The sequence below is a fragment of the Mixta mediterraneensis genome (genome assembly GCF_014946725.1).
In the GTDB taxonomy this organism is placed as follows: Bacteria; Pseudomonadota; Gammaproteobacteria; order Enterobacterales; family Enterobacteriaceae; genus Pantoea; species Pantoea mediterraneensis.
Genome location: NZ_JACFXY010000003.1, coordinates 230,687 through 287,466, shown reverse-complemented (window position 1 = coordinate 287,466; position 56,780 = coordinate 230,687). Strand labels below are relative to the sequence as shown.

Annotated in this window: 56 protein-coding genes, 1 other RNA gene and 1 pseudogene (2 of these 58 running past the window's edge); 17 read left to right on the top strand and 41 right to left on the bottom strand. The window is 51.6% G+C overall.

Annotated elements, in window-relative coordinates:
• The 7 genes from bamB to rlmN form a co-directional block, all read right to left on the bottom strand.
• Window positions 1-880: the 5' portion of an outer membrane protein assembly factor BamB gene (gene bamB / locus H2P46_RS07975; protein ID WP_193404609.1), read on the bottom strand. Its footprint begins 302 nt before the window's first position; only the first 880 of its 1,182 coding nucleotides appear in the window; its start codon is at window positions 878-880; the stop codon falls past the left edge of the window.
• Between the two features lie 19 nt (window positions 881-899).
• Window positions 900-1,517, bottom strand: coding sequence for a YfgM family protein (locus H2P46_RS07970; RefSeq protein WP_193404608.1), 618 nt, complete (start codon window positions 1,515-1,517; stop codon window positions 900-902).
• A gap of 39 nt (window positions 1,518-1,556) precedes the next feature.
• On the bottom strand, window positions 1,557-2,831 hold the full coding sequence (gene hisS, locus H2P46_RS07965) for a histidine--tRNA ligase (RefSeq protein ID WP_193404607.1): 1,275 nt from the start codon (window positions 2,829-2,831) through the stop codon (window positions 1,557-1,559).
• 105 nt (window positions 2,832-2,936) lie between these two features.
• Window positions 2,937-4,058 carry a flavodoxin-dependent (E)-4-hydroxy-3-methylbut-2-enyl-diphosphate synthase gene (gene ispG / locus H2P46_RS07960; protein ID WP_193404606.1) on the bottom strand — a complete coding sequence of 374 codons (1,122 nt, stop codon included), beginning with the start codon at window positions 4,056-4,058 and terminating at the stop codon, window positions 2,937-2,939.
• A gap of 37 nt (window positions 4,059-4,095) precedes the next feature.
• Complete coding sequence (gene rodZ, locus H2P46_RS07955; RefSeq protein WP_193404605.1) at window positions 4,096-5,109, bottom strand: cytoskeleton protein RodZ; 1,014 nt, start codon at window positions 5,107-5,109, stop codon at window positions 4,096-4,098.
• Window positions 5,099-5,833: a type IV pilus biogenesis/stability protein PilW gene (pilW, locus tag H2P46_RS07950; protein ID WP_193404604.1), complete on the bottom strand. Its 735-nt coding sequence runs from the start codon at window positions 5,831-5,833 to the stop codon at window positions 5,099-5,101. Before pilW ends, rodZ begins: the two co-directional genes overlap by 11 nt.
• A gap of 80 nt (window positions 5,834-5,913) precedes the next feature.
• Window positions 5,914-7,083, bottom strand: a complete 1,170-nt coding sequence (rlmN, locus tag H2P46_RS07945) for a dual-specificity RNA methyltransferase RlmN (RefSeq protein ID WP_193404603.1) — start codon at window positions 7,081-7,083, stop codon at window positions 5,914-5,916.
• 29 nt (window positions 7,084-7,112) lie between these two features.
• On the opposite strand from rlmN, the gene H2P46_RS07940 reads away from it, so the two are divergent.
• Window positions 7,113-7,259: a hypothetical protein gene (locus tag H2P46_RS07940; RefSeq protein WP_193404602.1), complete on the top strand. Its 147-nt coding sequence runs from the start codon at window positions 7,113-7,115 to the stop codon at window positions 7,257-7,259.
• On the opposite strand, the gene ndk is transcribed toward H2P46_RS07940, so the two are convergent.
• The gene (ndk, locus tag H2P46_RS07935; RefSeq protein ID WP_003848684.1) at window positions 7,256-7,687 is read right to left on the bottom strand and encodes a nucleoside-diphosphate kinase; all 432 of its coding nucleotides are present in this window, start codon (window positions 7,685-7,687) and stop codon (window positions 7,256-7,258) included. The genes H2P46_RS07940 and ndk overlap by 4 nt on opposite strands.
• 261 nt (window positions 7,688-7,948) lie before the next feature.
• Between ndk and sseA the strand changes: the two genes are divergently transcribed.
• On the top strand, window positions 7,949-8,791 hold the full coding sequence (gene sseA / locus H2P46_RS07930) for a 3-mercaptopyruvate sulfurtransferase (protein WP_193404601.1): 843 nt from the start codon (window positions 7,949-7,951) through the stop codon (window positions 8,789-8,791).
• Window positions 8,792-8,821: 30 nt separating this feature from the next.
• Here the strand turns inward: sseA and sseB are convergent, their stop codons facing one another.
• The 5 genes from sseB to trmJ form a co-directional block, all read right to left on the bottom strand.
• Window positions 8,822-9,586 (bottom strand): enhanced serine sensitivity protein SseB, encoded by a 765-nt coding sequence (sseB, locus tag H2P46_RS07925; RefSeq protein WP_193404600.1) that lies wholly within the window; start codon window positions 9,584-9,586, stop codon window positions 8,822-8,824.
• 49 nt (window positions 9,587-9,635) lie between these two features.
• A complete protein-coding gene (gene pepB, locus H2P46_RS07920; protein WP_193404599.1) occupies window positions 9,636-10,922 on the bottom strand; it encodes an aminopeptidase PepB in 1,287 nt (428 codons plus the stop codon).
• Between the two features lie 156 nt (window positions 10,923-11,078).
• Window positions 11,079-12,242: an IscS subfamily cysteine desulfurase gene (locus H2P46_RS07915; protein WP_193404598.1), complete on the bottom strand. Its 1,164-nt coding sequence runs from the start codon at window positions 12,240-12,242 to the stop codon at window positions 11,079-11,081.
• Window positions 12,243-12,336: 94 nt separating this feature from the next.
• Entirely contained in the window at window positions 12,337-12,834 is a 498-nt protein-coding gene (iscR, locus tag H2P46_RS07910) for a Fe-S cluster assembly transcriptional regulator IscR (RefSeq protein WP_193404597.1), read from the bottom strand.
• A gap of 104 nt (window positions 12,835-12,938) precedes the next feature.
• A complete protein-coding gene (gene trmJ, locus H2P46_RS07905) occupies window positions 12,939-13,691 on the bottom strand; it encodes a tRNA (cytosine(32)/uridine(32)-2'-O)-methyltransferase TrmJ (protein WP_193404596.1) in 753 nt (250 codons plus the stop codon).
• Between the two features lie 120 nt (window positions 13,692-13,811).
• Between trmJ and suhB the strand changes: the two genes are divergently transcribed.
• Window positions 13,812-14,615, top strand: coding sequence for an inositol-1-monophosphatase (gene suhB / locus H2P46_RS07900; protein WP_193404595.1), 804 nt, complete (start codon window positions 13,812-13,814; stop codon window positions 14,613-14,615).
• Between the two features lie 67 nt (window positions 14,616-14,682).
• Here suhB and H2P46_RS07895 read toward each other — a convergent pair whose 3' ends face one another.
• The 3 genes from H2P46_RS07895 to H2P46_RS07885 form a co-directional block, all read right to left on the bottom strand.
• Window positions 14,683-15,696, bottom strand: a complete 1,014-nt coding sequence (locus H2P46_RS07895) for a TIGR04086 family membrane protein (RefSeq protein ID WP_193404594.1) — start codon at window positions 15,694-15,696, stop codon at window positions 14,683-14,685.
• A gap of 206 nt (window positions 15,697-15,902) precedes the next feature.
• The gene (locus H2P46_RS07890; protein WP_193404593.1) at window positions 15,903-16,874 is read right to left on the bottom strand and encodes a nickel/cobalt transporter; all 972 of its coding nucleotides are present in this window, start codon (window positions 16,872-16,874) and stop codon (window positions 15,903-15,905) included.
• Entirely contained in the window at window positions 16,865-17,491 is a 627-nt protein-coding gene (locus H2P46_RS07885) for a DUF1007 family protein (RefSeq protein ID WP_193404592.1), read from the bottom strand. Before H2P46_RS07885 ends, H2P46_RS07890 begins: the two co-directional genes overlap by 10 nt.
• Before the next feature lie 155 nt (window positions 17,492-17,646).
• On the opposite strand from H2P46_RS07885, the gene csiE reads away from it, so the two are divergent.
• Window positions 17,647-18,915, top strand: coding sequence for a stationary phase inducible protein CsiE (gene csiE, locus H2P46_RS07880; RefSeq protein ID WP_193404591.1), 1,269 nt, complete (start codon window positions 17,647-17,649; stop codon window positions 18,913-18,915).
• Here the strand turns inward: csiE and H2P46_RS07875 are convergent.
• Entirely contained in the window at window positions 18,897-20,045 is a 1,149-nt protein-coding gene (locus H2P46_RS07875; protein ID WP_193404590.1) for a 3-phenylpropionate MFS transporter, read from the bottom strand. The two genes, csiE and H2P46_RS07875, sit on opposite strands and share 19 nt — an antisense overlap.
• 128 nt (window positions 20,046-20,173) lie before the next feature.
• On the bottom strand, window positions 20,174-21,427 hold the full coding sequence (gene glyA, locus H2P46_RS07870; RefSeq protein ID WP_193404589.1) for a serine hydroxymethyltransferase: 1,254 nt from the start codon (window positions 21,425-21,427) through the stop codon (window positions 20,174-20,176).
• A 330-nt stretch (window positions 21,428-21,757) separates the two neighbouring features.
• Here glyA and hmpA point away from each other — a divergent pair, with 330 nt between their 5' ends.
• Window positions 21,758-22,942, top strand: coding sequence for an NO-inducible flavohemoprotein (gene hmpA / locus H2P46_RS07865; RefSeq protein WP_193404588.1), 1,185 nt, complete (start codon window positions 21,758-21,760; stop codon window positions 22,940-22,942).
• Between the two features lie 50 nt (window positions 22,943-22,992).
• On the opposite strand, the gene glnB is transcribed toward hmpA, so the two are convergent.
• The 5 genes from glnB to purL all read right to left on the bottom strand — a co-directional run bounded on the left by glnB (window position 22,993) and on the right by purL (window position 31,327).
• On the bottom strand, window positions 22,993-23,331 hold the full coding sequence (gene glnB / locus H2P46_RS07860; protein WP_007886217.1) for a nitrogen regulatory protein P-II: 339 nt from the start codon (window positions 23,329-23,331) through the stop codon (window positions 22,993-22,995).
• A 98-nt stretch (window positions 23,332-23,429) separates the two neighbouring features.
• Window positions 23,430-24,767: a two-component system response regulator GlrR gene (gene glrR / locus H2P46_RS07855; protein ID WP_193404587.1), complete on the bottom strand. Its 1,338-nt coding sequence runs from the start codon at window positions 24,765-24,767 to the stop codon at window positions 23,430-23,432.
• Window positions 24,764-25,435, bottom strand: a complete 672-nt coding sequence (gene qseG / locus H2P46_RS07850; RefSeq protein ID WP_193404586.1) for a two-component system QseEF-associated lipoprotein QseG — start codon at window positions 25,433-25,435, stop codon at window positions 24,764-24,766. The genes glrR and qseG overlap by 4 nt, the downstream gene beginning before the upstream one ends.
• 3 nt (window positions 25,436-25,438) lie before the next feature.
• Complete coding sequence (locus tag H2P46_RS07845) at window positions 25,439-26,866, bottom strand: ATP-binding protein (RefSeq protein ID WP_193404585.1); 1,428 nt, start codon at window positions 26,864-26,866, stop codon at window positions 25,439-25,441.
• A 570-nt stretch (window positions 26,867-27,436) separates the two neighbouring features.
• Window positions 27,437-31,327 (bottom strand): phosphoribosylformylglycinamidine synthase, encoded by a 3,891-nt coding sequence (gene purL / locus H2P46_RS07840; protein ID WP_193404584.1) that lies wholly within the window; start codon window positions 31,325-31,327, stop codon window positions 27,437-27,439.
• A 269-nt stretch (window positions 31,328-31,596) separates the two neighbouring features.
• Here purL and mltF point away from each other — a divergent pair, with 269 nt between their 5' ends.
• On the top strand, window positions 31,597-33,054 hold the full coding sequence (mltF, locus tag H2P46_RS07835) for a membrane-bound lytic murein transglycosylase MltF (RefSeq protein WP_193404583.1): 1,458 nt from the start codon (window positions 31,597-31,599) through the stop codon (window positions 33,052-33,054).
• On the opposite strand, the gene tadA is transcribed toward mltF, so the two are convergent.
• Both tadA and yfhb read right to left on the bottom strand, forming a co-directional pair.
• A complete protein-coding gene (tadA, locus tag H2P46_RS07830) occupies window positions 33,051-33,545 on the bottom strand; it encodes a tRNA adenosine(34) deaminase TadA (RefSeq protein WP_193404582.1) in 495 nt (164 codons plus the stop codon). The genes mltF and tadA overlap by 4 nt on opposite strands.
• 66 nt (window positions 33,546-33,611) lie before the next feature.
• Window positions 33,612-34,250, bottom strand: a complete 639-nt coding sequence (gene yfhb / locus H2P46_RS07825) for a phosphatidylglycerophosphatase C (RefSeq protein WP_193404581.1) — start codon at window positions 34,248-34,250, stop codon at window positions 33,612-33,614.
• A 157-nt stretch (window positions 34,251-34,407) separates the two neighbouring features.
• Here yfhb and H2P46_RS07820 point away from each other — a divergent pair, with 157 nt between their 5' ends.
• On the top strand, window positions 34,408-35,247 hold the full coding sequence (locus H2P46_RS07820) for a MurR/RpiR family transcriptional regulator (RefSeq protein WP_193404580.1): 840 nt from the start codon (window positions 34,408-34,410) through the stop codon (window positions 35,245-35,247).
• Window positions 35,248-35,301: 54 nt separating this feature from the next.
• Complete coding sequence (locus H2P46_RS07815; protein ID WP_193404579.1) at window positions 35,302-35,550, top strand: YfhL family 4Fe-4S dicluster ferredoxin; 249 nt, start codon at window positions 35,302-35,304, stop codon at window positions 35,548-35,550.
• 2 nt (window positions 35,551-35,552) lie between these two features.
• On the opposite strand, the gene acpS is transcribed toward H2P46_RS07815, so the two are convergent.
• The 11 genes from acpS to rpoE form a co-directional block, all read right to left on the bottom strand.
• The gene (gene acpS, locus H2P46_RS07810; RefSeq protein WP_193404578.1) at window positions 35,553-35,933 is read right to left on the bottom strand and encodes a holo-ACP synthase; all 381 of its coding nucleotides are present in this window, start codon (window positions 35,931-35,933) and stop codon (window positions 35,553-35,555) included.
• Window positions 35,933-36,664 carry a pyridoxine 5'-phosphate synthase gene (gene pdxJ / locus H2P46_RS07805; RefSeq protein WP_193404577.1) on the bottom strand — a complete coding sequence of 244 codons (732 nt, stop codon included), beginning with the start codon at window positions 36,662-36,664 and terminating at the stop codon, window positions 35,933-35,935. The genes acpS and pdxJ overlap by 1 nt, the downstream gene beginning before the upstream one ends.
• 72 nt (window positions 36,665-36,736) lie before the next feature.
• Window positions 36,737-37,465 carry a DNA repair protein RecO gene (gene recO, locus H2P46_RS07800; protein WP_193404576.1) on the bottom strand — a complete coding sequence of 243 codons (729 nt, stop codon included), beginning with the start codon at window positions 37,463-37,465 and terminating at the stop codon, window positions 36,737-36,739.
• Between the two features lie 4 nt (window positions 37,466-37,469).
• Window positions 37,470-38,375: a GTPase Era gene (gene era / locus H2P46_RS07795; RefSeq protein WP_193404575.1), complete on the bottom strand. Its 906-nt coding sequence runs from the start codon at window positions 38,373-38,375 to the stop codon at window positions 37,470-37,472.
• Window positions 38,372-39,052, bottom strand: a complete 681-nt coding sequence (gene rnc / locus H2P46_RS07790) for a ribonuclease III (RefSeq protein WP_193404574.1) — start codon at window positions 39,050-39,052, stop codon at window positions 38,372-38,374. Before rnc ends, era begins: the two co-directional genes overlap by 4 nt.
• A 131-nt stretch (window positions 39,053-39,183) precedes the next feature.
• On the bottom strand, window positions 39,184-40,158 hold the full coding sequence (lepB, locus tag H2P46_RS07785) for a signal peptidase I (RefSeq protein WP_193404573.1): 975 nt from the start codon (window positions 40,156-40,158) through the stop codon (window positions 39,184-39,186).
• Between the two features lie 9 nt (window positions 40,159-40,167).
• Window positions 40,168-41,967: a translation elongation factor 4 gene (gene lepA / locus H2P46_RS07780; RefSeq protein ID WP_193404572.1), complete on the bottom strand. Its 1,800-nt coding sequence runs from the start codon at window positions 41,965-41,967 to the stop codon at window positions 40,168-40,170.
• Window positions 41,968-42,188: 221 nt separating this feature from the next.
• Window positions 42,189-42,653, bottom strand: coding sequence for a SoxR-reducing system protein RseC (gene rseC, locus H2P46_RS07775; protein WP_193404571.1), 465 nt, complete (start codon window positions 42,651-42,653; stop codon window positions 42,189-42,191).
• Window positions 42,650-43,606, bottom strand: a complete 957-nt coding sequence (gene rseB, locus H2P46_RS07770) for a sigma-E factor regulatory protein RseB (RefSeq protein WP_193404570.1) — start codon at window positions 43,604-43,606, stop codon at window positions 42,650-42,652. The genes rseC and rseB overlap by 4 nt, the downstream gene beginning before the upstream one ends.
• Window positions 43,606-44,259 (bottom strand): anti-sigma-E factor RseA, encoded by a 654-nt coding sequence (gene rseA, locus H2P46_RS07765; protein WP_193404569.1) that lies wholly within the window; start codon window positions 44,257-44,259, stop codon window positions 43,606-43,608. The genes rseB and rseA overlap by 1 nt, the downstream gene beginning before the upstream one ends.
• Before the next feature lie 27 nt (window positions 44,260-44,286).
• Entirely contained in the window at window positions 44,287-44,865 is a 579-nt protein-coding gene (gene rpoE, locus H2P46_RS07760; protein WP_193404568.1) for an RNA polymerase sigma factor RpoE, read from the bottom strand.
• 375 nt (window positions 44,866-45,240) lie between these two features.
• Here rpoE and nadB point away from each other — a divergent pair, with 375 nt between their 5' ends.
• A complete protein-coding gene (nadB, locus tag H2P46_RS07755) occupies window positions 45,241-46,902 on the top strand; it encodes an L-aspartate oxidase (protein WP_193404567.1) in 1,662 nt (553 codons plus the stop codon).
• On the opposite strand, the gene trmN is transcribed toward nadB, so the two are convergent.
• Window positions 46,887-47,636 carry a tRNA(1)(Val) (adenine(37)-N(6))-methyltransferase TrmN gene (gene trmN, locus H2P46_RS07750; RefSeq protein ID WP_193404566.1) on the bottom strand — a complete coding sequence of 250 codons (750 nt, stop codon included), beginning with the start codon at window positions 47,634-47,636 and terminating at the stop codon, window positions 46,887-46,889. The genes nadB and trmN overlap by 16 nt on opposite strands.
• A 164-nt stretch (window positions 47,637-47,800) precedes the next feature.
• Between trmN and srmB the strand changes: the two genes are divergently transcribed.
• Window positions 47,801-49,129 (top strand): ATP-dependent RNA helicase SrmB, encoded by a 1,329-nt coding sequence (gene srmB, locus H2P46_RS07745; protein WP_193404565.1) that lies wholly within the window; start codon window positions 47,801-47,803, stop codon window positions 49,127-49,129.
• 228 nt (window positions 49,130-49,357) lie between these two features.
• On the opposite strand, the gene grcA is transcribed toward srmB, so the two are convergent.
• On the bottom strand, window positions 49,358-49,741 hold the full coding sequence (grcA, locus tag H2P46_RS07740; RefSeq protein WP_193404564.1) for an autonomous glycyl radical cofactor GrcA: 384 nt from the start codon (window positions 49,739-49,741) through the stop codon (window positions 49,358-49,360).
• A gap of 261 nt (window positions 49,742-50,002) precedes the next feature.
• Here grcA and ung point away from each other — a divergent pair, with 261 nt between their 5' ends.
• Complete coding sequence (gene ung, locus H2P46_RS07735) at window positions 50,003-50,683, top strand: uracil-DNA glycosylase (protein WP_193404563.1); 681 nt, start codon at window positions 50,003-50,005, stop codon at window positions 50,681-50,683.
• Between the two features lie 57 nt (window positions 50,684-50,740).
• On the opposite strand, the gene grpE is transcribed toward ung, so the two are convergent.
• On the bottom strand, window positions 50,741-51,322 hold the full coding sequence (gene grpE / locus H2P46_RS07730; protein WP_193404562.1) for a nucleotide exchange factor GrpE: 582 nt from the start codon (window positions 51,320-51,322) through the stop codon (window positions 50,741-50,743).
• 122 nt (window positions 51,323-51,444) lie between these two features.
• Here grpE and nadK point away from each other — a divergent pair, with 122 nt between their 5' ends.
• From nadK to bamE, 3 genes are all read left to right on the top strand, one after another.
• A complete protein-coding gene (gene nadK, locus H2P46_RS07725; protein WP_193404561.1) occupies window positions 51,445-52,323 on the top strand; it encodes an NAD(+) kinase in 879 nt (292 codons plus the stop codon).
• Between the two features lie 84 nt (window positions 52,324-52,407).
• Window positions 52,408-54,069 (top strand): DNA repair protein RecN, encoded by a 1,662-nt coding sequence (gene recN / locus H2P46_RS07720; protein WP_193404560.1) that lies wholly within the window; start codon window positions 52,408-52,410, stop codon window positions 54,067-54,069.
• Between the two features lie 188 nt (window positions 54,070-54,257).
• The gene (gene bamE, locus H2P46_RS07715; protein ID WP_193404559.1) at window positions 54,258-54,605 is read left to right on the top strand and encodes an outer membrane protein assembly factor BamE; all 348 of its coding nucleotides are present in this window, start codon (window positions 54,258-54,260) and stop codon (window positions 54,603-54,605) included.
• 76 nt (window positions 54,606-54,681) lie between these two features.
• On the opposite strand, the gene H2P46_RS07710 is transcribed toward bamE, so the two are convergent.
• Together H2P46_RS07710 and H2P46_RS07705 are read right to left on the bottom strand one after the other, a co-directional pair.
• Window positions 54,682-54,972 (bottom strand): RnfH family protein, encoded by a 291-nt coding sequence (locus H2P46_RS07710; RefSeq protein ID WP_193404558.1) that lies wholly within the window; start codon window positions 54,970-54,972, stop codon window positions 54,682-54,684.
• Window positions 54,965-55,399, bottom strand: a complete 435-nt coding sequence (locus tag H2P46_RS07705) for a type II toxin-antitoxin system RatA family toxin (RefSeq protein WP_193404557.1) — start codon at window positions 55,397-55,399, stop codon at window positions 54,965-54,967. Before H2P46_RS07705 ends, H2P46_RS07710 begins: the two co-directional genes overlap by 8 nt.
• Before the next feature lie 158 nt (window positions 55,400-55,557).
• On the opposite strand from H2P46_RS07705, the gene smpB reads away from it, so the two are divergent.
• The 3 genes and pseudogenes from smpB to H2P46_RS07690 form a co-directional block, all read left to right on the top strand.
• The gene (smpB, locus tag H2P46_RS07700) at window positions 55,558-56,040 is read left to right on the top strand and encodes an SsrA-binding protein SmpB (RefSeq protein ID WP_193404556.1); all 483 of its coding nucleotides are present in this window, start codon (window positions 55,558-55,560) and stop codon (window positions 56,038-56,040) included.
• Between the two features lie 44 nt (window positions 56,041-56,084).
• Window positions 56,085-56,449, top strand: a transfer-messenger RNA (tmRNA) gene (gene ssrA / locus H2P46_RS07695).
• A 193-nt stretch (window positions 56,450-56,642) separates the two neighbouring features.
• Window positions 56,643-56,780 (top strand): annotated as a pseudogene (locus H2P46_RS07690) (integrase domain-containing protein); it runs 1,074 nt beyond the window's last position.

Below are 56,780 nucleotides of genomic sequence, written 5' to 3'. Positions count from 1 at the left end.
CATCTACAATCAGATCTTTCACGCCACCAATTTCACGCTTCCACAAAATTTGTCCTGAACGCAGGTCCAGCGCGGTTAAATCGCCATTGTAAGCCAGCGCGTAAACCACGCCATTTACCACAACCGGCGTGGTATCAACATCATTCAGGCGATCGATTTCCGTCGCGCCGCTTGGCTGCGAAATGCGCTGCTGCCAAATCAGCTGACCTTGATTCATGATGACTGCGCTGACGCGACCGTTATCTCCGCCGACAATCGCACCGCCAAAGGCAACGGCTGGCGCAGATTCACCGCGCAGAGACAGCGCTGGCATATCAAGGTTAACGCTCCACTTGATGGCGCCGCTGTTCTGATCCAGCCCCTGCAACATGCCGTTGCTGGTGTGAATCAACACTAAACCATCACTGACAACCGGACGTGACAGCGCTTCGCCAGCCACTTTGGTTTGCCAGTCAATCTTACCGTCGCTGCTGTTTAAGGCATAAACCTGGCCGCGTTCGCTGCCAGCATACAGGCGGTCGCCATTCACGGTCAGGCCGCCAGACAACAGGGCTGAACGATTTTTTGAGAAGAAGCCGGTTTTCTCAGAGAGATCGACTTTCCATTTTTCCTTACCATTCGCTGCGTCTAATGCTTTTATGATACCAAAGCGATCGGCCGCATAAACGGTGCCCTCTTGCCAGGCGGGATGCAGGTTGGAATAAAAATCGCCAACACCATCACCCACCGACGTGCTCCATACTTCTTGCGGAGTAAACTGATTTTCGACCTTCGGCAACGGGGCCATTTTTACTGCATCTTCTTCGCCGCTAAACAGCGAACAACCGCTGAGCAAAGTGACTGAAATCAGCCCTGGCAGCAGGTATTTACGTAATTCCATGCGCTCTCTCTTGACTGGCTTAGCTTAAGTTATTCATCTTCATCTGCATCATTTGCTTCAATGCCGGAGAGGCATCAGATTCCACCCCTTTGCTCCAGGCATCGCGTGCGCCCTGCTTGTCGCCTTTGCTTAGCAGCGCTTCGCCGCGGATGTCGGCCACAATGGCTGTCCAACCATCACCCTTCACGCCTTCCAGGGTTTTAAGTGCTGCGTCGGCTTGATTTTGTTGCAGTTGAATGCGCGCCAGGCGCAGGTTAATAACCGCCTGCAGGTTGGCATCTTTTGTGTCTTTCAGGCCGTTTTGCAGCTGAGCAGCCGCTTTATCGAGCTGGTTGCTGTCAACATACTGTTTGGCTACATCCATTGATGCCAGCGCACCGTAGGTGTTGCTGTTATCCCTGGCAAAATTGCTCACCGCCTCCAGCGTTTGAGGCTTATCCGCCTGCATAGCATTGGTCAGCTGCTGATACTGCGCTGAAACGGTTTTGGCCGAGCTCTCTTCATGGTTCGCCCAGTAGCGCCAGCCACCCAGCGCGGCAATACCGATGACTACGCCAACCGCTAACGCTTTGCCATTGTTGGCAAAGAAGCGGCGCACGGCATCAATCTGTTCATTCTCATTGCTATAAACTTCCACGCAATCCCTCTCTTTTTAATGATCGGTGCTGTGACACGCTTACTGTAACAGCGTGCGCAATGCAGCAGCAGCCTCTGCCTGCGCTAGCGTTTGCTGCTCGCCACTGCGCAGATTTTTAATCACGACCTGACCGGCCTTCACTTCGTCTTCACCCACTACCAGTGCAACGCGTGCGCCCCACTTATCTGCGCGGGCAAACTGCTTTTTAAAATTGCCGCCGCCAAAGTTGGTCATCAGCTTCAGATCGGGCATTTCATCGCGCAGTTTTTCTGCCAGCAGCATTGCTGATGCCTGTACGCCTTGACCCGAAGCGATAACATAGACATCAACAACACGAGTCGGTTCAAATTCAGGATTAACCGCCTGAACCAGCAGGACCAAACGCTCCATGCCCATGGCGAAACCGACAGCAGGCGTTGCGCGACCGCCCAGTTGCTCAACTAAGCCATCGTAACGGCCGCCGCCACACACGGTACCCTGTGAGCCCAGGCTATCGGTGACCCATTCAATCACCGTCCGGTTGTAGTAATCGAGGCCACGCACCAGACGCTGATTTACGGTATACGCAATGCCCGCATCGTCCAGCAGCGCGCAAAGACCGTCAAAATGCGCACGTGACTCTTCATCCAGATAATCGCCCAGCTGGGGCGCATCGTTCAATAAGTGCTGAATTTCAGGATTTTTACTGTCGAGCACGCGCATCGGATTGGTATACATGCGGCGTTTGCAATCTTCATCCAGCGTTTCTTTATGTTGCTCAAGGAAAGCCACTAACGCATCGCGATAATTAGCGCGTGCCTCAAGCGAACCGATGGAGTTGAGTTCGAGCCGGACGTGGTCGGCAATACCTAATGCTTTCCACCAGCGCGCATTAAGCATGATCAATTCAGCATCAATATCTGGCCCCTGCAAGCCAAATACTTCAACACCCATCTGGTGGAACTGGCGATAGCGGCCTTTTTGCGGACGCTCGTAACGGAACATCGGTCCCATGTACCACAGGCGCTGCTCCTGGTTATAGAGCAAGCCATGTTCGATGCCCGCACGCACACACCCTGCGGTCCCTTCCGGGCGTAGCGTCAGGCTTTCACCGTTGCGGTCGTCAAAAGTATACATTTCTTTTTCAACCACATCGGTGACTTCACCGATAGCGCGTTTAAACAGCGGCGTTTGTTCAACGATCGGCATACGAATTTCGCTATAACCGTAACTCGCCAGAACCTGTTTCAGAACGCCTTCAATCCGTTGCCAGATGGCTGTATCCGCGGGCAGATAATCATTCATCCCACGAATAGCTTGAATATTCTTCGCCACGTTAGAATCTCTTAATACAAAAAAACCTGTCCGGCATCATACCTTATGAGGATGAAACCGCACAGGTTCAGTCAAAAAAGTCACGCACGCAGCCTGCGTGCGCCATTATTTTTCCAGCTGCTGCACGTCGATACGACGACTTTCGTCGAGCATCGACGCTTTGGCACGGATGCGGGCTTCCAGCTGATCGATCATATCGCTATTGTCGAGACGATCCCGCTGACGCACTCCATCTTCATAGAAACCACTTTTCTTATTACCGCCGGTTACGCCAAGCGTAGAGATAGTGGCTTCGCCTGGACCATTCACGACACAACCAATAATAGAAACGTCCATCGGCGTGATGAGATCTTCCAGACGCTGCTCCAGCGCGTTTACCGTGCCGATTACGTCAAATTCCTGACGCGAGCAGGTTGGGCAAGCGATAAAGTTAATGCCACGCGAACGAATACGCAGCGATTTCAAAATATCGAAACCCACTTTCACTTCTTCGACCGGATCGGCCGCCAGCGAAATGCGCAGCGTGTCACCAATGCCTTCCGACAGCAGCAGACCAAGTCCGATAGCCGATTTCACCGCCCCCGCACGCGCGCCGCCTGCTTCGGTAATACCGAGGTGCAGCGGTTGTTCAATTTGCTTTGCCAGCAGACGATACGATTCGACCGCCAGGAACACGTCCGAGGCTTTCACGCTGACCTTAAATTGATCGAAATTCAGGCGATTAAGGTGATCAACGTGGCGCATAGCTGATTCCAGCAACGCCTGCGGCGTCGGCTCACCATATTTTTCCTGCAGATCTTTTTCCAGCGACCCCGCATTCACGCCGATACGAATCGGAATATTGCGGTCGCGGGCGCAGTCAACCACCATACGAATACGTTCGTTGTTACCGATATTGCCTGGGTTGATACGCAGGCAATCGACGCCATACTCAGCGACTTTCAGTGCAATGCGGTAATCAAAATGGATGTCTGCCACCAGCGGTACGTCGACCTGCTGTTTAATCAGCTTAAATGCTTCGGCGGCGTCCATAGTGGGCACAGAGATGCGGACAATATCCACGCCTACGCGCTCAAGCGCTTTGATTTGGTTTACTGTCGCAGCCACATCGGTGGTGCGGGTATTGGTCATCGACTGAACGGCAATAGGTGCACCGTCGCCGACTGGCACCTTGCCGACGTAAATGCGTTTTGATTTACGGCGGATAATGGGTGCTTCGTTATGCATATTTCTTCTCCACAATTGCCCGGTACGCGATACGCTGTTATTGCGCACCTAATGTCAGGCGAGCAACCTGGTTATTACGGATAAAATGACTTAAATCAACAGGCTGGTTCTGATATTGCACCTGTACGGCCGATGGCGCGCCAATTTTCAGACGATACGGAGCCGTACCCGCGAGGCTGAGTTTACCACCGCTGTGTTGCATTCCGCTGAACAGTTTTTTACCGCTGGCATCCGTTACTTCTAACCAGCAATCAGAATTGAAAGTCATAACAACCGCGTTGGGATCCGTTGCCGGTTCGCTCACAGCAGCAGCCCCAACCGGTATTTGCGGTGCGGTTGACGTGGGTGCAGCAGACGTATTGACCGGAGCCTGAGAAGGTGAAACCACGGCGTTATCGCCGCCAGGCTGCGCTGACGTAGCAGGATGACTGGCATTGTTCGCGGGCGTAGTCACGGAAGGCGTGCTGGCAGCGCTGTTATCCATGGTTATGGGTGCCGGATTGCTTTCATCCGGTGCGGCAGGCGCAGCAGTTTCATCAGACGTACTATCGCCTGCGGTTTCACCCAGCGGAATGGACTGGCTACTGTCATCATTACTGCCGTTCTGACTGACCATGGTCGTCAGTTCCTCCTGCGACGCTTTATGGTTTTGCCACCACCATGCGCCCGTCAGGCCAATCACCACAAACACCACCAGCCAGGTGAAAATCATCAACCAACCGTCGCGCTTTTTGCGGCGCTTACCCAAAGAGAAACTTTGCATCGGTTCGATTTTTGCGGCACGCACCGGCGTTTGTTTCGCCATCATTGGCAGTAATTCCTCTTCAGGAATATGCACCAGACGGGTGTAAGAGCGAATGTAGCCGCGTAAGAACGTCGAGGCTAAATCAGCGGGCGATTTATCTTCCTCAATGTCTCGAACGGTAGAAAGTTTCAGACACAGGCGCTCAGCAACGTTCTGCTGCGTCAGTCCCATCTGCTCACGGGCCAGACGCAGGCGTTCACCTGTTGAATGTACTGCAGAATTCTCTTGATTGGCTTCAGTATTCATTAGCTAAATAACGCTGGTACTGTATCGATTGCGGAAAACGCCGCGCTAACTGGTCGCCATAAAACCTGACATCTGCGACATTTTCCTGTTGCGCGGCGAAACGTATATGTAACGCCAGACTGCGTGCCGTTTCAGGCAGACGTTGCTGGTAAATCTTTAACAATAACGATGTGTTAGCCTGTTGATCTGTTTCCAGCAGCCTTTCGGCCTCAGCTAACACGGACTCTCCTTTGCTGCGGTCCGCATCCAGCGCGTGCAGCAGTGCTGAACGTGCCGCGTCATCATCGCCTGCCTGCAGATAACAATATCCCGATAGTTCGAGCGCATCGATGCGGGCGTCGCCTTCCGGCGCATCTTTTGCCCGTTTAAACTGTTGATGCGCTTCGTCATACTGCCCTAAAGCGCAAAGAAACGCACCGTAATTGTTAGCGATGTAACCATTATCTGGTGCCAGGCGCTGGGCATGAAGAAACTGCTCTGTCGAAGCTGCCATGTTTCCTTGCCGCTGGGCCAGCCGGGCCAGTGCCAAAGCTATGCGGTAATCACGCGGTGCAGCGGCCTGAGCACGCAAAAAATTACGCTGTGCAGCGGCATAATCTCCTACAGCTAAATAATGCATCCCTAACTGTAGACGCACCTCTGCAGCACCGTGGGGCGTTGCTTTGCTGACACAACCGCTTACAACAAACAGCGCCAGTAATCCTGTCGATAATCCTTTATGCATTTCGTTACCCTTATGTCGCTCATTAGCTGGCAATAGCCTGCCACGAGCGACACAAGCGGGAAACGCTAAGCGCCAGGGTTTCAGAGAGCCTTCACAGTTATCGGCTCACCCGCCATTTTTTTCTTCATTGTACGTTTGGTGCGGTCAATCACTTCCCCGGCCAGCTGTCCACAGGCGGCGTCAATATCATCTCCACGCGTTTTGCGCACAATGGTGGTAAAACCGTATTCCATAAGCACTTTGGAGAAGCGATCCACGCGGCTGTTAGAGCTACGACCATAAGGCGCACCCGGGAAGGGGTTCCAGGGAATCAGGTTAATTTTGCACGGCGTCTCTTTCAACAGCTCAGCCAACTCATGCGCATCATCGGTACTGTCGTTAACGTGATCCAGCAGTACATATTCGATGGTGACGCGTCCCTGGTTGGCATTTGATTTTGCCAGGTAGCGCTTTACTGCCGCCAGGAACATTTCAATGTTGTACTTTTTGTTGATCGGCACAATATCGTCACGCAGTTTGTCGTTCGGTGCATGCAGCGAAATGGCCAGCGCGACATCAATCATGTCGCCAAGTTTATCCAGCGCGGGCACGACGCCCGAGGTTGATAACGTCACTCTGCGTTTTGACAAGCCAAAACCGAAATCATCCAGCATGATTTCCATTGCCGGTACGACATTATTCAGGTTAAGCAGCGGCTCGCCCATTCCCATCATCACAACATTGGTGATAGGACGCTGGCCCGTTACTTTTGCCGCACCGATGATTTTCGCGGCACGCCATACCTGGCCGATAATTTCCGAAACACGCAGGTTACGGTTAAAGCCTTGTTGCGCAGTCGAACAGAATTTACACTCCAGCGCACATCCCACTTGCGAAGAAACGCACAGCGTTGCGCGATCGTCTTCCGGAATATAGACCGTTTCCACCAGCTGATCGCCCACGCGGATCGCCCATTTAATCGTACCGTCGGCGGAACGCATCTCTTCAGCCACTTCCGGCGCCCGGATCTCGGTCAGCTCCATCAGTTTGGTACGCAGCTTTTTGTTGATGTCGGTCATCTGTTCGAAATCATCACAGCAGTAGTGGTACATCCATTTCATGACCTGATCGGCGCGGAAAGGCTTCTCGCCCAGCGCAATAAAAAACTCACGCATCTGCTGACGATTCAGATCCAGCAGATTAATTTTTTGGTTTTGTGGGGAAACAACAATGGGGGATGCGGACGACGGCGTCACAATCTGTTCGGACATAATGTTCTCTGGCCTCGTTGTTACACGTTATGGCTCTGGTTAAGAATACGCCTTCACTAAGCATGCTCAATGAAGGCGCAATATTGTACAACATCTGCTGCCTGATGCCAGGCGGGATCGAGATCCTTTGGCAGATTTTTGTAAAGCCAGCTATCCGTTTATCGCCGGGCGATTAACGGGTACGTGGGCAGATTTCGTTTTCGCCGAAGAAATAAGCGATTTCACGTGCAGCAGATTCAGCAGAGTCAGAACCGTGAGTCGCGTTCTCGGTGAAGCTGTCTGCATAGTCGGCACGCAGGGTGCCTGCCAGGGCATTCGCTGGGTTAGTCGCGCCCATCAGGTCACGGTGACGCTGAACGGCATTTTCGCCTTCCAGGACAGAAACCACAACCGGACCAGAAGTCATGAATTCAACCAGGCCGTCAAAGAAAGGCTTGCCCTGATGCTCAGCGTAGAAACCTTCAGCCTGCTCTTTGCTCAGCTGCAGCATTTTTGCGCCAACGATTTTGAAGCCTGCGCTTTCAAAACGATTGTAGATTGCACCGATCACGTTTTTAGCGACGGCGTTTGGCTTGATGATAGAAAAAGTACGTTCGATTGCCATGTTGACCTCTGTCATAACGTCCTGAAGAAACCGGGGAGCGCACGCCCCAGCTAAGAAACGGCGCCGATTATAGGGGCAGAGCCAAGCCTTGCCTATCAGAGATCTCATAATTTATTGAAAAATATTGATCTGCCTCGAAGCATTGAGTCAGTAATTGTGCGATGCGCCCGATCAGCGTCGCCATTTAGTCATCGCTTTTTCTTGAGATAGCACGCTCATTACCGGAAACTAAACGTTCCTGAATTCTGAAAAGAGGTTGCTATGACAGCTCCCCTGTTTGTATCCGCTGACTGGTTGCATGAACATTACACCGAGGAAACCCTGCAGGTGCTGGACGCACGCATGTTACCGCCTGGTCAGGAAGCGGTGCGCGATATTCAAGCCGAATATCTCGCAGGCCATTTGCCCAATGCGCCTTTTTTCAATATTGAAGCGCTGTCCGATCACACCAGCGCCTATCCGCACATGATGCCGCGCCCCGAAGGTTTTTCCGTGGCGATGCGTGAACTGGGCGTCAGCAGTGACAAACATTTAGTGGTGTACGATGAAGGTAATCTGTTCTCGGCACCGCGGGCATGGTGGATGCTGCGCGCTTTTGGCGTTCAGCACGTGTCTGTTCTGGCTGGTGGTTTACAGGGCTGGAAAGCGGCGGGCTTCGCAGTTGAAACCGGCCCGGTAACCCTGCCGGAGGGCGAGTTTGAAGCGCACTATGATGAAGGCCAGGTTAAACGTCTTAACGATGTGCTGCTGATTAGCCATGAAGGCGGCGCGCAAATTGTCGATGCGCGGGCCGCAAATCGTTTTAATGCCGAGGTGGATGAGCCACGTCCAGGGCTGCATCGCGGCCATATCCCGCATAGCCTTAACGTGCCGTGGAATGATTTAGTGGCGAATGGCGAGCTAAAGCCGGTGGCCGAATTACGCGAGCTGTTTGCTAAAGCCGGCGTAGACGTGAGTAAACCTGTCGTTGCTAGCTGCGGCTCGGGTGTCACTGCGGTGGTGGTGATTCTGGCGCTGACTACGCTGGGCGCGCGCAACGTGACGCTTTATGACGGCTCATGGGGTGAATGGGGGAGTCGCGACGACTTACCGATTGAGAAATAACAGAAAGCGCGGCTTCAGTGCCGCACTTTTTTAGATAATACGCTGGCTTCCTTTGAAATCGCGCAGGAAGCTGCCCCAGCGACGCTCATAAAAAGGAGTGATGTGCGCCGTAAAGAAATGGCTGATACCGCGATCGTCTACCGTCACTTCGCAAATATCAACTGGCGCATCCTCCGGCAACGTGTCAGTCGCTACGCTGCCTGCCGCCTGGATAATCTCGTCAATATTGCTTTCCGCTTCAATACCGATCAGCAGATTGGGCGTGTCTTCGGCACGCTCGCGAATGCTGGCGATGAATGCGCGTCGTACCTGCTTATACTTGCTAAACAGCTGCGTCAGAGAATCGATCACCTGTGCAGGCGGTTCCGCCACTTCCGATAACAGCAGTGAATGTCCGCCTTCCAGCACCGTTTGCTGACTCAGCGCGTTCCCTGCTTCGCCCAGCAAATGGCTGATCTCAGCCGGAGAGAACGCTTTGCCACTCGATAGCCTGGGATTCAGAAACAGCGTTTCACCGCGTGTCATTTCAAACAACGTTCGCACCGGCAAGCGCAGGTACGCTTGCTCCTCACTGATGGCTTCACTCATCGCCTGCTCTGACGTAAAAAACGGAATGACGCTGCTGCCATCCTCTTTTTCCCAGTGCTGCAAATCGACCGGCGTATTCGCGTCGAGCTGTGGCGTGGTACTTTCGCCCGGCACCCAGGCATCCGACTCCAGCAGCAACTGAAAAAATTCCGGTCGATGCGCAGGCTCCGTTGCCGCCAGCTTCAGCACTTCTTCAAGACGATTCATATTCTACTCTCAAAAAAGCGGCGACCCGTTGGCCACCGTCGGGATCAATTTACTTCAGTAACAGGTTTGCCAGTGTGCGCACACCTAAGCCGGTTGCGCCCGCAGACCATTGTTCAACTGCGCTTTTACGATACGTTGCTGAGCAGTCGATGTGCAGCCAACCCTGCTGATAATGAGTGACAAAATGCGACAAGAAAGCGGCCGCGCTGCTGGCCCCGGCTGAATGCGCCGGACTGGCGATATTGTTCAGATCGGCAAAGTTGGACGGCAGGTGATTGCGATGGAACTCCGCCAGAGGCAAGCGCCAGAAAGGCTCGTTTTCGCTGACCGCGCTGCCCATCAGAGATTGCGCCATAACGTCATCAAAGGTAAACAGCGCGTGGTAATCGTTGCCAAGTGCCGTTTTTGCCGCACCGGTCAGCGTAGCCGCATCAATCAGCAAGGTTGGCTTCTGCTCGCTGGCATCAATCAGGCCATCGGCTAATACCAGGCGCCCTTCTGCATCGGTATTCATCACTTCAACGGATTTACCGTTGCGATAGTGAATGATGTCGCCCAGCTTGAAGGCGTTACTACTGACCATGTTATCGGCGCAGCACAGATACAGTTTTACGCGCTTGTTCAGCCCCCGTGAAATGGCCATTGCCAGCGCGCCGGTTACGGTGGCCGCGCCGCCCATGTCAGATTTCATCGAGTCCATAAAATTACTCTGTTTCATGCTGTAGCCGCCGGTATCAAAAGTAATTCCTTTGCCTACCAGACAGGCATAAACCGGCGCATTCTCGTCACCCGTTGGATTGAAATCTAACGCGAGGAAAGCAGGCGGACGGTTTGAACCACGCCCTACGGCGTGTAAGCCACTGTAACCTTGCTCGCGCAGGTCCTCACCTTTGGTGATGCGATAGCTGACGGCATCGCCGCCCACTTCGTTAATCAGATCCACCGCGTTGTGGGCTAAAACTTCCGGGCCCAGCTCTTCCGCTGGCAAGTTAATGATGTCACGCACCCAGTCAATGATCCTCAGACGGCGCGAAAATTCTGCCTGCTCATGCTCGCCTAGCGTTGGCCAGTCAACCTGACGTTTACCTTTCGGCCCGCGATAGCCTTGCCAAAAAGCCCAGCACTGTTCGAGGTGCCAGCCTTCGCCGACCAGCGCCACATGGCGCACGCCTTGTCCATCAATTTTGCGCGCAGCACGTTGAATCGTCATCAGCGTATCATCGCTGGTTAAGTGCAGCGTCATGCCGCTGTCGTTGCTGGTCAGAATAGCTTTTTCGCCCCAGCGCGCATCGGCGGGCTGGTTGCTAAGAGTGATGTTCATCGGTTGCGTAGTCATCGCGAAGCTCCGTATATGTTATAAGTTTCATCCAGGCAAAGTGTAGGAACGGCCTGTGAAGGTGTTAGGTGGAATGCGCAGACTGTTCTGATAGCAGATTAATTCAGGCGACGCCAGCACAACCCGGTGAATGATGCCGTTTCCAGAATGCTGCAATCAGCGGATTACATTCAGCGTGCGCAGGCGCGTGACCGATTTCTGCACCAGGGTAATGGCGTAGTCAATCTCTTCTTCAGTGGTAAACCGTCCCAGCGAGAAGCGCAGCGAACTGTGTGCCAGCTCTTCGCTCAGGCCCAGCGCGCGTAATACATAGGAAGGTTCAAGGCTGGCCGACGTACAGGCTGAGCCCGAGGAAAGCGCCAAATCTTTCAGCGCCATGATCAAGGATTCGCCATCAACATAGGCAAAACTGACATTAAGAATATTGGCAGAGCTGTGCAGCAGATCGCCATTGATATAGACCTCATCCAGTACGCTGAGTCCTTGCCATAAGCGATCGCGCAGCCTCTGCAAACGCGCCATTTCTTCTTCACGCACGTCGCGCGCAATCCGATAGGCTTCGCCCATGCCAACAATCTGATGCACCGGTAACGTTCCCGATCGCATGCCGCGCTCATGACCACCGCCATGAATCAGCGCATCAATTTGGGTACGCGGTTTACGGCGTACATATAACGCGCCAATCCCTTTCGGTCCGTAAACTTTGTGCGCCGAAAACGACATCAAATCTACGTTCAGTTCGCTGAGATCGAGGGGCAATTTGCCGACACTTTGTGTCGCATCAACATGGAACAGAATGCCACGTTCGCGGCATAACTCCCCCATGGCAGCAATGTCCTGAATCACACCCGTTTCATTATTAACATGCATGATCGATACCAGCACGGTGTCGTCACGCAACGCAGCGCGTAACGCTTCCGGGGTGATGATGCCATTGGCGGCGGGCGACAGGTACGTGACGTCAAAGCCTTCCCGCTCCAGCTGTTGACAGCTGTCGAGCACCGCTTTGTGTTCAGTTTTGCTGGTCACGATATGTTTGCCGCGCGTCTGATGAAAATGCGCGGCACCTTTTATGGCGAGATTATCGGATTCAGTCGCGCCAGAGGTAAAGACGATTTCACGCGGGTCAGCATTGACCAGCTCCGCGACTTGATTGCGCGCAACATCAACCGCTTCTTCTGCTTGCCAGCCAAAACGGTGAGATCGAGAGGCCGGGTTACCAAACGTGCCATCCAGCGTCAAAAATTGCATCATTTTGCTGGCCACACGCGGATCGGCCGGCGTGGTCGCGGCATAATCCAGGTAAATCGGTAATTTCATTGCGCTACAGCTCCGTATAAGAATTCATACGTCTTTATAGCAGAAACGGCCCTGACCGCGTTAGCAGTAAGGGCCGCAGCAGCAGAGGCCGGAATTAAGACGCGCGCAGGTTAACGTTGATTTCCTGTGCTCGCGGATTCTGGAAGCGACGGTTGTCGTTGGCATTCTGACGATCGGCAACATCAAGGATTTCCTGATTATTCACCAGTTCCGCCAGCGTAATGTTGTTCAGAAACTCGCTGATGCGCACGCTCAGGTCGCGCCACAACACGTGTGTCAGACAACGCTCACCGCCCTGGCACCCTTCTTTACCCTGACATTTAGTCGCATCGACAGATTCGTCAACCGCGGTAATCACTTCGCCAACGGCGATAGTATTTGACTCTTTACCTAACAGATAACCGCCGCCAGGGCCACGGACGCTGGCAACTAAGCCATTTTTACGCAGACGTGAGAATAACTGCTCCAGATACGACAACGAAATGCCCTGACGCTCAGAAATATCAGCGAGCGGAACCGGGCCTTCATGGGAATGAAGGGCAACGTCCAGCATAGCAGTAACGGCATAACGTCCTTTGGATGTCAGTCTCATAGCGTACGACCTCAATAGCGTCCGGTTATCGGAGGATTAACGAAAGATGTCTGGAGTCTGACATTCCCGAGTAAATTGGTCAACTATTTAACCGAGTAATTTACTCAACTATTATCGTCGCCATTTTTGTGGGTTTTACGTTTCTCAAAAGAGGAAAGCATGCCGCGCAAAATATTGAGTTCATCGCGTTCAGGACGCGCACGGGTATAAAGGCGGCGCAACTTGCTCATCACCTGTCCCGGATTGGCTTCACGAATAAAGCCACTGCTCAGCATCATTTGTTCCATATGCTGATAAAAACGTTCCAGATCGTCTACCAGCGGATAGGGGGATTCTTCATATTGTGGTTTTGGCTTCGCGGCTTCCTGCGCCTGCAACCATGCCATCCGCACTTCGTACGCAATAATTTGCACCGCCATTGCCAGATTCAGCGAACTGTATTCCGGGTTCGCCTGTATCGCAACGTGATAATGACACTTCTGCAACTCATCGTTCGTCAGGCCAACGCGTTCACGACCAAACACCAGAGCGACCGGCGCCTGCTGCCCCTCCTCTACGCTTTTGATGCCGCATTCGCGTGCGTCGAGCATTGGCCAGGGCAGCGAACGTGAACGCGCGCTGGTACCTACAACCAGACTACATCCGGCGATGGCCTCGTCGAGCGAATCGACAATTTTGGCTTCGCCAATCACGTCGCTGGCGCCCGCCGCCAGCGAAATCGCCTGTGAATCGGGCTTGACCAGCGGGTTAACCAGATAGAGATTCGTTAAACCCATGGTTTTCATGGCGCGCGCAACGGAGCCCATGTTGCCGGTGTGAGAGGTTTCCACCAGTACAATTCGAATATTTTGCAGCATAATTGGGATTGGTCAGAAAATGATGGCGCGTAGCCTAACATAAAAGGAGGACATTTACCGAACACGCTGATATACTCCGCGCCGTTTTCCCCGTTCTTTAACATCCAGCGAGAGATACCGATGCATCCGATGCTCAACATCGCCGTGCGCGCAGCGCGCAAGGCCGGAAATTTAATTGCCAAAAATTACGAAACCCCGGACGCAGTCGAAGCCAGCCAGAAGGGCAGCAACGACTTCGTTACTAATGTTGACCGCGACGCAGAAAGCCTGATTATCGAAGTCATTCGTAAATCATACTCGCAGCACACCATCATCACCGAAGAAAGCGGTGAACTGGCGGGCGAAGATCAGGACATTCAATGGGTAATCGATCCGCTGGATGGCACCACTAACTTTATCAAACGTTTGCCCCACTTTGCTGTTTCTATCGCCGTGCGCATTAAAGGCCGCACCGAAGTTGCCGTGGTTTATGATCCTATGCGCAACGAATTGTTCAGCGCGGTACGTGGCCAGGGCACTCAGCTTAATGGTTATCGCCTACGCGGCAGCATCGCTCGCGATCTGGATGGCACCATTCTGGCAACGGGTTTCCCGTTCAAAATGAAACAGCATGCTCCCGCCTATATGAATATCGTCACCAAACTGTTTACCCAATGTGCCGACTTCCGCCGCACCGGTTCTGCTGCGCTGGATTTGGCCTATGTGGCAGCGGGTCGTGTTGATGGTTATTTCGAAATCGGCCTGAAGCCATGGGATTTCGCCGCGGGTGAATTGCTGGTGCGTGAAGCGGGCGGGCTGGTGACTGACTTCACCGGTAATCACAGCTATTTGCATTCCGGTAATATTGTCGCCGGTAATCCACGCGTAGTGAAAGCACTGCTTTCCTGCATGCGTGAAGAATTAAGCGAAGCGCTGAAACGCTAAAAAAATAAGGCGGCATTGAATGCCGCCTTATTTATCATTTCTCAACTACGTTAATGTATCCGCTACATTAACGACGTTCGTGGCCCAGCACCTGATGCGGCTGAGTACGACGCCCTACCATACCCATTACACCAGCCAGGATGGCTTCAATAATTAACATAAAGAACGCATACCAGCTGGCTTTCGCCGTGGCTGCAGCAGCCTGCTGTGCCGCTTTACGCGCTTTTTGTTCTGCCTGTTGTTTCAGCTCCTGGTATTTTTGCACCGCCTGCTGATAGCTTTGCTCAGTCTGCGCAACGATCTGATCGACTTCCTGATCGCTTTTACCGGTCCGCGCTTTGATGATATTTTTCAATGCGTCGCGATCGGCTGCTTGCAATGTATCGGAATGACGATTCATTACGCTACGTACCCAGTTAGCTAAATCAGTATCGGCTGTTTGCGGATGGTTAGCAGTATTAGAGGCTTGATTCTCTGCATTTTGCGCTTCGTTATTTGCATCCTGTTTTAAATTCTCAGGCTGTAATTCTGGCTTGCCGGTTTGGCGAAGCGTAGTTTCTAGCTGATTTTGCAGATCATCTAAATTAATATTATTTTCTTGCAGTTTATCTTTCGCCATTTGCGTCACTGATGGCGCGGCGGCGGAAATACCACTACCTAATGCCTGGAAGCCAGATCCAACAATATTCATCGCGCCGCCTAAAACGCTGCTCGCAAGTGAAATTGCCAGATAAATGGTGAAAACAGTGCTCAGACCAAACATCAATAAACCATGTAGTGCTCCTTCGCGTTGAGCAAGACGTCCGGCTATATAGCTACCGGCCGCCATCGCGATCAACATGTCCACCGCAGTCCATACCAGGGCACCTGTGCCGATATGCTGCAAAGGGTTTTGTTCATCCATAGGATCGATAGTCGTTGCGCCAATAGCGGTTCCTAGCAGGGCAAGTAAAATGTGCACAATTAACGCACAAATCACCCCAGCAAAAACGGCGCTCCAGGAAATACGTTTCAGCGGCAAATCGGCAGACGTTGTCGTCACCGTTTGAGTAGTGCCATTATTAATCCGGGTTTCAGCCATAATATGTTCTCCTTGAACCAGACGTAGAGCAATTTTAATTATTCAACCGCACAAAAAGATGTCCGATTAGTCGTTATTAGCGTAGACAGAAAAAACATTTTTCACCAGCAAAGCGCAAAGAGAAATACAAACTTTAACGCGCCGTGAAAATAACCCGCAAGGAGAGAAAGCGCAGGACGATATATTTACCGTTGCGCTTTTAAATATCAGAAAGGACGAATACCGCTGCTCATTACAGGTTGTACCGATTGCCATAATGCGACACCTGCAACTATTAATATCAGGCTGCCTGACAGAGCCAGTAACGGCATAAATAGACGTATATTGCTCGCCGCTACGTTGTTTTTCCCTAATCGCTGAGCGAAAGTACGCGAACGCTGTACTATTAAGCCTATTGCTGAGATGGTTAACGCTGTACCCGCTGCCATGACCCCTGCCGACACTACGCCCCACAGATAAACACCGATCACTTTGGCAAATAATAGCATCATGATCGCACCTGAACAGGGGCGTAACCCCATCGACATCACCACCAGCAGCTGGGTTTTCCAGTTCACCGCCTCAGAAATCTGTTGCGCATCTGGCAGGTGAGCATGGCCGCATCCGCAATGTTTATGGTGCTGATGGACGGCTTGTATTGCATAAAGGGTCATCGTTGGGCGCGAACGCCATAGCCGCCACAGTGATTTCAGTGCGCGATAGCCAATCCACACACCCAGCCCAATAACCAGCAGATAACTGCCCTTCTCAAGCCAGAAACTACTGAGGTGCAGCTGGCGCGACGAGGTTTGCAGAATTACCAGCATCAGCGTAACCAGTACAATGGCTGTCGAACCTTGCAGCAACGATGCCAGCAGGGTTAGCCTCATACTGGTTTTTAGCTTTGCCGGATGGGTTGCCAGAAACGTGGTAATCACGACTTTGCCGTGCCCCGGTCCCAGCGCATGCAGCACACCATAGATCAGACTGAAGCCGACCAGCGAAAAACCTGCCTGCTGCGGCTGTGCGGCAACCTGTTGCAGTAGCTGAGTCATTTGCTGATGCAGCTCTCTCTGCCATAACACGCTTTGCAATAAGATTTGCGGCCAGTGCAGCCAAAAAGTCGCGCCCAGCAAAATGATGATGCCTGCTGCTAACCACAGCGGCCAGCGACGTAGCGAAACCTTCATTAATGGCATGCCAAAATCACCGTTTGGGCAAATTGCCGTCCTAAATCCACGTCTTCGCGCGGCGCATCGGCTTTATCCAGCGACAGCGCATATTGCTTTAGCGAATCAGCTGGCTCAGGCGTGTTGAGCCTGAACTGGCAACGCGAGCGTAAAACGGCAGGCAGACTCAGCGCGTTGGCACTGGCATAAGTCATATCGACAAAATAGCTGGGATCAAAAGTAACGATTTCAAAGCGTTGCCCGTTCAGCACGGGGGGCTCTGCCAGCAGCAGAATAAATTCCAGCACCGCTTTATGTCCATTGCGAGAAAGATTGTACTCTTTTGGCAGATTCAAAAATTTCACCCGCTGCTTGTTGTGCCAGATTTCAGAAAAATAGTGCTGGCCCAACACATTCGCCATCACGCCTGCCGCCAGCTTCTTCCATACCACCGTGCCGGGCTTCGCCTTGCCAGCGTCATACAACAGATCGGCAGAGGTGATCTCATCCATCGTCCAGGTCATTTTAAGGGCGGTAAAGCGATCCCCGTCAGCCATCAGTTCCGTTTTCATATCAATAAAACTATGTGGATGTGCGAAGACATCCGAACTCATCAATATCAGCAAAGCAAAAAGTGCGCGTTTCATAATGTTATAAAGTAACGTTTCCGTCAAAAAGAGTCCATTAGTAACAAAAATTTGTGACCCGCTTTAAACCTCTGAGCAAAAAACCGGCCAATCTACGCAGTGAACTTATACCTTGACTATTCTTAGCTCAAAATTACTCGCTGGAATTTAGATTGATGAGTTCTGCTACATCTTCAGCACCACTCTTCACCCGTTCACAGCGTCGTTGCCATCTTTTGTTACTGTTGTTTCTGCCGTCTCCCGCGCTAACGCTTGAAAAACTCTGCCAGCTTAATCGGGTAGAGCCTGCGGTTGCCCGACAGGATATTGCAGATGTCAGTGATGAGATACAGCGCTACCACCAACTGGAACTGCATCAAATGGTGGACGGCAGTTTACGTATTCATGGTACGGAGCTGGACCGACGCATCTGTTTGCTGCATAACCTGCGGCGTAGTCTGCGCTTGTCGCAAGATTTTGTCTGTGAACATTTTGCCATGCCGCTGCGTCAGCGTTTGCAGGTAATGAAGATTGAAAAAGCATTATACGATGAGATCAATTTACAGGCGTTGATTCAACACTGCAGCCTGCGGCTAGCACGTGATTTCAGCCCACGTGATCGCCTGTTTTTGCAGATTTTTATGAAATACGGTTTGTGCCAGCGCCAGCCAGCCTTGTTCAGTACACGCCAAGCTGCCTGGTTACAACACAAAGCCGAACGTGATGCGGCGCTGGATGTAATTCATCACTGGCAAAAGCGCTGTCACCTCGCCCCGCCGATCAGCGAAGCTGATTTTTGGACGCTGCTGTTCAGTTTGATCCATGCGCCCAATGCCGCATCTTTACAGCACCCCAGCGAATACCGCCTGATACAGGCCACCGATAGGTTAATCGATGATTTTGAACGCGGCGCAAAGGTGATATTCGCCGATCGTAGTGAGCTGCAACACCAGCTTTTTACCCACCTCGCGCAAGCATTAGATCGCATCCATTTTAATATCGGCATTGATAACAGCGTGGCGCTGGACGTTGTACGCCTTTATCCTCGCCTGCTGCGTACTACTCAGCAGGCGTTAACCGTTTTTGAAAGTGATTACGAGGTTGAATTTAACCCCGAAGAAGTCAGCTTGATCACGGTAATTTTTGGTGCCTGGCTGATGCAGGGAAACGCGTTACAGGAAAAACAGGTACTGCTACTGACGGGTGAAAATAGCGCGCTAGAGCAGGAAGTTGAGCAGCAGATCCGTGAGATCACACTGCTGCCGATCAATATAAAGTACCAGGAAATGAATGATTTTCAGCATAATGGTGCACCACGTGAAATAGACCTGGTGATTTCCCCTTACGCCGCCTCGCTGCCGCTGTTTTCGCCGCCGCTGATTCACGCTGAGCTGCCGCTGACAGCACATCAGCAGCAGCGAATTCGTTATTTACTGGAATCGTAACCTGGACGCAAAAAAAGCGCAGGTAACGCTATCAGCGCCATAACCCAGAACACATAGCCTTGCAGATGGGTGAACAGCACGCCACAAATCATGGTCACAATGGCAATGCCACCCCCCATCGCCAGCGCGGAATAAAGCGATTGCAGACGAATCACGTCTGTACCTTTGCGTGCGGCGATAAAACGCATCGCTGCCAGATGACAAACGGTAAAGCTACCGCAATGAAGAATCTGCGCCACAATCAGCAGCGGCAGTGCCGTACTGGCACCCAGCAGTCCCCAACGGAGCAGCGAGCAAATCGCGGATAACAGCAGCAAATCGCGGGACGACCAGCGTTTAAACAGGACGTGGCTCCAGGCGAAAATAACGATCTCTACCACCACGCCGAGTGACCATAAATATCCCACCACGGAGGCTGAGTAGCCGCTCTCTTGCCACCAAATAGCGCTAAAGCCGTAATAAGCGGCATGCGCGCCCTGTAACAGCGTGACGCATAACATAAAGCGCCAAACTGCGCGCGCTTGCAATAACACGCGCCAGGCGTCCCATCCGCCATCGGCTGCGCCCTGTCGTTCGCTACCCTGCGGTTGTGTGGCTGGCGAAAGCATCATTCCTGCCAGCATGCTAATCGCGCCAATTGTTAACAACGCCAGAATAGCCTGCGATGAATACGCGTTAACCAGCATGCCGGTTAACGCCGAGCTGATAACAAACGCCAGCGATCCCCAGAGTCGCACCGGACCATAAGCCAGACCAATTTGCTGTGTCCAGGTTGCCGCAAGCGCATCGCTAAGCGGCACCAGTGGCGAGAAAAACAGATTGAAACCCACCATCAGCAGCAGTAGCCACAGCCATTGCTGCCCTATCCAGTAACCGACAGCGAACAGACACGTCATTAACGCCAGCGCACGCAATGCGGTAATCAGTTGAGACGGATTGCGAACTTGCGAAGCGATCAACAGGCTGCCAACAAAACGCGCAACCATACCGCAGCCGAGCAGCAAACCGATTTTTTCAGCCTCCAGGCCAACGCCTTTTAGCCACACGCCCCAGAAAGGCAGGTAAATGCCATAACAAAAAAAGTAGGTGAAATAACTTAATCCGAGCCATTTGGCGGAGCCGATTTCCATATTCCTTCCAGCAAGAGTGCGTCATTGCAGCAAGCATAGCCACGGCCTGGCAGTGCAATAGAATGTACAGCAGTAAAAAAGGATGGCTTTCGCCATCCTTTTGTCTGTTTTGCTCAGCGGGTAATCGCTTATGCGTAAACCGGCAACCGGCTGCAGACATCCAGCACTTTCTGCTTAACGCGTTCAATGGTCGCTTCGTCGTTGATATTATCCAATACGTCAGCAATCCAGCCAGCCAGTTCGCGCACTTCTGCTTCTTTAAAACCACGGCGTGTCACTGCCGGCGTACCGATACGTACTCCTGACGTGACAAACGGGCTCTTCGGATCGTTAGGTACACTGTTTTTGTTCACGGTAATGTTAGCGCGACCCAGCGCGGCATCCGCTTCTTTACCGGTCAGGTTTTTGCTCACCAGATCAATCAGGAACAGATGGTTGTGAGTACCACCGGAAACGATGTTGTAGCCACGTTCAATCAGCACTTCCACCATCGCTTTTGCATTTTTCGCGACTTGCTGCTGGTAAGTTTTGAACTCAGGTTCCATTGCTTCTTTGAATGCCACCGCTTTACCTGCAATAACGTGCATCAGTGGACCACCCTGCCCTCCTGGAAAGACTGCGGAGTTCAGTTTTTTATACAGATCTTCATCGCCGCCTTTAGCGAGGATCAGACCGCCACGCGGACCCGCCAGGGTTTTGTGCGTCGTTGAAGTAACGATATGAGCGTGTGGAACCGGCGTTGGGTAAACATCAGCAGCAATCAGACCCGCCACGTGCGCCATATCAACAAACAGATAAGCGCCAACACTGTCTGCGATTTCACGCATTTTTGCCCAGTCGCAGATACCAGAATAAGCAGAGAAACCGCCCACAATCATTTTTGGCTTATGGGTTTTCGCCAGTTCAGCCAGTTCGTCGTAATCAATCTTGCCGGTTTCATCGATGCCGTAAGGCACCACATTGTACAGTTTACCGGACAGGTTTACCGGTGAGCCGTGCGTCAGGTGACCACCGTGTGCCAGGTTCATACCCAGAATGGTGTCGCCGGGTTGCAGCAGCGCAGTGTAAACCGCGAAATTAGCCTGAGAACCGGAATGCGGTTGCACGTTCGCGTAATCAGCGCCAAACAACGTTTTTGCCCGATCAATCGCTAATTGCTCAACGATATCAACATATTCGCAGCCGCCATAATAACGTTTACCAGGATAGCCTTCCGCATATTTGTTGGTGAGCTGCGAGCCTTGCGCCTGCATAACACGCGGGCTGGTGTAGTTTTCAGAAGCAATCAATTCAATATGCTCTTCCTGACGCACCTTTTCTTGCTCCATCGCCTGCCACAACTCGGCATCATAATCGGCAATGTTCATATCACGCTTTAGCATCCGCATCTCCTGACTCAGCTATCATTTTAACGGCAGTTTAAGCCCCCGCAAGGGGCGAAGGCCCACAGTGTAAACCGTTTTAATGGGTGAAGGTAGCGTGAATCCCCTCTTTTTACGCAAACGATTGGCCCCTTTCTGCTAAAGGATTTTAACGCTGTTTTGCAAGCCCAGCGCGACACGATTTTTATTCAGGTTATGGTGGAAAACTTTTCATTTTGCACCGAAAAGTTGCCACTCTATTACCCTGAAAAAAGAGCGGGTTATTTACAAACCGAGGTCATATCATTAAGATGCATTTAAAATGCAACTTATAAACACGAGGTCCTTTTTATGCTTGATGCACAAACTATCGCTACTGTGAAAGCCAGCCTTCCTGCCGTTGCGGCCTGTGGTCCAAAGCTTACCGCGCATTTTTATGATCGCATGCTGTCACATCATCCCGAACTGAAAAACGTCTTTAATATAAATAACCAGCGCAACGGCGCTCAGCGTGAAGCGTTGTTCAATGCGATTTGTGCTTATGGTGCAAATCTGGAAAACCTTGCCGCGCTGCTGCCAGCGGTGGAAAAGATTGCGCAAAAACACACCGGTCTGAATATTCAGCCCGAACAATACGCTATTGTGGGCGAGCATTTACTGGCGTCGATTAAAGAATTATTAAATCCCGGTGATGAAGTCCTGGCGGCATGGGGACGTGCTTACGGCGTACTGGCACAGGTGTTTATCCAGCGCGAAGAAGCCATTTATCAGGATTCAGAACAACAACGTGGTGGCTGGCGGGGAACGCGTGCGTTTCGCATTAGCGCCATTGAGGAGCAAAGTTCGGTAATTAAAAGCATCACACTCACGCCCGTTGACGGCGGCGCGGTGGCTGCCTTCCAGCCAGGGCAATATCTCACCGTCTACCTGCATCCCGCTTCGTTTGAGTACCAGCAAATTCGCCAATATTCAATTACCAACAGCAGCAACGGCAAGGATTATCGCATTGCGGTAAAACGCGAAGCACAAGGCACTGTCTCTGGCTATCTGCACCGGTACGCCGTAGTCGGCGACGAGATTCAGCTGGCCCCCCCACATGGCGACTTCTTTATGCAAGTGACGCCTGAGACGCCAGTTGCACTTATCTCTGCCGGTGTTGGACAAACGCCCCTGCTGGCAATGTTACATGCTTTGGCAGAACAACAGCATGCCGCCCCGGTTAGCTGGTTACACGCGGCTGAAAATGGTGAACAGCATGCTTTTTCTGCGGAAGTCACCGCGACGGGGGGGTGTCTGAATGATTTTGAACAGCAGGTCTGGTATCGCCAGCCAACAGAACAGGACGCCGGGCGTTTTACCGCACAAGGCTTGATGAATTTAACTACGCTGCCAGCACGTCTGCAGGATGTAAACACCCACTTCTATCTTTGCGGTCCGCTGGGCTTTATGCAGTTCGCAGGCGGCCAGTTACGGGATGCGGGTGTGGACCTGGCGCGCATTCATTATGAAGTTTTTGGACCACACAAAGTACTGTAATAAAAAAAACCGCAGCGGTAACCGTTGCGGTTTTTCTATTGAATGCGGGGTTAAATCGCCTCTTCGTCTTCTTCGCCGGTACGAATACGCACCACGCGCGCCACGTCAAAGACAAAGATTTTACCGTCACCAATCTTGCCGGTCTGTGCGGTTTTCATGATGGTTTCCACACAGGTATCAACAATATCATCACCCACCACCATTTCAATTTTCACTTTTGGCAGGAAATCGACCATATATTCCGCACCGCGATACAGTTCGGTATGGCCTTTCTGACGACCAAAGCCTTTAACTTCGCTCACGGTCATCCCGGTAATGCCTACTTCGGCTAAGGCTTCACGCACATCATCGAGCTTGAACGGTTTGATAATTGCATCGATCTTTTTCATGTCAGACCCTTTTCTCTTTCCCTCCGTGGTCGGAAGGGTGTCTCAAGTATAAATGTTCCTGGCGGCGTCGCAGGCTTATCGCGCCTCGCGGCAGAAAACTACTCTTTAAAATCGCTGGCGTCCAGTTCGTGACGAGACAGCAGCCTATAAAACTCAGTACGATTACGTCCAGCCAGGCGTGCCGCATTGGTGACGTTGCCTTTGGTCATCTGTAGCAATTTGCGCAGGTAATTAAGTTCAAACTGATTACGCGCCTCGACAAAGGTTGGCAGCGCACTGTTCTCCCCCGTCAACGCTTGCTCGACTAAGGCATCGCTGATAACAGGCGACGAGCTGAGCGCAACGCACTGCTCAATCACGTTAACTAACTGGCGCACGTTACCTGGCCAGCTGGCGGCCATGAGTCGCTTCATAGCATCAACCGAGAAACTGCGTATCTGCGGCTTATGCCGCTCGGCGGCCTGACGCAGCAGATGATTCGCCAGCAGGGGAATGTCTTCGGCGCGCTGATGCAGCGTTGGTATTTTTAAATTCACCACGTTCAGACGATAAAAAAGGTCTTCGCGAAACTCTTTTTTTTCCATCGCCTTCGGCAGATCGCGATGCGTGGCAGAGATGATACGGACATTGATCGCAACATCGTTATTGCTGCCCAGCGGGCGCACTTTTCGCTCCTGTAGCACGCGCAGCAGTTTTACCTGCAATGCCTGGGGCATATCGCCTATTTCATCAAGAAACAGCGTGCCGCCTTCTGCCGCCTGAAACAGACCTTCGCGTGCGCTGACTGCGCCGGTAAACGCGCCTCTGGCGTGGCCAAACAGTTCGGATTCCAGCAGCTGTTCTGGTAATGCTCCGCAGTTAATGGCGATAAAAGGTTTATCTGCACGCGGACTGGCGGCATGAATAGCCTGAGCCAGCACTTCTTTGCCAGTGCCGCTTTGACCGTTAATTAACACGCTGACGTCTGACTGTGCCACCATGTGCGCCTGCTCCAGTAAATGCAACATTTGCGGGTTGCGCGTGACTATCGCTTCGCGCCAGCGGTCATCGCTGATGGGCACCCGCTGTGCCAGCGCTTCATCAATGGCTTTGTACAGCGCGTCACGATCGACGGGTTTAGTCAGGAAGCTGAATACGCCTTGCTGAGTAGCAGAAACGGCATCAGGGATCGATCCATGCGCGGTAAGGATGATCACCGGTAAGCCAGTGTGGCGCTTTTGGATCTCGCCAAACAGCGCCAGGCCATCCATCTCATCCATACGCAGGTCGCTTATCACCAACTCAATCTTCTCTTTTTGCAGCAGACGTAACGCTTCCGGCCCACTGGCAGCCGTGATCACCTGATACCCTTCGCTGCTCAGGCGCATACCCAAAAGCTTTAACAGGCTGGGATCGTCATCCACCAACAGCAAGCGTGCGGGTTGTTTTATCATCATTGCTCCTCCGCCTGTGGCAAAGCCGTGCCGTGTGTGCTGTCGGAGATGTCCGGCGCTTTGCGCGACGATAGCTGGCGTTCAATATCGGTCAGCCGCTCCAGTTTGTGCTGGGTATCACTGAGCTGCTGGCGCATCTGAATTTGCTGTTGGCGCAGTTGATCCATTTGCATATCGCTGGTTTGTTGCAGACGTGAATAACGCGTGCGCGTTTCGCTCAGATCAAGCTGTGCCGCCTGGTTGCTGCGCCATAGCTGGATAAGTGGACGAACCGAGGCTGGAAATGTGGCGCTGAAGCTGTCGAGTGTCGTAACGTAATCGCGTCGTTCCATTGGCGTCACGTTGCCGTTAGCCATTAATACGCCCTGTTTAAAGGCGCGCGACCAGTTTTCTGCCGACCAGCGATGGGCTTCGGCTCGTGCCTGGTCAGGAGACAAGCGTTCAGCGCAGTCAATGGCGCGTAGCCAGTAAAGCGGATTGCTTACCGCAGCGGCAGTTTCAATCGGCCAGACACTGCTGCATTCGGTTGTCAGATAATCGGCTATTTTTACCTGCGGTTCTGCAACCGAATGCGTTGAAGGCAGCGAGGGCGAAACGGGGGAGGTCTGGCATCCACTAAGCAACAGGCTGGTTAACGCGCTTAGTAATAATAAGGGTGTGAAGAATTTCATTATTCAGACATTCCCGGCTGTGGTGTTCAGTTCAATGCGAAAGCAAACGTCAGCTTCTGGACTATCGACCAGCCTCAGATCGCCATACATACGGCGAACGCAGTCTTTAGCGATGCTTAAACCCAGCCCGCTGCCTTTAACCGGCCCCTGACGCTGCTGGCTACCCTGAAAAAAGGGTTCAAAAATCATTTTTTGCTCTTCAGCGGGAATTGGCGTGCCAGTGTTCGCCACTTCAATCCAAATCTTTTCGCCCTGCTGCTGGCTACGTAGCCAGATGTTACCGGATTCACTGCCGTAGTTCACGGCATTGGAATAGAGATTATCAATTGCCCGCATCAGCAGCATCGGCTCTGCCAGGCAGTGCTTCACGTTGAGCACAATTTCGGTATGCATCAGCTTCGTTCTGGCGGGCAAAGCATGGGCGCTGACGACCATATTGATGATCTCATCCAGCGCGACCGTTTCCAGCGGCGTTGGGCTGTCTGTCAGCTTGCGATTATAGTCGAGCAGTTGTTCAATCAACTGCTGTAAATGACGACTGCTGCTGTCCAGAATCGCAACCACTTCTTTTTGATCGGCATTCAATGCACCTGCCACCTCATCGGCTAACAGCTCGGTTCCTTCCCGCAGGCTGGCGAGTGGCGTTTTCAGCTCATGGGAGAGGTGACGTAAAAATTCGTGGCGTTGCGTTTCCAGCCATGCCAGCCGTTCGCTCAGCCAGACGATACGCTGGCCCAGCGAGCGCAATTCACGCGGCCCACGGAACGCAATGCTGCTGCCTGGCTCGCGTCCTTCACCGAGGCGATTGATCATGCGTTCAATGCTTTTAACCGGACCAATGATCATACCGGTAAACAGCAGTACCAACGCGAGGCTGATAACAAATAAAATCAGCGCCTGCCAGCCGAAAAACTGGCCGCGATCGGCAATCTCATGTTGCAGTTGCAGGCCCCGGGAGAATACGACCTGACGCGTATCCTGCACAAGCTGCGCATTGGTAGCAGAGAAGCGGTCCAGCGCCTGCGATGCCGTAATTACCGGATTGCTGCTTTCGCATTTCAGCTGGGTTAACTGCGGCATAATAGCCTGTAACGTCTGGAAGGCGGGCAGTTCTGGCAGGCTGGCAGCGTGCGAATCCAGCATTTGGTTGTAACGTGCAAGTTGGGTTTGATAAAGCCGCGCCAGTGTGGCGTCGTCTAAAACACAGTATTGACGATAGCTGCGCTCTAGCTCAACGGCCGTTCGGGCCATCGCCTCGCTACGACGCACGTCGGTGAAGGTGTTGCGATTCGTATCGGCGGCCTGTTCGCTCAGGGCGGAAAGGCTTTCCCATGCCTGCCATGCCAGCACCAAAAGCGGTAATAGCACCAACAAAAACGCCATCAGTACCAGCTGACGCAAAGATCGAGGAAATAGACGCCATTTTTTCACGCAACCGCTTCCTTAAAAAAACGCTTAACGGATGCTAGCGGAGTCTGACGCTGGAAGAAAGTGAAACAAAAGAAAACGGCAGGCTCTGCGGCCTGCCGTTAACGCAACGCCTGAGCATTGCGGAAGAATAAGGTGGAGCCTAACTCAACGTTACGTCCGATGCTTGATAACGTTGCATAGCAAACGATTATCGGTGGGGTGGACGGCAGGCTCCGTTTGGTGCGTCATTCGATTTTTATGAGCTCTGAGCCATAAAGCCAGGCAATCATAAACAGGTGAATGAGCAGTAATGGTTACATAGCAATATCCGTGCCAGATTTAATAAAGCCTTTATTATCAGAAAATTGCTTAAACAAGAGCAGCGCGTAGCAGCCGATTATACCGTTTGGTCTGAAATAGTGTCGCCAATGACCAACACTTAAGGCCAGAAAAAACAAAAACATTAAAAATCAGTCAAATAAACGTCTCTTTTTAGAGACATATAAGTAAGATGATTGTCGTCTTTTCCCAACAATCACCAACGTAAACAAGGAGGCATCGCTGCCTCCTTGTTTTATCTGGTTTTTATCTTTAACCCAGCTGCTTACGCGCATTACGGAAAATACGCATCCACGGACTGTCTTCGCCCCACTCTGCCGGATGCCATGAGTTGCTCACCGTGCGGAACACGCGTTCCGGGTGCGGCATCATGATCGTCACCCGGCCGCTTTCGTTTGTTACAGCGGTGATGCCATTCGGTGAACCGTTCGGGTTAGCCGGGTAAGTTTCTGTCACCTTGCCGAAGTTATCAACAAAGCGCAGCGCAACCAGTCCCTTCGCCTCCAGTGCCGCAAGATGCGCACCATCACGCACTTCAACAAAACCTTCCCCATGCGAGACCGCGATCGGCATATAAGAACCGACCATGCCTTCTAACAGCAGCGATGGGCTTGCAGCGACTTCAACCAGGCTAGAGCGTGCTTCAAAACGCTCTGACTGATTACGCACAAAACGCGGCCACAAGTCGCTGCCCGGAATTAATTCGCGCAGGTTGGACATCATCTGGCAGCCGTTACACACGCCCAGCGCCAGGGTCTGTGGACGATGGAAGAATTGCTCAAACTCATCACGAACGCGTGGATTGAAAAGAATGGATTTCGCCCACCCTTCCCCCGCTCCTAATACATCTCCGTAGGAGAAACCGCCACATGCCGCTAATGCCTGGAACTCTTCCAGACCGCGACGACCGGCCAGCAGATCGCTCATGTGTACGTCAACCGCAGTGAAACCGGCGCGATCAAAGGCCGCCGCCATTTCAACGTGCGAGTTGACGCCTTGCTCACGCAACACCGCAACACGGGGACGCGCACCACAGGCAATCATTGGCGCGGCAACGTCTTCTTCCGGTTTGAATGTCAGATGAACATTCAGGCCGGGATCGCTGTCATTTTTCTTAGCCTCATGCTCCTGATCGGCACAAGCGGGGTTGTCACGCAGGCGCTGCATTTGCCAGGTGGTTTCTGCCCACCAGGTACGCAACGTGGTACGGCTTTCGCTGTACACCGCGCTATCGCCGGAACGAATAACGAAACGATCGCCTGGTTGCGCACTGCCCAGCACATGACTACATGCAGCTAAACCATGGTCAGCAAGAATCGTCTCAACCCGTGCACGATCGGCAGCATTGATTTGGATCACCGCGCCCAGCTCTTCGCTAAACAAAGCGGCCAGTGCATCGCTGCCCAGAGCGGCAATATCAACGTCTATGCCACAATGACCGGTAAACGCCATCTCTGCCAGCGTTACCAGTAAACCTCCGTCTGAACGATCGTGGTACGCCAGCAGTTTCTGCCCGGCCACCAGCGCCTGGATAGCATTGAAGAAGCCAGCCAACTGTTGTGCATCGCGCACGTCGGCGGGTTTGTCACCTAACTGGCGATAAACCTGCGACAGTGCTGTTGCGCCCAGCGTGTTCGCACCATTACCCAGGTCGATCAGCAGCAGTAAGTTTTCCTGATCGGCCTGTAACTGTGGCGTTACGGTGCGACGGACATCTTCCACACGAGCAAATGCGGTAATAACCAGCGACAGCGGCGAGGTCATTTCGCGTTGCCCGGTGCCTTGCTGCCAGCGGGTTTTCATCGACATTGAGTCTTTACCCACCGGAATAGTGATACCCAGCGCTGGACACAGTTCTTCGCCCACAGCTTTCACCGCCTCATACAAACCAGCATCCTCACCCGGATGGCCCGCAGCAGACATCCAGTTGGCCGACAGCTTCACCCGCTTTAATGAGCCGATCTGCGTCGCTGCCAGGTTAGTGAGTGCTTCACCGACCGCCAGGCGCCCGGAAGCGGCAAAGTCCAGCAATGCAACAGGCGCACGTTCGCCGAGTGCGAAGGCTTCACCGTAATAGCTGCCGAGGCTGGCAGTAGTGACCGCACAGTTGGCAACCGGAATCTGCCACGGTCCGACCATCTGATCGCGCGCGACCATGCCGGTAACGCTACGATCCCCGATGGTCACCAGGAAAGTTTTTTCAGCCACGGCTGGCAAATGCAACACACGATTTACCGCATCAGCCAATGTGATACCGTCGCGCTGTAACGCCGTACCTTGTGCGCGCTGCTTCACCACATTACGCGTCATTTTTGGCGTTTTTCCCAACAGCACATCCAGCGGCATGTCGATTGGATTGTTGTCGAAATGGCTGTCCGTCAGGCTCAGATGCAACGCCTCTGTCGCTTCACCAATCACCGCATACGGAGCACGCTCACGCTGGCAAATGGCATCAAACTCAGCCAGTTTTTCTGGCGAAACAGCCATGACATAACGCTCTTGCGATTCGTTACACCACACTTCCAGCGGGCTCATACCTGGCTCGTCGCTGAGAATATCGCGCAGGTTAAAACGACCACCACGGCCACCATCGCTGACCAGTTCTGGCATGGCATTGGAAAGCCCGCCCGCGCCAACGTCATGGATAAATAAAATGGGGTTGTCATCACCGAGCTGCCAGCAGCGGTCGATCACTTCCTGGCAACGACGTTCCATTTCAGGGTTGTCACGTTGTACTGATGCAAAATCAAGATCGGCGTCAGACTGACCGGATGCCATAGACGACGCCGCGCCGCCGCCCAGCCCAATATTCATCGCCGGCCCACCCAGCACAATTAGCCTGGCCCCGACGCTGATTTCCCCTTTCTGTACGTGATCGGCACGGATATTACCAATGCCCCCCGCCAGCATGATCGGTTTGTGATAACCGCGCAGCTCCTCACCGTTATGGCTGTTAACCCGCTCTTCATAAGTCCGGAAATAGCCGTTTAACGCCGGGCGACCAAATTCGTTGTTAAACGCTGCGCCGCCTAAAGGCCCTTCGGTCATGATGTCCAGTGCGCTAACAATACGTTCAGGCTTGCCGAAATCCTCTTCCCACGGCTGCCCGAAGCCGGGAATACGCAGGTTAGAGACGGAGAAGCCCACTAAACCGGCTTTCGGTTTGGCGCCACGTCCGGTTGCGCCTTCGTCACGAATTTCGCCACCGGAACCGGTTGATGCCCCAGGCCATGGGGAAATTGCGGTTGGATGGTTATGCGTTTCGACTTTCATCAGGATATGTGCGGCTTCCTGATGGTATGCATATTCACCTTTATCCGCGTCAGCGAAGAAGCGGCCGACTTCAGAACCTTCCATCACTGCGGCATTGTCTTTATAAGCGGACAGCACGTAATCTGGCGTCTGCTCAAAGGTGTTTTTGATCATTTTGAACAGCGACTTCGGCTGTTTTTCACCATCGATAATCCAGTCGGCGTTAAAAATCTTGTGACGACAGTGTTCTGAGTTGGCCTGCGCGAACATGTACAGTTCGATGTCATTCGGGTTGCGACCCAGTTTGGTGAAGGCATCGAGCAGATAGTCAATTTCGTCTTCAGCTAATGCCAGGCCCAGGCTGATGTTTGCCTGAACCAATGCCTGACGACCTTCACGCAATATATCAATACTTTTTACCGGCTGCGGCTCATGACGGACAAACAGCTGTTCAGCCTGTGCCAGATCGCTATACACGGTTTCCACCATGCGATCATGCAGTAATGCGGCCAGGGTTTGCCACTGCGCGTCCGTTAGCTGTGGTGCATCAATATAGAAGGCCATACCGCGCTCAAGGCGACGCACCTGTGGTAAACCACAGTTATGGGCGATGTCGGTCGCTTTTGATGACCAGGGCGAAAGGGTGCCTGGACGTGGCGTAACCAGCAGCAGACGCCCTTGCGGCGCGTATTCAGCGAGAGAAGGACCGTATTTAAGCAGGCGCTGCAGGCGGGCTTTTTCATCGGCGCTCAGCGGCGTGCTGACATCGGCAAAATGGACGTACTCAGCGTAAATATCACTCACCGGTAGATGAGCTTCCTGAAAGCGGGTCAGCAGTTTGTTTACACGAAAAGCCGACAGGGCGGGCGAACCACGCAGAATTTCCATCATTAAAGATCTCTCGTCTTCGAAGCGCCGGGCGACGCTTCATTGGGCGCAACAGGGAAAACGGGGCGTATTATAGAGAAACAGCACTCGCGACGAAACCGTTTGCGCAAAATTTATGGCCCCCCCGGATTTGCCTGAATTTTGCACAGAAATTGCTTTATGAGTTGCTCTGCTTCGCTTTGTTGCGCAAAATGCCCTCGCTCTGGGAGTTCAAAAAAGATCAATATTGCCTGTAAAAGACAGGGGCCTTAGAGCCATCGAGAGATAACTATTTGAAACGCTTTAAATTTAATTATCTGTTTATCGGTCTGGTTGCCGTACTGTTAGCACTGGCTTTATGGCCGTCCATCCCCTGGTATGGCGGTGGACAAGACGCGATCTCACGGATTAAATCACGGGGAGTGTTGCGTATCAGCACCATTAATTCCCCGCTGACTTACTACACCATCAATAAATCTCCAGCCGGGATGGATTATGAGCTGGCGAAGCGCTTCGCCGATTATCTGGGCGTAAAGCTGAAAATCACTGTCCGTCCTAATCTCAGCGACCTGTTTGACGACCTTGATGATGGCAAAGCGGATTTGCTGGCTGCAGGACTGATCTACAACAGCGAACGTCTGGCGCGTTATCAAACCGGGCCAGGTTACTACAATGTGTCGCAGCAGCTGGTGTATCGCGTGAACAAACCACGCCCTAAAAACCTTGGTGATTTGAATGGGCGGTTAACGGTTGCCTCGGGCTCAGCCTATTTATCGACATTAAAAAATGCCAAATCTAAACAGTATTCTAATCTCGATTGGGCTATCTCTACCGATCAGAACCCAAAAGCGCTACTGGAAGCAGTGGCCGATGGCAAACTTGATTATACCATTGGCGATTCAGTGACGATTGCGCTGCTCCAGCGTATTCATCCGCAGCTGGCGGTGGCTTTTGACGTGACCGATGAAGTACCTGTGACCTGGTATCTGCCCCACAGTGAAGATGGCAGCCTGAATGCTGCGATGCTCGATTTCTTTAATGGTATGGGCGAAGAAGGGGCGATGGCACGACTGGATGAGAAATACCTCGGTCACGTAGGCACTTTCGATTATGTTGATACTCGTACTTTTTTACGTGCTATCGACAGCACCTTACCGGACATCAAACCGCTGTTTGAAAAATATGCCAGCGGCATTGACTGGCGCTTATTAGCCGCTATTTCTTATCAGGAATCGCACTGGAATCCGCAAGCCACTTCGCCTACCGGCGTGCGCGGTATGATGATGTTGACGCGAAATACCGCCGATAGCCTGAAGGTTGCTGATCGTACCGATGCCGAACAAAGCATTCGCGGCGGCAGCGAATATTTACAGCGTATGATGGAAAAAGTGCCGCCAACCATTCCTGAAGAGGAGCGCATTTGGTTTGCGCTGGCGGCGTATAACATGGGTTATGCGCATATGCTGGATGCGCGCAAGCTCACCGCCAGGCAAGGCAGCAATCCAGACAGCTGGGCCGATGTAAAGCTGCGCTTACCGATGCTAAGCCAGAAGCGTTATTACACGCAGACGACTTACGGCTACGCACGCGGCCACGAAGCCTATAACTATGTTGAAAATATCCGTAAATATCAGATAAGCCTGGTGGGCTATTTGCAGGAACAGGATAAGCGTATTGCCCGACAGGCAGCGTTAGAAGCAGAGCTGGGCAGAGGTTATCCGGCGGTTGAGCCAAAAATTGCAATGAATTAAAGCTCGCGCAGGGCCTGACGCTGCGCTTTTTTCTGCTCGCGCCGCATGCGGAAAAAGTCACTCAACATGCCCGCACACTCTTCAGCCAGTACGCCGCTGACCCGCTCAATTTGATGGTTCATGCCTGGATGACCCAGCACATCTATCAGCGAGCCTGCCGCGCCGGTTTTCTCGTCATGCGCACCAAAAACCAGACGCGTGATACGGCTATGCACCATTGCGCCCGCACACATCACGCAGGGTTCCAGCGTGACATAAAGCGTGGTATCAAGCAGACGATAATTCTCCAGCACTTCTCCACCCTGTCGCAGCGCCATGATTTCGGCGTGGGCAGTCGGATCGTGTTGCCCAATCGGTCGATTCCAGCCCTCACCAATTACGCGATCGCCCTGTACCAGCACCGCGCCAACCGGGACTTCACCCTGCTCCCAGGCCAGACGCGCCAACCCAAGCGCATGACGCATCCAGTATTCATGTTGTTGTTGGTCCACCCTGGCGACTCCCGACTACAGAAAAGCGGCGCATTATAGCGATCTCTTCGCCCGATTCGAAGCGGCTTATTCCAGCTGTTGCAGTTCACCGCCTGGCGTCACACGCCAGCGGTGCTGACAGAAAAACAGTAGCGGGTTATCTTGTTTGCTGTCGCTGTAACCGCTGTACAACTGCAGCGGCGTGCCAATTTTTTCTTCCAGCTGCGCCACTTTTTCATGACCAAGACAACGCATCGCGAGTATGCGCCCTCCTGCCCCACGTTGCATTTGACTGGCGATCAGTTTCACGCGCGGCAAAAAAGCAGAATCATAATAAACCTGTTCGACCAGCGCCTGCGGCGATCCGGTAATTAACCAGACGTCGGCATCATCGCTATTGAGATAATCGGTCAAACGTTGCTGGACCACCGGAAAAGCCCTTACCCGCAGGCGAAACCACTGCGCGAATTCCGCTTCCAGCTGTAATAAGGTGCGTTCAGAGCGACCAAACGTAATTGACCACAGCAGCAGGCTCATCGGCCAGCGTGCCGCCCGGCCTTTAAGCAATAATCCCAGCCCGACTACCGGCAGTAGCGGCACCATTAACAGCAAATTGAGCGGTTTACGCCGTAGCAAATAACGCATAAAGGTGCCGAACATATCCTGTTGATGCAGCGTACCATCCAGGTCAAAAAACACCACGCGACGTTGTGTACCTTTGGTCAAGCCACTCTCCTTTTCGCTGATTTTTGCCTTATCTGCCTTCATTGTAGCCATCATCAGACGACGCGGCGACGACTCTCATTTTTAATTCCAGTGTCTACAATGCTCAATGAATAGTTTATTCTTCGCGAAATAATCATTAAAACCAAGAGGATTGGGCATGAGCGCCTTGTTGCGTATTCGCCAGCTTTATCCCCGCCTGGCGCTAAATGAGCGCCGCCTGGCCGATTTTTTGCTATCGCAACCGGACAGGGCGCGGCATCTGAGTTCACAGAAGCTGGCAGAAGAAGCCGGGATTAGCCAGTCTGGCGTCGTGAAGTTTGCCCAGAAGCTCGGTTACAAAGGCTTTCCGGCGCTGAAATTAGCCTTGAGTGAATCGCTGGCAGACAAGGATGCGATTACCGTGCACAACCACATATTAAGTGACGATCCGCTGAAAACCGTAGGTGAGAAATTACTGACCGAAAAGCTTTCCGCTATTCGGGCGACACTGGATATTAACAGCGAAAAAAAACTCAATGACGTCTTGCTGCTGCTGAAAAACGCCCGGCGCATCCTGCTGGTTGGCATTGGCGCGTCAGGTCTGGTGGCAAAAGACTTCTCCTGGAAGCTGATGAAAATTGGTATTAACGCGGTGGCTGAGCAGGATATGCATGCCTTGCTGGCGAGCGTTCAGGCGATGGGACCCGGCGACGTATTACTGGCGATCTCATACACCGGCGAGCGGCGCGAGATTAATCTGGCGGCCCAGGAAGCGGCAAGCGTTGGCGCAAGCGTGTTAGCCTTTACCGGCTTCACACCAAATACCCTGCAACAGCGTGCAACACACTGTCTTTATACCGTGGCGGAAGAGCAAAGCACGCGTAGCGCCGCAATTTCATCTACCACTGCGCAACTGGCGTTAACCGATCTGCTGTTTATGGCGCTGATACAAAATGATCCCGAACGTGCGTCGAGCCATATCCGCCACAGCGAAGCCCTGGTGAAAAAGCTGGTCTGAGCAGTTTCTGCGCGTATAATACCCGCGCTTTTTCTGTTGTTATCAGAGGATTTTATGGCGCTGTTAATTACGGCCAAATGTATTAATTGCGATATGTGTGAGCCGGAATGCCCAAATCAGGCTATTTCGCTGGGTGACAGGCTTTATGAAATTGATACCAGCCGCTGCACGGAGTGTATCGGGCATTATGCTGCGCCGACCTGTCAAAGCGTCTGCCCCATTGATACCACCATTATCATCGATCCACAGCACATCGAATCACGCGATGCGCTGTGGGAGAAATTTGTCGAGCTGCACGGTTAAGGTTAACTTTCGATAATGACCGTGGCGCAAGCATAATGCCGCTCATCTGCCAGCGTAACATGAACGGTTTTTACCCCTAACTGCTGCGCGACATCAGCAGCATGCTGGAAAAAACGAAGCCCCGGTTTCCCCAGCTCGTCATTAAATACTTCAAACTGGTTAAACGCCAGGCCACCACGAATCCCGGTGCCAAAAGCCTTCGCTGCGGCTTCTTTTACTGCAAACCGCTTCGCCAGGAAACGTACCGGCTGCTGGTGAGCCTGATATTGTTGCCATTCGGCCTCGCTCAGGACCCGACGCGCTAAACGATCGCCGGAGCGTTCGAGCACGCCAGCGATGCGTTCGATTTCTACGATGTCAGTGCCTAGCCCAAGAATAGCCATTAGCGGCGTGCTTCTCGCATCAGCTGCTTCATCTCTTTAACGGCATCAGACAGGCCGCACATCACAGCACGGCCAATAATGGCGTGACCAATGTTCAGTTCATGCATTTCCGGTAACGCTGCAATGGGTAACACATTGTGATACGTCAGGCCGTGTCCGGCATTCACTTTCAAACCCAGACTGTTGGCAAAACTCGCCGCTTTACGGATGCGTTCAAATGCCGCGTCACGTGCTAAACCTTCTGGCGCTTCAGCGTAGGCACCGGTATGAATTTCAATATAGGGTGCGCCGCTGGCAACGGCTGCTTCAATTTGACGATGATCGGCATCGATAAACAGCGAAACCAAAATTCCGGCCTCACTCAGCAGCCTGACTGCGGCGTTGAGCTTGTCCTGCTGCCCGGCCACATCCAGCCCGCCTTCAGTCGTCACTTCCTGGCGCTTTTCTGGCACCAGACAGCAGAAATGGGGTTTGATTTCGCAGGCAATGCCAATCATTTCGTCAGTCACGGCCATTTCCAGATTCATGCGCGTCTGGATGGTATCGAGCAGGATACGCACGTCGCGATCGGTAATATGACGGCGATCCTCACGCAAATGTACGGTGATGCCATCGGCACCTGCCTGCTCGGCAATAAATGCTGCCTGCACCGGGTCGGGATAATACGTGCCGCGCGCGTTACGCACCGTGGCGATATGGTCAATGTTGACCCCTAACAGTAACTCAGCCATGACAATCCTCAACTCTTTTAGGTCGAAATAATGAGTGTACCGTGCGGGTAATCACATGCGGTACGACTAGCGCTAATCCTTTGCCGCATCCGGCTTTTTTTTAGGTATAAACTGCCGAAACAGTTCCTGGCTTTTTAGCGGCTTGCCACCAAGATACGGCTTTAACGCCATGCGGGTAAAGCGCTTAGCAGCGCGTAAGCAGTCGGCATCTGGAAAGTCTCGTTCCCATAGCGCACGTAGCTGGCGGCCGGTAAAGCTACGCTGGTTTACCACCACACTGGCGATGAATCCCTTTTCTTCGCGATAGCTGTAGGTCATGGCATCGTCAACAGGCGCGCCGCTGCCGGCGCAGTGCAGAAAATCAATGCCATAACCAAGATGGCCCAGCATCGCCAGCTCAAAGCGACGCAATGCCGGTTCCGGTGATCCACTGCTGGCCGCCAGATCCTGAAGACAATGAAGATAATCGAAGAAGAGATCGGAGAAAGGGATTTCCTGCTCCAGTACGCGTGACAACAGTTCATTGACGTACAGGCCACAGTAAAGCGTGATGCCATGCAGCGGTAAAGCCAGCGATACCGCCTCAGCATTGCGCAGGGTTTTAACCTCGCCACGCCCGCTCCAGCGCACTAACAAAGGTGTGAACGGCTGAAGCGCACCTTTGAGCTGTGAACGTCGGGAGCGTGCGCCTTTAGCAAGGACCCGCACCCGCCCCTGACTTTCACTAAACAGGTCGAGCAGCAGGCTGGTTTCGCTGAAAGGGCGACTATGCAGCACAAAGGCGCGTTGCCAGCCTTCCATCGAATCAGAGATCGTCTACATAACCCAGGCTACGCAGCGCACGTTCGTCATCTGCCCAACCGGATTTCACCTTCACCCACAGTTCAAGATGCACTTTTGCTTCAAACATCTCTTCCATATCTTTACGGGCTTCAATGCCGATGGTTTTGATCTTGGCGCCTTTATTGCCTATCACCATCTTCTTCTGGCCTTCACGCTCAACCAGAATCAGGCCGTTGATGTCATAACCTCCGCGCTCGTTAGTCACGAAGCGTTCAATTTCCACGGTAACCGAATAAGGCAATTCAGCGCCGAGAAAACGCATCAGTTTCTCACGAATAATTTCAGACGCCATAAAGCGCTGCGAGCGATCGGTAATATAATCTTCGGGGAAGTGGTGCTCAGCCTGCTTTAAATGCTTGCGCGTGATTGCCGCAATCGTCTCAACATTTTTACAGCTTTCGGCAGAAATCGGCACAATATCGAGGAAATTCATCTGCTGACTAAGAAACTGCAAATGCGGAAGCAGGATAGTTTTATCCTGAATGTTATCCACTTTATTGACGGCTAGCACCACCGGCACTTTGCCGTCGCGCAGCTTGCCTAACACCATTTCGTCATCGGGCGTCCAGCGGGTGCCTTCCACAACAAAAATCACCAGCTCAACGTCGCCAATGGAGCTGCTGGCTGCACGGTTCATCAGGCGGTTAATCGCACGCTTCTCTTCCATATGCAGGCCAGGCGTATCAACGTAGATCGCCTGATATTCGCCTTCAGTATGGATCCCCATAATACGATGGCGCGTAGTTTGTGGTTTACGCGAGGTGATCGATACTTTCTGACCCAGCAACTGGTTCAGTAAAGTGGATTTGCCGACGTTGGGTCGGCCGACAATTGCGACAAAGCCGCAATAGGTAACATGTTCGCTCATTCGAGTCCTAACTTAATCAGTGCCTGTTCAGCAGCTGCTTGTTCTGCTTTACGGCGGCTGGAGCCTACGCCCACCACCGGTTCAGCCATGCCACTCACTTGACAATGAATGGTGAATTCCTGATCGTGCGCTTCGCCGCGTACCTGTACCACTAAATAACCTGGTAACGGTAAATGGCGACCTTGCAGATACTCCTGCAGGCGCGTTTTGGGATCTTTTTGCTTATCGCCCGGACTGATTTCGTCAAGACGCGTCTGATACCAGTCAAGGATCAGTTGTTCCACCGTCTGGATACTACTGTCAAGGAAGATGCCGCCAATCAGCGCCTCTACCGTATCCGCCAGGATAGATTCACGACGAAAACCGCCGCTTTTCAATTCGCCCGGACCTAAACGCAGGCATTCACCTAAATCAAACTCGCGCGCCATTTCAGCCAACGTATTGCCACGAACCAGCGTGGCGCGCATGCGGCTCATGTCCCCTTCATCCACCCGGGGGAAACGGTGATAAAGTGCATTTGCAATCACATAGCTGAGAATAGAATCGCCGAGAAATTCAAGTCGCTCGTTGTGTTTACTGCTGGCGCTACGGTGTGTAAGCGCTTGCTGTAATAGTTCCGGATGAGTAAAAGTGTAGCCCAGTTTGCGCTGAAGCTTGTTAATCAAGATGGGGTTCATGCGATTCCAGTTCTTTTTTGCGTCTGTGACTCTGCATACCAAACAGGGCTGAGTTTCCAACACATTCTGTTTGGTGTGCAGTGACCTCCAGCAGGAGGTCACCCGGTTGCCTTGCGATCAGGCGTTTACTGTCAGTGAATGCCGCCAATTCGACTCAGGCGAACGCCGGTCGGCCACTGACCTTCTTGTTTATCAAAGCTCATCCAGATAGCAACCGCTTTTCCGACCAGATTCCGTTCCGGAACAAAGCCCCAGTAGCGGCTGTCGGCGCTATTATCCCGGTTATCGCCCATCATGAAATATTGCCCTTGCGGCACTACCCAGCTTGCCTGCGACTGGCCCGGCTGTTGATAGTACATGCCAGCCTGACTTTGCGCTTCATTCACCAGCAGAATGTCGTGGGTTACATTGCCAATCGTTTCCTTACGCGTACCCAGACGCAAACCGCCGCGCATGGTTTCCCCCTGCGGAACCTGGTAAAAACCGCTACCGCTTTCATTACCATCGAAACCGCTGAAGGTCTGAATGAAGCTGCTTGGCTGCACATCGGTATACGTTACCGGCAAGGCGGTAACACAGGCTTTGCCCTGGTTGCAGCCCGGATTCACCGTCAGCGTTTTGCTGTACGGATCATAGGTGACTTTATCGCCTGGCAAACCAATCACACGCTTAATGTAGTCCAGACTTGGATCTTTCGGATATTTGAATACCGCAATATCACCGCGCTTCGGCTGACCCGTTGGAATTAACGTGGTTTGCGTGATCGGATCTTTAATGCCGTAAGCAAACTTCTCAACCAGGATAAAATCGCCAATGAGCAGCGTGGGCATCATTGATCCAGAAGGGATCTGGAATGGCTCGTAGATAAACGAACGCACGATGAACACCACTGCAAGCACCGGAAAAACCGATGCTGCCGTTTCAATCCAGCCTGGCTGAGGCGACACTTTTGCCAGCGTTTTGCTGTCTAGCGTGCTGCCTGCCTGCGCCTGCGCTGCGGCTTGTTGGGCGCGACGTGCAGGTGCCCATTTAAACCGATCAATACACCAGATAATGCCTGTAATCAGTGTTGCTATCGCCAGAATCAGAGCGAACATATTAGCCATTGTGCGTCCTTATTTGCTGTCCTTACCGACATGCAGAATGGCAAGGAATGCTTCCTGCGGCAGCTCAACGTTCCCGCCCTGCTTCATTCGCTTCTTCCCTTCTTTCTGTTTCTGCAACATTTTTTTTTTACGGCTAACATCACCGCCATAACACTTGGCGAGAACGTTTTTACGCAACTGTTTAACCGTTGAACGAGCAATAATGTGGTTGCCGATTGCCGCCTGAATCGCAATATCGAATTGCTGACGTGGAATGAGCTCTTTCATCTTCTCAACCAGGTCACGGCCACGATAAGGCGCATTTTCACGGTGGGTAATCAACGCCAGCGCATCAACACGTTCAGAGTTAATCAGAACGTCAACGCGCACCATGTCAGAGGCTTGAAAACATTTAAAGTTGTAATCCAAAGAAGCATAACCGCGCGACGTTGATTTAAGACGATCAAAGAAGTCGAGCACTACTTCGGCCATCGGAATATCATAGGTCAGAGCGACCTGATTGCCGTGATAAACCATATTGGTTTGCACGCCGCGCTTCTCAATACAAAGCGTGATGACGTTGCCCAAATATTCCTGCGGCAGCAACATGTGACATTCAGCGATTGGCTCACGCAGTTCTTCAATATCGTTTAGCGGCGGCAGTTTAGACGGGCTGTCAACATAGATGACTTCGCCGCTGGTGGTTTCCACTTCGTAAACAACCGTAGGTGCGGTGGTGATCAGATCAAGATCATATTCACGCTCCAGACGCTCCTGAATGATTTCCATGTGCAACAGACCAAGGAAGCCACAACGGAAGCCAAAGCCCAGCGCAGTGGAGCTTTCTGGCTCGTAGAACAGGGAAGCATCGTTCAGGCTCAGCTTACCCAGCGCATCACGGAAGGCTTCGTAATCATCAGAACTGACCGGGAACAAACCGGCGTAAACTTGTGGCTTCACTTTTTTGAAGCCCGGCAAGGCTTTATCTGCCGGATTACGCGCGCCGGTTAAAGTATCCCCTACTGGTGCGCCGAGAATATCTTTAATCGCACAGACCAACCAACCTACTTCGCCGCAGTTCAATTGCGTGCGATCAACCTGCTTGGGTGTGAAAATACCCAGCCGATCGGCGTTATACACCTGACCAGTACTGAGCACTTTAATCTTGTCACCCTTACGCATAGTGCCGTTTTTAATACGTACCAACGACACCACACCGAGATAGTTATCGAACCATGAATCAATAATTAATGCCTGAAGCGGTGCTTCAGGATCGCCTTCTGGTGCGGGAATGTCGCGCACCAGGCGCTCCAGCACCTCCGGCACGCCAACGCCAGTTTTTGCCGAGCAACGCACTGCATCAGTCGCATCAATACCGACAATATCTTCGATTTCCTGGGCTGCCCGATCAGGGTCAGCAGCCGGCAGGTCAATTTTGTTCAGGACCGGCACTACTTCCAGATCCATCTCAATCGCTGTATAGCAGTTTGCCAGGGTTTGCGCTTCTACGCCCTGTCCGGCATCTACCACCAGCAATGCTCCTTCGCAGGCAGCCAGTGATCGTGAAACTTCATAAGAGAAGTCTACATGTCCAGGGGTATCAATGAAATTGAGCTGGTAAGTTTCGCCGTTTAACGCTTTATAATCGAGAGTAACGCTTTGCGCTTTAATGGTAATACCACGCTCACGTTCCAGATCCATAGAATCCAGAACCTGCGCAGCCATTTCGCGATCGGTTAAGCCACCACAAATTTGAATCAAGCGGTCAGAGAGCGTCGATTTGCCGTGGTCAATGTGCGCGATGATGGAGAAATTTCGGATGTGCTTCATTTATATGAATATCTTCACGTAGAAAATCAGTTGAAAACCTGAGCACAGACACATTCAGGAAGATCGCTCTTTACCCACAATCCTGTCAGCCTCATTAATGACGACGCATATTACACTGTTAATGCCGCGCATAAAAGAATGGAACGTAGTGGAATCACAACAGTTTGTGGCGAGAAGGGAACATAACGAAGGCCACAATCACAGCGCGGCCTGAGTGAGAATTACGCTTCGCTTTCAACGCGCAGCGCATCAGGTGGTAAAGCGACGTTGAGAATGACCGGCTGGAAGGTTTCGCGATCGCCAAATTTCATCGATACGCCTTTCGCGACAATAAATCCACCTATACCACCTAACAACGCACCACAGGCTGCTGCCAGATCGCTATGGAAAAATGCCTGAAAAATGCCAGCAAACAGAAACAGGCCAAACAGCGGCGTCATATAAACCAGTAACGCCGAACCAAGCAGGCTGCTTTCTTTGATACCCAGCTCAATACGCTGACCGGGCGCCAATGGCTTGCTGCTGGCAATCTGCATCACATGCGCGTCTTTTGGGCCAAGCTTATTCAGCATATGGCTGCCACAGCCTTTGCGCGCCGAGCAGCTGTTGCAAGAAGTTTTCGCTTCAGTATGCAGCGTAGCAATACCATCCTGCCATGCCACCACTGTGGCCCACTCTCTCATCATTTTTGTGACCTTAAATCGATGCTGTCCGCAATGCGTTTTGCTGTCGAGGGGGGTAACTCTCCAACGACCGTAATTTCATTATTATTACGCAAAATCGTTTGTACGGTACGACGTCCAGTGCGCAATGTCTGTGTAGTGCTGCTTTTATCCGCCGGGGTAATATTAATCGCAAAACTAAACAAGCCATCGCTGTAGAGGCGCGTCTCCATACCTTTGTTCATGGTCGGAATATCGCGACGATTTTGAGATACTAATGACATGCCAGCGGGTAACCAACCAGGTTGCCAGGTTAGCGTGATCTTGTCGTCTTTTGGCACCGATAAGGTGGGCGGCAGATTGGCTTTTTCTAAGCCCTGCATTAAGTTGCGCACGCCTTCATCAACGGCAAAGCTGATTACTCTGAATTGCTCAAGCGTTTCACCATCGCGATCCAATAAATCAATACGCAGCGGTAGTTTAGTATCTACATCCAGCCACACAACATAGCTGTAGCGGGTGCCATCGCGCGATACAATGCGCAGCACATCGCACATCTGATCGGCAATACGGGAACGCCCAACGGTAATAAATTCGTAAGTACTGGCAAGTTTTGCGAAGTTGGCAAAAATCACTGACGGCAGTGCATCAATAATATGGTTGCCAGGCAATGAGAAAGGGTCGAGACCGGGTTCAAAATAGCTAATATCGCTGCCACGCTGAATAACTTCACGGCGTGGACCATCCATCTGCAACAATTGTGCAAATACCCGGTTATCAACCACAGCGTGGCGATAACGCAGCGACTCAATGCCAATACGGGAAATATTGATGTAAGCAAATTCGTAATTGAGGTTCTGGCTTGCCTGCTCCATCTTCTGTAACAACGCCCCAGACGCAGACGTTTGCGCCGGGGCGGTAGAGGACCAAAGCAGGCTGCCTGCCAGCAGGCTAACGGCGCACCAAAGCTGCTTCATTACTGCTGTTGAATTCCTAAGGACTGATTGCCGGGAACATCTGCCTGCGCTTGTTTAGGCACATCTGATTCAAACTGCAATTGATCAGCATGTAAACGGCGCTGAAGTTCATAATCCTGCAGCATAGCGTTTACACGACGACGCTGCTCCTGAACCTGCTGATTCGCGCTATTGGTATCAAAAGCATCAGAGGGTACGCCTAAACTCACTGGCGATGCTTTTCCCATCATTGGTAAGGTATTAAAAACCGGAGAATCCGAGGATTCAACGTTACTGCCGTTAGGTTGATTGTAATGCTGAACACCAACGATGACCGCCAGAGAAACACAAGCCGCAACGCCAACCTGCGTCAGTTGCGCTGCCCAGGGCCGCGCTTTACGCCAGAATGGCATTTTTTCCCAGCGAGACGGTTCTGGCTGCGCTTCAGGAATCAGCGTAGTGACTTTACGCAGCGGCTCTTGTTCGATGGCAGCAGCTACGCGCGCAGAAATATCGAAATGCAAAGTATCGCCAACATCGCCGCGCAGGGTATCGCGGATCAAATGATAGCTTTCCCAGCTTTTCTGCAGATCTGCATCTTTTGATAACGCGGAAAAAAGCTCGTTATCAAGCGTCTCACCATCCATTAAAGCGGAAAGTTTTTCTTTCTGCATGCCTAAATACCCTTCCAGTAGCCGTTATCACTGACGTTGGATAAGCGGTTGAACTTTATTATCAATAGCCTCTCGTGCACGGAAGATACGTGAACGAACAGTACCTACCGGGCAATCCATGATGGCGGCAATTTCTTCGTAACTCAGCCCGTCCAGTTCCCTGAGAGTGATTGCCATACGCAAATCTTCAGGAAGCGCCTCAATGGTACGAAAGACGATTTGTTTCAGTTCTTCTGACAACATTAAGTTCTCAGGGTTCGAAATTTCTTTTAGTGCACCCGCACTTTCGAAATTTTCTGCATCAATCGCATCCACATCGCTTGATGGCGGACGACGCCCCTGCGCAACCAGATAATTTTTAGCGGTATTGACCGCAATTCGATAAAGCCAGGTATAAAAGGCGCTATCGCCCCGGAACGAATCCAGCGCGCGGTAAGCTTTAATGAAAGACTCCTGAACTACGTCAGGTACATCGCCCGACGGAACATAGCGTGAAACTAGGCTCGCCACTTTATGCTGGTAACGAATCACCAGTAAATTGAAAGCCTTTTGATCTCCTTTCTGAACCCGTTCAACGAGGATCTGATCCGTTAACTGCTCGCTCATCCGAGGTAATATCTCCCCAAATTCATTTCTAATGCGTAAAGGAACTGCCAGCACATCTCATTATTCTGAGCAAGCATGCACTTAGAGTTGCGATGTGGCGTTAAGTTCACTTATCGCCCTGATTTTTACCGCTCCGCTGCAGGTAAAACAGCCTGTTTGGTATCGTTCACTATCACAGAGCCTGAATCGCTGGCAGAGTAACTCATGACAACGGCTTTTTCATCTTTAAATCCTTACCCGCAAATAAGCGTGGCTTAAAAAGCTTGCTTAAGCCGCTCGAATTTAACTTACTGAAATAAAAATCATTTACCAAAAAAGCACTCTCCCGCGTCGATTATTTGTTCAAAATACTTCACAGAATTAAGTGTAGCGCTTATGCTCGACCCATTCTTGTTTAGTAAATTAAACATTATGAAAATGAATTCACTTCCTGATTATCAGTGCGATGTCATGATTGTAGGCAGCGGCGCAGCAGGATTGTCGCTGGCGTTACGATTAGCTCAGCATTATCAGGTCATCGTATTGAGCAAAGCACAGGTTAACGAAGGATCAACGTTATATGCGCAGGGTGGCATCGCGGCAGTTTTTGATGAAACCGACAGCATCGATTCACATATTGAAGACACATTGATCGCCGGAGCCGGTTTATGTGATCGGGAAACTGTGTCGTTTATCGCCAGCAATGCCCGACACTGCGTGCAATGGCTGATTGACAGTGGCGTGGCCTTTGATCTTGATCCGCAGGCCGCGGGTGAAATGCGTTATCACCTGACGCGAGAAGGCGGCCATAGCCATCGTCGTATTCTGCACAGCGCTGATGCTACCGGGCGTGAAGTTGAAACCACCTTAGTTAGCCTGGCCTTAAATCATCCCAATATTCGCATTCTCGAACGCACCAACGCGGTTGATCTGATTCTTTCTGACAAGCTCGGTTTACCTGGCCCACGTCGAGTAGTTGGCGCGTGGATCTGGAACCGTAATCGTGAACAGGTTGAAACCTGCTGCGCACGGGCGGTGGTGCTGGCAACGGGCGGTGCGGCAAAAGTTTATCAATACACCACCAATCCCGATATTGCGTCCGGCGATGGCATTGCAATGGCCTGGCGCGCGGGCTGTCGTGTTGCCAATCTTGAATTTAATCAGTTCCATCCGACCTGCTTATTTCATCCACAAGCGCAAAACTTCCTGTTAACAGAGGCGCTGCGCGGTGAGGGAGCGTGGCTGGTTCGGCCTGATGGCACGCGCTTTATGCCTGATTTTGATGGGCGAGGTGAATTAGCGCCGCGTGATATAGTGGCCCGCGCTATCGATCATGAGATGAAACGGCTGGGTATGGACTGTATGTATCTGGATATTAGCCACCAGCCCAGGGAATTTATTCGCGCTCATTTTCCAACTATTTACGAAAAGTTGCTGACCTTTGGTTTTGATCTGACCAAAGATGCGATTCCCATTGTTCCCGCAGCACATTACACCTGCGGCGGCGTCGTGGTTGATCAGCAAGGGCGTACTGATGTGAAAGGCTTATATGCGATTGGCGAGGTGAGCTATACCGGCTTGCACGGTGCTAATCGCATGGCATCGAACTCCTTGCTGGAATGTTTAGTTTATGGCTGGTCAGCGGCTGAAGATTTAATCCATACGCTACCTGACACAGAAGCGGTTGAAATGTTGCCCATCTGGGATGAAAGCCGTGTAGATGATGCGGATGAGCGGGTTGTGATTCAACATAACTGGCATGAGTTACGGCTGTTTATGTGGGATTATATGGGCATCGTGCGGACGACTAAGCGTCTCGAACGAGCGCTGCGTCGCATTAAACTGCTACAGCAAGAAATTGATGAGTATTACGCCCACTTCCGTCTGTCCAATAACTTACTGGAATTGCGCAACCTGGTTCAGGTTGCTGAGTTAATGGTGCGTTGTGCGCTGGAACGAAAAGAGAGCCGCGGTTTGCACTTCACCCGTGACTATCCCGATTTATTGCCGGAAGCGTTACCGACGATCTTGATCCCTGATCATCACATGAACAGGTAAAAATCGCGCGTCAGGCTGCACCAGTTTTCTGAATAGCGGGTATCCTCAGCGCGGATGGCGAGACGCTCCAGCACTGTTTCTCCTGCGCTGGGTGAAAAACCTAACAGTACGCGATGAGGCAGGCGATTCGCATATTCCGCCACATCAAAGCGGAAACGTAAATGCCATCCCGCCTCTAACGCCAGCTCAATAAACGCCTGCCCTACCGTTTCAGGCAGCACGATACAAAAAAATCCTTCTTCTTCAATTAATAGCGCTGCGCTGCTCAACAAGGTTTGATGGTCGAGCGTAGAAGTAGAACGCGCGCTATCACGTTCAGGACTGGAGCAGGCTACGCCGGGCGTAAAATAAGGAGGATTACTGACAATCAATGAATAACGCTGCTCGTTATTTTCTGCCCAGGTGGCAATATCCTGCTGGTGAATATGAATACGCGTTGGCCAGGGCGATTGCTGCACGTTTTCAAATGCCTGCTGGGCGGCTTGCGCATCCAGTTCAACTGCATCGATCTGCACCGTTTCTGCCGTGCGTTGAGCCAGCATTAACGCAATTAATCCGCTTCCACAGCCAATATCTAAAATGCGTTTTACATTGGCGACAGGCGCCCACGCCCCTAATAAAATGCCGTCGGTGCCAACTTTCATCGCACAGCGATCGTGCGCGACAAAAAACTGCTTAAAAGTAAAACCATTCTTCTTTAACTGTGGCCGGCCGTGCGGCTTGTCCTGCATCATTCTCTGCTACCATTCATTTTTTCTGCCATACAACAGCGCATCAGTGTAACGTGGCGTGGTCTTGAATTCACGCGACAGACGATGCCCGATGCTGCGGATGTGGATTAACAGATGAAGATTATGTCTGATCTGTCTATAATCAGCGCCCCAAACTGAGGTAGACCATGACCGTAACCACATTTTCCGAACTCGAACTCGATGAAAGCCTGCTAGAAGCGCTGCAGGAGAAAGGCTTCGTTCGCCCGACGGCGATCCAGGCCGCTGCCATTCCGCCCGCGCTGGAGGGCCGCGACGTGTTGGGTTCGGCACCTACCGGGACAGGGAAAACCGCTGCGTATCTGTTACCGGCGTTGCAACATTTGCTCGACTTTCCACGCAAAAAATCAGGCCCGCCGCGTATTTTGATTTTAACGCCAACGCGTGAACTTGCTATGCAGGTAGCCGACCAGGCGCGCGAACTGGCGAAACATACGCATCTCGACATCGCGACTATCACCGGCGGGGTTGCCTATATGAACCATGCCGAAGTGTTCAGTGAGAACCAGGATGTGGTTGTTGCAACTACTGGCCGTTTACTGCAGTACATCAAAGAAGAAAATTTTGACTGCCGCGCAGTGGAAACGCTGATCCTTGATGAAGCAGACCGCATGTTAGATATGGGGTTTGCACAGGATATTGAAACTATCGCGGGCGAGACGCGCTGGCGCAAACAGACACTCCTGTTTTCCGCGACGCTGGAAGGCGAGAATATTAAAAGTTTCGCTGAGCGTTTGCTGAATGAGCCGGTCGAACTTGAGGCTGATCCAAGCCGCCGCGAGCGTAAAAAAATTCAACAATGGTATTACCGTGCTGACGATCTGGAGCACAAGACCAAACTGTTAGTCCATTTGCTGAAGCAGCCAGAAGCAACGCGTTCAATTGTTTTTGTACGTAAGCGCGAGCGCCTGCATGAATTGGTCAGTTGGCTGCACGAGGCGGGGATTCGTAGCAGCTATCTTGAAGGCGAAATGGTGCAGGCAAAGCGTAATGAAGCGCTAAAACGCCTGATCGATGGGCGAGTAAACGTATTGGTGGCCACCGATGTGGCAGCGCGCGGTATTGACGTTGATGATGTCAGCCACGTGTTTAACTTCGATATGCCTCGTACCGCAGACACGTATTTGCACCGTATTGGCCGTACCGCACGTGCTGGACGTAAAGGCACGGCTATATCACTGGTTGAATCACACGACCACATATTACTGGGTAAGATTACCCGGTACGTCAACGAGCCAATAAAAGTTCGTACCATTGATGAACTGCGCCCTTCAACGCGTGCACCCAGCGCTAAAGTGACCGGTAAACCCTCGAAAAAAGCCCTTGCGAAGCGGTCAGAAAAGAAAGAAAAAGAATCTGAAAAACCACGGGTTAAAAAGCGTCACCGCGACACGAAAAATATCGGTAAACGCCGCAAGCCAAGCGGTACGGCGACATCCTCCGATAAAGCAGGATAAATCATCAGTCATACAAAAAAATCGCCTGTTGCGGGACGATTTTTTTATTTCAGCGTGAGTTAATAGCGCATTAAGCATAACGTGAAGTGCTAACTGCCGAAAGTGTAAACAGGTGCTGGTTAGATTTTCACGGTATAGATATATCTGCTTAATTAAATTGAAAAAATATGCTGCGCAAGTCTTGTCTTTTTTTCAGCAAACTCTCAAAAGCATCTGACACCTTTTATTTTACATGCTTTCTGTAAAAGTGCGGGTAATTACGTCACGCTGCTGTTCCGGTGTCAGCGCATTAAAACGCACAGCGTAACCAGAAACGCGGATGGTCAGTTGCGGATAGTTCTCTGGATGTTTAACTGCGTCCTCAAGGGTCTCACGGCTCAATACGTTCACGTTTAAATGCTGGCCACCTTCTACATGTACCTGTGGTTTCATTTCTAACGGCACTTCACGATACGCAAATTCGCCTAACTCTTTTATCGCTACAACCTGATCTTCCTTATAACCCGCTTTTGCGCACAAAGAGCGCGCTTCTGCTTTCTCCTCGTCCAGCAACCAGAAAGAGTTGAGGAGCGCTGAATTATTGGTTTGAGTAATCTGGATTCCGGTAATCATGATTGAGCCTCCACGGCAATGCATCAGCTCTTGCCAACGCAGTAAATAATTTAAGTTGAAGCGTTGGTATAACATTTGGAATCTGGCCAGGTGTTGACCTGAATCAATTCCGTTTAGCTGATGATCATGATCTTCTGTATCCCGTTGATTTACAGCCGTCTGTCAACTTAACTTCTGTTGTGATTTTAAAAAATATTTACGCTTCAGCTCTTATCTCAGAACAGCTAAGCTTAGTAAAAGTGTTTTTTTAGGGAGTTAAGCATGGCCGAAAAGCTAACCTGGCACGACGTGCTGGCCGAAGAAAAAGAGAAACCGTATTTCGTAGAGACGTTAAAACTGGTTGCCGATGAACGTGCAGCAGGAGTAACGGTTTACCCGCCGCAAAAAGATGTTTTCAACGCTTTTCGCTTAACCGAACTGGGCGATATTAAAGTCGTTATCCTCGGGCAAGATCCTTATCACGGCCCGAAACAGGCGCATGGCCTTGCATTTTCAGTATTGCCGGGTGTACAGATCCCCCCTTCTTTGCAGAATATCTATAAAGAGCTACAGCAGGATATTCCTGACTTTGTAAAACCTAATCATGGATTTCTTGAAAGCTGGGCCAGACAAGGTGTGATGTTGTTAAATACCGTTTTGACCGTTGAAGCAGGCAAAGCGCATTCACACGCTCGTTTTGGCTGGGAAACGTTTACAGATAACGTTATTGCGGCAATTAACCAACACCGGGAAGGCGTGATCTTTTTATTGTGGGGTTCGCATGCGCAGAAAAAAGGAAATATTATCGATCGCCAGCGTCATCATGTTTTGACGGCACCGCACCCTTCTCCGCTGTCAGCACATCGGGGCTTTTTAGGCTGTCAGCATTTCTCAAAAACGAATGCTATTCTCAGCGAAGCAGGAAAAGCACCCATTGACTGGACGCCGGTTCTACCCGAATAGCTGATCGGTCAACGGCCGCGTTAATGCGCGGCCGTATGGTAAACGTCAGGTGTTAGTTCAGCCTTTCGCTTTGGCTACCGCCACCATCGCCGGACGTAACAGGCGACCGTTTAGGGTATAGCCGCGCTGCATCACTAACATCACATGATTCGGCGCGAAGTCGTCAGATTCCATCATCGACATAGCCTGATGCACTTCCGGATTGAACGGAACGCCAGTTTCACCGACCACTTCCACACCAAATTTACGCACCGCACCCAGCAGCGATTTTAGTGTGAGTTCGATGCCTTCAATCATTGACGCCAGCTGCTCATCTTCTTTATTCGCCACTTCCAGCGCACGTTCAAGACTGTCAATCACTGGCAGCAGTTCGTTAGCAAATTTTTCTAACGCAAATTTGTGCGCTTTCTCCACATCCATCTCAGCACGACGACGAATATTCTCAATCTCGGCTTGCGCTCGCAGTTGCGCATCACGGACGCCAGACTGAGATTGCGCTAATTCAGCTTCGAGTTGGGCGATACGCTCATCACGCGGATCCACCTCAGTTGCTGTCTCCGCTTCCTGTGGTTGCTGCTGATCCTGCTGAATTTCATCTGAGACTTGCTCGTTCGGGGTGTTCTGTTCTTTACTACTCATGAATTTCTCCGCGTTTTGCACATTCATTTCGCTGGTTGGCTTATTATGGGGATCGGTTTAGCGGTTTCAAGGGAACCCATCACATTGCCTTGCCGTTTTGGCTTATGAGGAACACCCACTACATGAACAAACACTTTAACTGCATTGGTATTGTGGGTCATCCACGTCATCCTACTGCGCTTACAACGCATGAAATGCTTTGGCGTTGGCTGACAGCCAAAGGTTATCAAGTGATCATCGAGAAGCAAATCGCGCAGGAACTTTCATTACACGATGCGCAAACCGGTACGCTTGCAGAGATTGGGCAGCAAGCCGATCTGGCCGTTGTGGTAGGCGGTGATGGCAACATGCTGGGCGCAGCGCGCGTACTGGCGCGTTATGATATTAAAGTGATTGGTATCAACCGCGGCAACCTGGGATTCCTGACCGATCTTGACCCTGATAATGCGCAACAGCAACTGGATGAAGTGTTACAGGGCGATTACTTTGTAGAAAGCCGTTTTTTGCTGGAAGCGCAGGTATGCCGGGAAGCGTGTTCTCCCCGCATTGGTAGCGCGATCAATGAAGTCGTTCTTCATCCCGGCAAAGTCGCGCATATGATTGAATTTGAAGTATATATCGATGAAACCTTCGCCTTTTCACAACGCTCAGATGGCCTGATTATCTCAACACCCACCGGTTCTACCGCCTACTCACTATCTGCTGGTGGTCCGATATTAACCCCTTCGCTGGATGCTATCGTTTTAGTGCCAATGTTTCCGCATACCTTATCGGCCCGTCCTCTGGTGATAAACAGCAGCAGTACCATCCGCCTGCGTTTTTCTTCGCGACGCAGCGATCTCGAAATTAGCTGTGACAGCCAAATTGCTTTACCGATTCAGGAAGGAGAAGAGGTATTAATTCGGCGCAGCGAAAACCATCTCAACTTGATCCATCCTAAAAACTACAGCTATTTCAACACACTGAGTTCTAAACTGGGCTGGTCAAAAAAATTATTCTAAAAATCCGCACGCCCTCTTTACTGGATAAAAAACCAGTTTATACTGTATAGAAAACCATATCTGTTTTTCTATACAGGTGATTCTATGCTGGCACAACTGACCATCAGTAATTTCGCTATCGTTCGTGAGCTCGACATTGATTTTCAACGTGGTATGACAGCAATTACTGGTGAAACCGGCGCGGGTAAGTCCATTGCGATTGATGCACTGAGTTTATGCCTTGGCGGGCGTGCTGAAGTCGATATGGTGCGGCAGGGCGCCAGCCGTGCTGATCTATGTGCCCGCTTCCAGTTAAAGTTCTCGCCTTCTGCACAGCATTGGCTAAAAGAAAATCACCTTGATGATTGCAATGAATGCCTGCTGCGCCGCGTTATCAGCGCTGATGGACGTTCACGCGGTTTTATTAACGGCACAGCCGTTCCCCTTTCTCAGCTGCGCGATCTAGGGCAATTACTGATCCAGATTCACGGTCAGCATGCTCACCAGCTGTTGCTTAAAGCCGATCACCAAAAACACCTTTTAGATGCCTATGCAGGTCATGATGAGCTGCTACAGCGTATGCGCGAACATTATCAAACCTGGCATCAAAGCTGTCGGACACTGGCACAACATCAGCAACAGGCCCAGGAGCGGGAAGCGCGTCGTGAGCTGCTCCATTATCAACTAAAAGAGCTGAACGAGTTTGCGCCTCAGTCGGGTGAATATGAGCAAATTGACGAAGAGTACAAGCGGCTGGCTAACAGCGGCCAGCTTCTTTCTACCAGCCAACAAGCGTTGCAACTCTTAGCTGACAGCGATGAAACCAACCTAAACAGTTTACTGTACAGCGCACGTCAGATGCTGTCAGAGCTGGTCACTCTCGATGATAAAGTCGCTAGCGTATCAAATCTGCTTGAAGAGGCGGCCATACAGTTAAGCGAAGCCAGTGATGAATTACGTCATTATTGCGAGAGTCTTGAGCTTGACCCAAACCGTTTATATGAACTAGAGAAGCGTATTTCACGCCAGATTGCGCTGGCACGCAAACATCATGTCACGCCGGAAGGCTTGCCTGAGTTGCATCAGCGATTGCTGGCAGAAGCGGAGCTGCTTTCACAGCAGGAAAGCGATCAGGAAAGCTTACAAAATTTAGTGACCGGACACTATCAGGCAGCACTGCATAGCGCAGAACAGTTGCATCAACAGCGCGTGACTTTTGCGCATGAATTACAACTGCTGATTACGCAAAGCATGCATATGCTGTCAATGCCCCACGGTCGTTTTACAATTGAGTTAATGTTTAATCCTGACCAGCTAACGGCAGAAGGTGCCAGCCGTGTTGATTTCCAGGTCACGACCAATCCGGGCCAGCCTTTGCAGTCGCTGGGCAAAGTGGCTTCTGGCGGTGAACTGTCACGTATCGCACTGGCCATTCAGGTTATCACCGCAAAGAAAATGGAAACGCCAGCCATGATTTTCGACGAAGTGGATGTGGGTATTAGCGGCCCAACCGCCGCTGTGGTTGGCAGGTTGTTACGTCAGTTAGGCGAATCCACTCAGGTCATGTGCGTTACGCACTTGCCACAGGTAGCTGGCTGTGGTCATCAACATTTCTTTGTCAGCAAAGACACTGATGGCGCGATGACGGAAACGCATATGCAGCCCTTAGACAAGCGTGCACGTCTGCAAGAACTGGCGCGTTTACTCGGCGGCAGTGAAGTCACACGTAACACGCTTGCCAACGCTAAAGAACTTTTAGCCGCCTGAGAAGGCACTTTTTTAACACAGCGCGGTCATATGCATGCTCTGTAAAGGTTCCCAATAGCGTAAAGGTTTATTATCATCGGCACCTTATGTCGCCAAAGTAATAAAGCCTGCCGCAAGCAGAGTTCAGATTTTGATGGCAAGAAAACAGCCTGTTGAAAGGCGTTTAGCCCCAGAAAAGGAATGTATAGATGCGCTGTAAAACGCTGACTGCCGCGGCAGTGGTAATGTTAATGATGACCGCCGGATGTTCCACTTTAGAGCGCGTGGTTTATCGACCAGATATTAATCAGGGAAATTACCTGGTTGCCAATGATGTGGCCAAGATTCACACCGGCATGACTCAGCAGCAGGTTGCTTACACGCTCGGTACGCCGATGATGAAAGATCCTTTCGGCAGCAACGTTTGGTACTACATTTTCCGGCAGGAACCCGGACACGAAGCTATAACACAGCAGACTTTAACGCTTAACTTCGACAGTAATGGCGTGCTCACGAATATTGATAACAAGCCGAGTTTAACCAAGACGAACGGGTAATCTCAGGCCACAGTCCATAAAAAGGCGCCTCTCGCGCCTTTTTTCTCTGTATTTGAGCCAGCTTGCGTTCAAGTGACTATTTTTTGCTGCTTGCTCGCTCGGCGCGTTGACGGCGCAACTCTTTGGGATCGGCAATCAGAGGGCGGTAAATCTCAATTCGATCGCCTTCTTCCACCCTGTCGCTCAGCTTTACAGGCCGACTATAAATGCCTACCTTATTGCTGCTGAGATCAATTTCCTTGCGTAGTTCAAGTATCCCTGACGCTTCGATGGCTTGCTCAATTGTGCTGCCCTGCTCTACCGTAACATAGCGCTGATACTGCTTTTCGGGCAACGCGTAAACCACCTCAACGGAAATGTCAGGCACGGTAAACCTCTTTGGCGCGCTGTGTGAAAGCCTGGACCATGCTGTTAGCTAACTCTTTGAAGATACGTCCAAAAGCCATTTCTACCAACATGTTAGTAAATTCAAATTCCAGGCTTAATTCTACTTTACAGGCATCATCGCCCAGCGAGACAAAGCGCCAACCGCCAGTTAATTTACGAAACGGCCCGTCCACCAACTGCATATGAATGCTCTGGTTATCGGTCAGCGTATTACGCGTGGTGAAGGTTTTACTGATACCCGCTTTCGACACATCAACAGATGCCGTCATTTGATTTTCTGACGCATCCAGAACGCGGCTGCCGGTACAGCCCGGCAGAAATTGAGGGTAGGCATCCACATCGTTTACAAGTTGGTACATCTGCCCGGCACTGAAAGGCACCAGCGCCGAACGACTAATCTGAGCCATAATGGTTCCTGTTCGTCACAAAACCGCTAAATAATAGCATTTTCAGCGATTAAACAAAAATTCCTCGGTATTGGGGTGTGCTAGAATACCCTGTTTCCTGACCCCCCGCTGGACTGGGGATGCGATAACCGACCAAGTGATGTAAAGTACGCCCCACTATGACAAAGAAAAAATCACACAAACCCGGTTCTGCCACCGTTGCTCTCAACAAGCGCGCCCGTCACGAATACTTCATTGAAGAGGAGTTCGAAGCCGGCATGGCGCTGCAAGGATGGGAAGTAAAATCACTCCGCGCCGGTAAGGCTAACATCAGCGACAGTTATATCCTGCTGCGTGATGGCGAAGCGTATCTGTTCGGTTCAACCTTTCAGCCGCTGGCCGTTGCCTCAAGCCATGTGGTTTGCGATCCTACTCGCAACCGTAAGCTGTTACTGAATCAGCGCGAACTCGATTCCCTGTACGGTCGTGTTAACCGTGAAGGCTACACCATCGTTGCGCTGTCTTTGTACTGGAAAAATGCCTGGTGCAAACTCAAAATTGGGGTGGCACGCGGTAAGAAAGAGCATGATAAACGCGCAGATATTAAAGATCGTGAATGGCAGATGGACAAAGCGCGTATCATGAAAAACTCTAGCCGTTAAACGCTGGATTGGGCTGTTCTTTTTTGCTAATATAAGAAGTTCTTGGGGCTGATTCTGGATTCGACGGGATTCGCGAAACCCATGGTGCATGCCGAGGTGCGGTAGGCCTCGTTAAAAAGCCGCAAAAAAATAGTCGCAAACGACGAAAACTACGCACTAGCAGCTTAATAACCTGCTTAGAGCCCTCTCTCCCTAGCCTCCGCTCTTAGGACGGGGATCAAGAGAGGTCAAACCCAAAAGAGATCGCGTGGATGCCCTGCCTGGGGTTGAAGCGTTAAAACTAATCAGGCTAGTTTGTCAGTGGCGTGTCCGTTCGCAGCTGGCTGGCGAATGTAAAAACTGGACTAAGCATGTAGTACCGAGGATGTAGGAATTTCGGACGCGGGTTCAACTCCCGCCAGCTCCACCAAAATCCTTCGAAGATGATTCCAGAGTCATCCGTAGAAGTCCTGAAAGCCCGCACGGCACAAGCCCTGCGGGCTTTTTTGTGTCTGTAACCTTCCGAGACGATCCGCCTGAATCCGGTGATAATTGGTATACGGATTGGTATACGCTAGAATGTATGCAAATTCCGTATACCAATTCATGTAGGAAATACAGGCATGGCAAGGACTACGCGCCCACTAACCAACACAGAAGTTCTACGCGCTAAAGCAGATGATAAAGATATGACTCTGCATGATGGTGATGGTCTTTTCCTAGTCATCAAAACCAGTGGCAAAAAACTTTGGCGCTTTCGT

What these genes read in the sequence shown, in the direction of transcription:
- ispG (WP_193404606.1), bottom strand. Translation starts at nt 4,058, where the DNA reads ATGCATAACGAAGCACCCATTATCCGCCGTAAATCAAAACGCATTTAC.
- rodZ (WP_193404605.1), bottom strand. Translation starts at nt 5,109, where the DNA reads ATGAATACTGAAGCCAATCAAGAGAATTCTGCAGTACATTCAACAGGT.
- pilW (WP_193404604.1), bottom strand. Translation starts at nt 5,833, where the DNA reads ATGCATAAAGGATTATCGACAGGATTACTGGCGCTGTTTGTTGTAAGC.
- rlmN (WP_193404603.1), bottom strand. Translation starts at nt 7,083, where the DNA reads ATGTCCGAACAGATTGTGACGCCGTCGTCCGCATCCCCCATTGTTGTT.
- H2P46_RS07940 (WP_193404602.1), top strand. Translation starts at nt 7,113, where the DNA reads ATGGCTCTGGTTAAGAATACGCCTTCACTAAGCATGCTCAATGAAGGC.
- ndk (WP_003848684.1), bottom strand. Translation starts at nt 7,687, where the DNA reads ATGGCAATCGAACGTACTTTTTCTATCATCAAGCCAAACGCCGTCGCT.
- sseA (WP_193404601.1), top strand. Translation starts at nt 7,949, where the DNA reads ATGACAGCTCCCCTGTTTGTATCCGCTGACTGGTTGCATGAACATTAC.
- sseB (WP_193404600.1), bottom strand. Translation starts at nt 9,586, where the DNA reads ATGAATCGTCTTGAAGAAGTGCTGAAGCTGGCGGCAACGGAGCCTGCG.
- pepB (WP_193404599.1), bottom strand. Translation starts at nt 10,922, where the DNA reads ATGACTACGCAACCGATGAACATCACTCTTAGCAACCAGCCCGCCGAT.
- H2P46_RS07915 (WP_193404598.1), bottom strand. Translation starts at nt 12,242, where the DNA reads ATGAAATTACCGATTTACCTGGATTATGCCGCGACCACGCCGGCCGAT.
- iscR (WP_193404597.1), bottom strand. Translation starts at nt 12,834, where the DNA reads ATGAGACTGACATCCAAAGGACGTTATGCCGTTACTGCTATGCTGGAC.
- trmJ (WP_193404596.1), bottom strand. Translation starts at nt 13,691, where the DNA reads ATGCTGCAAAATATTCGAATTGTACTGGTGGAAACCTCTCACACCGGC.
- suhB (WP_193404595.1), top strand. Translation starts at nt 13,812, where the DNA reads ATGCATCCGATGCTCAACATCGCCGTGCGCGCAGCGCGCAAGGCCGGA.
- H2P46_RS07895 (WP_193404594.1), bottom strand. Translation starts at nt 15,696, where the DNA reads ATGGCTGAAACCCGGATTAATAATGGCACTACTCAAACGGTGACGACA.
- H2P46_RS07890 (WP_193404593.1), bottom strand. Translation starts at nt 16,874, where the DNA reads ATGCCATTAATGAAGGTTTCGCTACGTCGCTGGCCGCTGTGGTTAGCA.
- H2P46_RS07885 (WP_193404592.1), bottom strand. Translation starts at nt 17,491, where the DNA reads ATGAAACGCGCACTTTTTGCTTTGCTGATATTGATGAGTTCGGATGTC.
- csiE (WP_193404591.1), top strand. Translation starts at nt 17,647, where the DNA reads ATGAGTTCTGCTACATCTTCAGCACCACTCTTCACCCGTTCACAGCGT.
- H2P46_RS07875 (WP_193404590.1), bottom strand. Translation starts at nt 20,045, where the DNA reads ATGGAAATCGGCTCCGCCAAATGGCTCGGATTAAGTTATTTCACCTAC.
- glyA (WP_193404589.1), bottom strand. Translation starts at nt 21,427, where the DNA reads ATGCTAAAGCGTGATATGAACATTGCCGATTATGATGCCGAGTTGTGG.
- hmpA (WP_193404588.1), top strand. Translation starts at nt 21,758, where the DNA reads ATGCTTGATGCACAAACTATCGCTACTGTGAAAGCCAGCCTTCCTGCC.
- glnB (WP_007886217.1), bottom strand. Translation starts at nt 23,331, where the DNA reads ATGAAAAAGATCGATGCAATTATCAAACCGTTCAAGCTCGATGATGTG.
- glrR (WP_193404587.1), bottom strand. Translation starts at nt 24,767, where the DNA reads ATGATGATAAAACAACCCGCACGCTTGCTGTTGGTGGATGACGATCCC.
- qseG (WP_193404586.1), bottom strand. Translation starts at nt 25,435, where the DNA reads ATGAAATTCTTCACACCCTTATTATTACTAAGCGCGTTAACCAGCCTG.
- purL (WP_193404584.1), bottom strand. Translation starts at nt 31,327, where the DNA reads ATGATGGAAATTCTGCGTGGTTCGCCCGCCCTGTCGGCTTTTCGTGTA.
- H2P46_RS07820 (WP_193404580.1), top strand. Translation starts at nt 34,408, where the DNA reads ATGAGCGCCTTGTTGCGTATTCGCCAGCTTTATCCCCGCCTGGCGCTA.
- H2P46_RS07815 (WP_193404579.1), top strand. Translation starts at nt 35,302, where the DNA reads ATGGCGCTGTTAATTACGGCCAAATGTATTAATTGCGATATGTGTGAG.
- acpS (WP_193404578.1), bottom strand. Translation starts at nt 35,933, where the DNA reads ATGGCTATTCTTGGGCTAGGCACTGACATCGTAGAAATCGAACGCATC.
- pdxJ (WP_193404577.1), bottom strand. Translation starts at nt 36,664, where the DNA reads ATGGCTGAGTTACTGTTAGGGGTCAACATTGACCATATCGCCACGGTG.
- recO (WP_193404576.1), bottom strand. Translation starts at nt 37,465, where the DNA reads ATGGAAGGCTGGCAACGCGCCTTTGTGCTGCATAGTCGCCCTTTCAGC.
- era (WP_193404575.1), bottom strand. Translation starts at nt 38,375, where the DNA reads ATGAGCGAACATGTTACCTATTGCGGCTTTGTCGCAATTGTCGGCCGA.
- rnc (WP_193404574.1), bottom strand. Translation starts at nt 39,052, where the DNA reads ATGAACCCCATCTTGATTAACAAGCTTCAGCGCAAACTGGGCTACACT.
- lepB (WP_193404573.1), bottom strand. Translation starts at nt 40,158, where the DNA reads ATGGCTAATATGTTCGCTCTGATTCTGGCGATAGCAACACTGATTACA.
- lepA (WP_193404572.1), bottom strand. Translation starts at nt 41,967, where the DNA reads ATGAAGCACATCCGAAATTTCTCCATCATCGCGCACATTGACCACGGC.
- rseC (WP_193404571.1), bottom strand. Translation starts at nt 42,653, where the DNA reads ATGATGAGAGAGTGGGCCACAGTGGTGGCATGGCAGGATGGTATTGCT.
- rseB (WP_193404570.1), bottom strand. Translation starts at nt 43,606, where the DNA reads ATGAAGCAGCTTTGGTGCGCCGTTAGCCTGCTGGCAGGCAGCCTGCTT.
- rseA (WP_193404569.1), bottom strand. Translation starts at nt 44,259, where the DNA reads ATGCAGAAAGAAAAACTTTCCGCTTTAATGGATGGTGAGACGCTTGAT.
- rpoE (WP_193404568.1), bottom strand. Translation starts at nt 44,865, where the DNA reads ATGAGCGAGCAGTTAACGGATCAGATCCTCGTTGAACGGGTTCAGAAA.
- nadB (WP_193404567.1), top strand. Translation starts at nt 45,241, where the DNA reads ATGCTCGACCCATTCTTGTTTAGTAAATTAAACATTATGAAAATGAAT.
- trmN (WP_193404566.1), bottom strand. Translation starts at nt 47,636, where the DNA reads ATGATGCAGGACAAGCCGCACGGCCGGCCACAGTTAAAGAAGAATGGT.
- srmB (WP_193404565.1), top strand. Translation starts at nt 47,801, where the DNA reads ATGACCGTAACCACATTTTCCGAACTCGAACTCGATGAAAGCCTGCTA.
- grcA (WP_193404564.1), bottom strand. Translation starts at nt 49,741, where the DNA reads ATGATTACCGGAATCCAGATTACTCAAACCAATAATTCAGCGCTCCTC.
- ung (WP_193404563.1), top strand. Translation starts at nt 50,003, where the DNA reads ATGGCCGAAAAGCTAACCTGGCACGACGTGCTGGCCGAAGAAAAAGAG.
- grpE (WP_193404562.1), bottom strand. Translation starts at nt 51,322, where the DNA reads ATGAGTAGTAAAGAACAGAACACCCCGAACGAGCAAGTCTCAGATGAA.
- nadK (WP_193404561.1), top strand. Translation starts at nt 51,445, where the DNA reads ATGAACAAACACTTTAACTGCATTGGTATTGTGGGTCATCCACGTCAT.
- recN (WP_193404560.1), top strand. Translation starts at nt 52,408, where the DNA reads ATGCTGGCACAACTGACCATCAGTAATTTCGCTATCGTTCGTGAGCTC.
- bamE (WP_193404559.1), top strand. Translation starts at nt 54,258, where the DNA reads ATGCGCTGTAAAACGCTGACTGCCGCGGCAGTGGTAATGTTAATGATG.
- H2P46_RS07705 (WP_193404557.1), bottom strand. Translation starts at nt 55,399, where the DNA reads ATGGCTCAGATTAGTCGTTCGGCGCTGGTGCCTTTCAGTGCCGGGCAG.
- smpB (WP_193404556.1), top strand. Translation starts at nt 55,558, where the DNA reads ATGACAAAGAAAAAATCACACAAACCCGGTTCTGCCACCGTTGCTCTC.